General features: G+C 44.3%; 61 protein-coding genes (2 of these 61 only partly in view). 26 read left to right on the forward strand and 35 right to left on the reverse strand.

Translation table 11 applies throughout. From position 1 onward, the window contains the following. On the reverse strand, nucleotides 1-76 hold the 5' portion of the coding sequence (locus tag R7M92_RS00225) for a helix-turn-helix domain-containing protein (protein WP_005375109.1). 272 nt of this gene lie to the left of the window's left edge; only the first 76 of its 348 coding nucleotides appear in the window; its start codon is at nucleotides 74-76; the stop codon falls past the left edge of the window. Nucleotides 77-377: 301 nt separating this feature from the next. Between R7M92_RS00225 and R7M92_RS00230 the strand changes: the two genes are divergently transcribed. Continuing rightward, nucleotides 378-1,481, forward strand: coding sequence for a mechanosensitive ion channel family protein (locus tag R7M92_RS00230; protein WP_005375107.1), 1,104 nt, complete (start codon nucleotides 378-380; stop codon nucleotides 1,479-1,481). 72 nt (nucleotides 1,482-1,553) lie between these two features. Here the strand turns inward: R7M92_RS00230 and R7M92_RS00235 are convergent, their stop codons facing one another. The 11 genes from R7M92_RS00235 to R7M92_RS00285 form a co-directional block, all read right to left on the reverse strand. Beyond that, the gene (locus R7M92_RS00235) at nucleotides 1,554-2,273 is read right to left on the reverse strand and encodes a carbonic anhydrase (protein WP_005375106.1); all 720 of its coding nucleotides are present in this window, start codon (nucleotides 2,271-2,273) and stop codon (nucleotides 1,554-1,556) included. 141 nt (nucleotides 2,274-2,414) lie between these two features. Then, on the reverse strand, nucleotides 2,415-3,383 hold the full coding sequence (locus R7M92_RS00240) for a spore coat U domain-containing protein (RefSeq protein WP_213867878.1): 969 nt from the start codon (nucleotides 3,381-3,383) through the stop codon (nucleotides 2,415-2,417). Further along, a complete protein-coding gene (locus R7M92_RS00245; RefSeq protein WP_395233922.1) occupies nucleotides 3,380-5,806 on the reverse strand; it encodes a fimbria/pilus outer membrane usher protein in 2,427 nt (808 codons plus the stop codon). Before R7M92_RS00245 ends, R7M92_RS00240 begins: the two co-directional genes overlap by 4 nt. Then, nucleotides 5,806-6,561 (reverse strand): molecular chaperone, encoded by a 756-nt coding sequence (locus R7M92_RS00250; RefSeq protein ID WP_005375103.1) that lies wholly within the window; start codon nucleotides 6,559-6,561, stop codon nucleotides 5,806-5,808. The genes R7M92_RS00245 and R7M92_RS00250 overlap by 1 nt, the downstream gene beginning before the upstream one ends. Before the next feature lie 20 nt (nucleotides 6,562-6,581). Continuing rightward, nucleotides 6,582-7,079 carry a spore coat U domain-containing protein gene (locus R7M92_RS00255; RefSeq protein WP_017820521.1) on the reverse strand — a complete coding sequence of 166 codons (498 nt, stop codon included), beginning with the start codon at nucleotides 7,077-7,079 and terminating at the stop codon, nucleotides 6,582-6,584. A gap of 39 nt (nucleotides 7,080-7,118) precedes the next feature. Next, complete coding sequence (locus R7M92_RS00260; protein ID WP_021035866.1) at nucleotides 7,119-7,664, reverse strand: spore coat U domain-containing protein; 546 nt, start codon at nucleotides 7,662-7,664, stop codon at nucleotides 7,119-7,121. Between the two features lie 390 nt (nucleotides 7,665-8,054). After that, nucleotides 8,055-9,086: an L-threonine 3-dehydrogenase gene (tdh, locus tag R7M92_RS00265; protein WP_005383983.1), complete on the reverse strand. Its 1,032-nt coding sequence runs from the start codon at nucleotides 9,084-9,086 to the stop codon at nucleotides 8,055-8,057. A gap of 44 nt (nucleotides 9,087-9,130) precedes the next feature. Further along, entirely contained in the window at nucleotides 9,131-10,324 is a 1,194-nt protein-coding gene (locus R7M92_RS00270) for a glycine C-acetyltransferase (RefSeq protein WP_005375095.1), read from the reverse strand. Between the two features lie 212 nt (nucleotides 10,325-10,536). Beyond that, nucleotides 10,537-12,867 carry a putative bifunctional diguanylate cyclase/phosphodiesterase gene (locus tag R7M92_RS00275; protein ID WP_005375094.1) on the reverse strand — a complete coding sequence of 777 codons (2,331 nt, stop codon included), beginning with the start codon at nucleotides 12,865-12,867 and terminating at the stop codon, nucleotides 10,537-10,539. Then, nucleotides 12,864-13,796, reverse strand: a complete 933-nt coding sequence (locus R7M92_RS00280; RefSeq protein WP_005375093.1) for a transporter substrate-binding domain-containing protein — start codon at nucleotides 13,794-13,796, stop codon at nucleotides 12,864-12,866. Before R7M92_RS00280 ends, R7M92_RS00275 begins: the two co-directional genes overlap by 4 nt. Nucleotides 13,797-13,858: 62 nt before the next feature. Continuing rightward, nucleotides 13,859-15,268 (reverse strand): aminotransferase class V-fold PLP-dependent enzyme, encoded by a 1,410-nt coding sequence (locus R7M92_RS00285; RefSeq protein WP_005375092.1) that lies wholly within the window; start codon nucleotides 15,266-15,268, stop codon nucleotides 13,859-13,861. A gap of 541 nt (nucleotides 15,269-15,809) precedes the next feature. Here R7M92_RS00285 and R7M92_RS00290 point away from each other — a divergent pair. Next, a complete protein-coding gene (locus tag R7M92_RS00290) occupies nucleotides 15,810-16,325 on the forward strand; it encodes a superoxide dismutase family protein (protein ID WP_005375091.1) in 516 nt (171 codons plus the stop codon). 27 nt (nucleotides 16,326-16,352) lie between these two features. Here R7M92_RS00290 and R7M92_RS00295 read toward each other — a convergent pair whose 3' ends face one another. The 4 genes from R7M92_RS00295 to R7M92_RS00310 form a co-directional block, all read right to left on the reverse strand. Continuing rightward, the gene (locus R7M92_RS00295; protein ID WP_167415870.1) at nucleotides 16,353-17,726 is read right to left on the reverse strand and encodes a sensor histidine kinase; all 1,374 of its coding nucleotides are present in this window, start codon (nucleotides 17,724-17,726) and stop codon (nucleotides 16,353-16,355) included. 116 nt (nucleotides 17,727-17,842) lie between these two features. Next, on the reverse strand, nucleotides 17,843-18,574 hold the full coding sequence (locus tag R7M92_RS00300) for a response regulator transcription factor (protein ID WP_318132470.1): 732 nt from the start codon (nucleotides 18,572-18,574) through the stop codon (nucleotides 17,843-17,845). A 146-nt stretch (nucleotides 18,575-18,720) separates the two neighbouring features. Then, nucleotides 18,721-19,416: a spondin domain-containing protein gene (locus R7M92_RS00305; protein ID WP_318132472.1), complete on the reverse strand. Its 696-nt coding sequence runs from the start codon at nucleotides 19,414-19,416 to the stop codon at nucleotides 18,721-18,723. A 9-nt stretch (nucleotides 19,417-19,425) separates the two neighbouring features. After that, nucleotides 19,426-20,109: a spondin domain-containing protein gene (locus tag R7M92_RS00310; RefSeq protein ID WP_005384002.1), complete on the reverse strand. Its 684-nt coding sequence runs from the start codon at nucleotides 20,107-20,109 to the stop codon at nucleotides 19,426-19,428. 551 nt (nucleotides 20,110-20,660) lie between these two features. On the opposite strand from R7M92_RS00310, the gene R7M92_RS00315 reads away from it, so the two are divergent. From R7M92_RS00315 to R7M92_RS00325, 3 genes are all read left to right on the forward strand, one after another. Beyond that, on the forward strand, nucleotides 20,661-21,134 hold the full coding sequence (locus R7M92_RS00315; protein WP_318132473.1) for a hypothetical protein: 474 nt from the start codon (nucleotides 20,661-20,663) through the stop codon (nucleotides 21,132-21,134). Nucleotides 21,135-21,211: 77 nt separating this feature from the next. Then, complete coding sequence (locus R7M92_RS00320) at nucleotides 21,212-22,150, forward strand: LysR family transcriptional regulator (protein WP_258623851.1); 939 nt, start codon at nucleotides 21,212-21,214, stop codon at nucleotides 22,148-22,150. A 2-nt stretch (nucleotides 22,151-22,152) separates the two neighbouring features. Continuing rightward, complete coding sequence (locus tag R7M92_RS00325; protein WP_009704980.1) at nucleotides 22,153-22,536, forward strand: VOC family protein; 384 nt, start codon at nucleotides 22,153-22,155, stop codon at nucleotides 22,534-22,536. A 51-nt stretch (nucleotides 22,537-22,587) separates the two neighbouring features. Here R7M92_RS00325 and R7M92_RS00330 read toward each other — a convergent pair whose 3' ends face one another. From R7M92_RS00330 to R7M92_RS00355, 6 genes are all read right to left on the reverse strand, one after another. Then, the gene (locus R7M92_RS00330; RefSeq protein WP_213886453.1) at nucleotides 22,588-24,027 is read right to left on the reverse strand and encodes a PepSY-associated TM helix domain-containing protein; all 1,440 of its coding nucleotides are present in this window, start codon (nucleotides 24,025-24,027) and stop codon (nucleotides 22,588-22,590) included. A gap of 415 nt (nucleotides 24,028-24,442) precedes the next feature. After that, the gene (locus tag R7M92_RS00335; protein WP_318132475.1) at nucleotides 24,443-24,802 is read right to left on the reverse strand and encodes a hypothetical protein; all 360 of its coding nucleotides are present in this window, start codon (nucleotides 24,800-24,802) and stop codon (nucleotides 24,443-24,445) included. A 219-nt stretch (nucleotides 24,803-25,021) separates the two neighbouring features. Next, nucleotides 25,022-25,411 carry a cytochrome b562 gene (locus R7M92_RS00340; RefSeq protein ID WP_213886452.1) on the reverse strand — a complete coding sequence of 130 codons (390 nt, stop codon included), beginning with the start codon at nucleotides 25,409-25,411 and terminating at the stop codon, nucleotides 25,022-25,024. A gap of 156 nt (nucleotides 25,412-25,567) precedes the next feature. After that, nucleotides 25,568-26,320, reverse strand: coding sequence for a phosphatase (locus tag R7M92_RS00345; protein ID WP_005375066.1), 753 nt, complete (start codon nucleotides 26,318-26,320; stop codon nucleotides 25,568-25,570). A gap of 83 nt (nucleotides 26,321-26,403) precedes the next feature. Then, nucleotides 26,404-26,850 carry an SRPBCC domain-containing protein gene (locus R7M92_RS00350; protein ID WP_318132476.1) on the reverse strand — a complete coding sequence of 149 codons (447 nt, stop codon included), beginning with the start codon at nucleotides 26,848-26,850 and terminating at the stop codon, nucleotides 26,404-26,406. Between the two features lie 99 nt (nucleotides 26,851-26,949). Further along, nucleotides 26,950-27,873 (reverse strand): DMT family transporter, encoded by a 924-nt coding sequence (locus R7M92_RS00355; protein WP_169629141.1) that lies wholly within the window; start codon nucleotides 27,871-27,873, stop codon nucleotides 26,950-26,952. A gap of 128 nt (nucleotides 27,874-28,001) precedes the next feature. Here R7M92_RS00355 and R7M92_RS00360 point away from each other — a divergent pair, with 128 nt between their 5' ends. Continuing rightward, nucleotides 28,002-28,895, forward strand: coding sequence for a LysR substrate-binding domain-containing protein (locus R7M92_RS00360; RefSeq protein WP_033906699.1), 894 nt, complete (start codon nucleotides 28,002-28,004; stop codon nucleotides 28,893-28,895). Nucleotides 28,896-28,968: 73 nt separating this feature from the next. Then, nucleotides 28,969-30,027, forward strand: coding sequence for a S1 family peptidase (locus R7M92_RS00365; protein ID WP_213968248.1), 1,059 nt, complete (start codon nucleotides 28,969-28,971; stop codon nucleotides 30,025-30,027). Nucleotides 30,028-30,043: 16 nt separating this feature from the next. On the opposite strand, the gene fliJ is transcribed toward R7M92_RS00365, so the two are convergent. Genes fliJ through R7M92_RS00405 form a run of 8 tightly spaced genes read right to left on the reverse strand, consistent with a single transcriptional unit; the run spans nucleotide 30,044 to nucleotide 38,067 of the window. Further along, nucleotides 30,044-30,484, reverse strand: coding sequence for a flagellar export protein FliJ (gene fliJ / locus R7M92_RS00370; protein ID WP_005384016.1), 441 nt, complete (start codon nucleotides 30,482-30,484; stop codon nucleotides 30,044-30,046). Nucleotides 30,485-30,508: 24 nt separating this feature from the next. Further along, complete coding sequence (gene fliI / locus R7M92_RS00375; protein WP_005375057.1) at nucleotides 30,509-31,855, reverse strand: flagellar protein export ATPase FliI; 1,347 nt, start codon at nucleotides 31,853-31,855, stop codon at nucleotides 30,509-30,511. Then, a complete protein-coding gene (fliH, locus tag R7M92_RS00380; protein WP_005375050.1) occupies nucleotides 31,848-32,603 on the reverse strand; it encodes a flagellar assembly protein FliH in 756 nt (251 codons plus the stop codon). The genes fliI and fliH overlap by 8 nt, the downstream gene beginning before the upstream one ends. A gap of 4 nt (nucleotides 32,604-32,607) precedes the next feature. Next, nucleotides 32,608-33,621: a flagellar motor switch protein FliG gene (locus R7M92_RS00385; RefSeq protein WP_005375048.1), complete on the reverse strand. Its 1,014-nt coding sequence runs from the start codon at nucleotides 33,619-33,621 to the stop codon at nucleotides 32,608-32,610. Then, entirely contained in the window at nucleotides 33,590-35,341 is a 1,752-nt protein-coding gene (gene fliF, locus R7M92_RS00390; protein WP_005384024.1) for a flagellar basal-body MS-ring/collar protein FliF, read from the reverse strand. The genes R7M92_RS00385 and fliF overlap by 32 nt, the downstream gene beginning before the upstream one ends. 3 nt (nucleotides 35,342-35,344) lie before the next feature. Continuing rightward, nucleotides 35,345-35,701: a flagellar hook-basal body complex protein FliE gene (gene fliE, locus R7M92_RS00395; RefSeq protein WP_005375045.1), complete on the reverse strand. Its 357-nt coding sequence runs from the start codon at nucleotides 35,699-35,701 to the stop codon at nucleotides 35,345-35,347. Between the two features lie 15 nt (nucleotides 35,702-35,716). Then, a complete protein-coding gene (locus R7M92_RS00400) occupies nucleotides 35,717-37,048 on the reverse strand; it encodes a sigma-54 interaction domain-containing protein (RefSeq protein ID WP_031778880.1) in 1,332 nt (443 codons plus the stop codon). Beyond that, entirely contained in the window at nucleotides 37,048-38,067 is a 1,020-nt protein-coding gene (locus R7M92_RS00405) for an OmpA family protein (protein WP_318132477.1), read from the reverse strand. The genes R7M92_RS00400 and R7M92_RS00405 overlap by 1 nt, the downstream gene beginning before the upstream one ends. A gap of 379 nt (nucleotides 38,068-38,446) precedes the next feature. Between R7M92_RS00405 and R7M92_RS00410 the strand changes: the two genes are divergently transcribed. From R7M92_RS00410 to lafA, 9 genes are all read left to right on the forward strand, one after another. Beyond that, nucleotides 38,447-39,265 (forward strand): FliM/FliN family flagellar motor switch protein, encoded by an 819-nt coding sequence (locus R7M92_RS00410; RefSeq protein ID WP_005375039.1) that lies wholly within the window; start codon nucleotides 38,447-38,449, stop codon nucleotides 39,263-39,265. Further along, nucleotides 39,262-39,633 (forward strand): flagellar motor switch protein FliN, encoded by a 372-nt coding sequence (gene fliN, locus R7M92_RS00415; RefSeq protein WP_005375038.1) that lies wholly within the window; start codon nucleotides 39,262-39,264, stop codon nucleotides 39,631-39,633. Before R7M92_RS00410 ends, fliN begins: the two co-directional genes overlap by 4 nt. A gap of 18 nt (nucleotides 39,634-39,651) precedes the next feature. Next, nucleotides 39,652-40,410, forward strand: coding sequence for a flagellar type III secretion system pore protein FliP (gene fliP / locus R7M92_RS00420; protein WP_318132478.1), 759 nt, complete (start codon nucleotides 39,652-39,654; stop codon nucleotides 40,408-40,410). Between the two features lie 12 nt (nucleotides 40,411-40,422). Further along, a complete protein-coding gene (gene fliQ, locus R7M92_RS00425) occupies nucleotides 40,423-40,692 on the forward strand; it encodes a flagellar biosynthesis protein FliQ (RefSeq protein ID WP_005375036.1) in 270 nt (89 codons plus the stop codon). Beyond that, the gene (gene fliR / locus R7M92_RS00430; protein WP_005375027.1) at nucleotides 40,692-41,468 is read left to right on the forward strand and encodes a flagellar biosynthetic protein FliR; all 777 of its coding nucleotides are present in this window, start codon (nucleotides 40,692-40,694) and stop codon (nucleotides 41,466-41,468) included. Before fliQ ends, fliR begins: the two co-directional genes overlap by 1 nt. Then, nucleotides 41,465-42,592, forward strand: a complete 1,128-nt coding sequence (gene flhB, locus R7M92_RS00435; protein ID WP_005375025.1) for a flagellar biosynthesis protein FlhB — start codon at nucleotides 41,465-41,467, stop codon at nucleotides 42,590-42,592. Before fliR ends, flhB begins: the two co-directional genes overlap by 4 nt. A gap of 31 nt (nucleotides 42,593-42,623) precedes the next feature. After that, nucleotides 42,624-44,714: a flagellar biosynthesis protein FlhA gene (flhA, locus tag R7M92_RS00440; RefSeq protein ID WP_005375024.1), complete on the forward strand. Its 2,091-nt coding sequence runs from the start codon at nucleotides 42,624-42,626 to the stop codon at nucleotides 44,712-44,714. A 19-nt stretch (nucleotides 44,715-44,733) separates the two neighbouring features. Beyond that, complete coding sequence (locus R7M92_RS00445) at nucleotides 44,734-45,504, forward strand: EAL domain-containing protein (protein ID WP_005375023.1); 771 nt, start codon at nucleotides 44,734-44,736, stop codon at nucleotides 45,502-45,504. 302 nt (nucleotides 45,505-45,806) lie between these two features. Next, complete coding sequence (lafA, locus tag R7M92_RS00450; RefSeq protein ID WP_213897517.1) at nucleotides 45,807-46,658, forward strand: lateral flagellin LafA; 852 nt, start codon at nucleotides 45,807-45,809, stop codon at nucleotides 46,656-46,658. Between the two features lie 71 nt (nucleotides 46,659-46,729). On the opposite strand, the gene R7M92_RS00455 is transcribed toward lafA, so the two are convergent. Next, entirely contained in the window at nucleotides 46,730-47,017 is a 288-nt protein-coding gene (locus R7M92_RS00455) for a hypothetical protein (RefSeq protein WP_005375016.1), read from the reverse strand. Between the two features lie 416 nt (nucleotides 47,018-47,433). Between R7M92_RS00455 and fliD the strand changes: the two genes are divergently transcribed. The 9 genes from fliD to R7M92_RS00500 all read left to right on the forward strand — a co-directional run bounded on the left by fliD (nucleotide 47,434) and on the right by R7M92_RS00500 (nucleotide 54,065). Continuing rightward, nucleotides 47,434-48,780: a flagellar filament capping protein FliD gene (gene fliD, locus R7M92_RS00460; RefSeq protein ID WP_318132479.1), complete on the forward strand. Its 1,347-nt coding sequence runs from the start codon at nucleotides 47,434-47,436 to the stop codon at nucleotides 48,778-48,780. A gap of 32 nt (nucleotides 48,781-48,812) precedes the next feature. After that, nucleotides 48,813-49,199, forward strand: coding sequence for a flagellar export chaperone FliS (fliS, locus tag R7M92_RS00465; RefSeq protein ID WP_005375014.1), 387 nt, complete (start codon nucleotides 48,813-48,815; stop codon nucleotides 49,197-49,199). Further along, complete coding sequence (locus R7M92_RS00470; RefSeq protein ID WP_005375013.1) at nucleotides 49,183-49,503, forward strand: hypothetical protein; 321 nt, start codon at nucleotides 49,183-49,185, stop codon at nucleotides 49,501-49,503. Before fliS ends, R7M92_RS00470 begins: the two co-directional genes overlap by 17 nt. After that, nucleotides 49,500-50,573, forward strand: coding sequence for a flagellar hook-length control protein FliK (locus R7M92_RS00475; RefSeq protein WP_065275489.1), 1,074 nt, complete (start codon nucleotides 49,500-49,502; stop codon nucleotides 50,571-50,573). The genes R7M92_RS00470 and R7M92_RS00475 overlap by 4 nt, the downstream gene beginning before the upstream one ends. A 22-nt stretch (nucleotides 50,574-50,595) precedes the next feature. Then, nucleotides 50,596-51,096, forward strand: a complete 501-nt coding sequence (gene fliL / locus R7M92_RS00480) for a flagellar basal body-associated protein FliL (RefSeq protein ID WP_005375011.1) — start codon at nucleotides 50,596-50,598, stop codon at nucleotides 51,094-51,096. A gap of 12 nt (nucleotides 51,097-51,108) precedes the next feature. After that, complete coding sequence (locus tag R7M92_RS00485; protein WP_005375008.1) at nucleotides 51,109-51,837, forward strand: FliA/WhiG family RNA polymerase sigma factor; 729 nt, start codon at nucleotides 51,109-51,111, stop codon at nucleotides 51,835-51,837. A gap of 10 nt (nucleotides 51,838-51,847) precedes the next feature. Continuing rightward, complete coding sequence (motA, locus tag R7M92_RS00490; RefSeq protein ID WP_005375006.1) at nucleotides 51,848-52,705, forward strand: flagellar motor stator protein MotA; 858 nt, start codon at nucleotides 51,848-51,850, stop codon at nucleotides 52,703-52,705. Beyond that, complete coding sequence (locus tag R7M92_RS00495; protein ID WP_005375003.1) at nucleotides 52,705-53,700, forward strand: flagellar motor protein MotB; 996 nt, start codon at nucleotides 52,705-52,707, stop codon at nucleotides 53,698-53,700. The genes motA and R7M92_RS00495 overlap by 1 nt, the downstream gene beginning before the upstream one ends. 77 nt (nucleotides 53,701-53,777) lie before the next feature. Next, on the forward strand, nucleotides 53,778-54,065 hold the full coding sequence (locus R7M92_RS00500) for a hypothetical protein (protein WP_005375002.1): 288 nt from the start codon (nucleotides 53,778-53,780) through the stop codon (nucleotides 54,063-54,065). Here R7M92_RS00500 and R7M92_RS00505 read toward each other — a convergent pair. The 4 genes from R7M92_RS00505 to R7M92_RS00520 all read right to left on the reverse strand — a co-directional run bounded on the left by R7M92_RS00505 (nucleotide 54,062) and on the right by R7M92_RS00520 (nucleotide 55,608). Further along, a complete protein-coding gene (locus R7M92_RS00505; RefSeq protein ID WP_017634431.1) occupies nucleotides 54,062-54,280 on the reverse strand; it encodes a DUF6500 family protein in 219 nt (72 codons plus the stop codon). The genes R7M92_RS00500 and R7M92_RS00505 overlap by 4 nt on opposite strands. Nucleotides 54,281-54,290: 10 nt before the next feature. Beyond that, a complete protein-coding gene (locus R7M92_RS00510; RefSeq protein ID WP_005386881.1) occupies nucleotides 54,291-54,668 on the reverse strand; it encodes a PH domain-containing protein in 378 nt (125 codons plus the stop codon). A gap of 112 nt (nucleotides 54,669-54,780) precedes the next feature. Beyond that, complete coding sequence (locus R7M92_RS00515; protein WP_005374999.1) at nucleotides 54,781-54,996, reverse strand: TIGR02450 family Trp-rich protein; 216 nt, start codon at nucleotides 54,994-54,996, stop codon at nucleotides 54,781-54,783. A gap of 138 nt (nucleotides 54,997-55,134) precedes the next feature. Then, nucleotides 55,135-55,608, reverse strand: coding sequence for an HPP family protein (locus R7M92_RS00520; protein ID WP_005374998.1), 474 nt, complete (start codon nucleotides 55,606-55,608; stop codon nucleotides 55,135-55,137). A 98-nt stretch (nucleotides 55,609-55,706) separates the two neighbouring features. Between R7M92_RS00520 and R7M92_RS00525 the strand changes: the two genes are divergently transcribed. Further along, nucleotides 55,707-56,233: the 5' portion of a TetR/AcrR family transcriptional regulator gene (locus R7M92_RS00525; RefSeq protein ID WP_115386815.1), read on the forward strand. Its footprint extends 19 nt past the window's final position; the window shows 527 of its 546 coding nt (coding positions 1-527); the start codon lies at nucleotides 55,707-55,709; its stop codon lies beyond the right edge, outside the window.

A 56,233-nucleotide genomic window follows, 5' to 3' on the forward strand; every position in this document is an offset into this window, starting at 1 on the left:
GAGTGATGTGCATTTTGGCTTTTTGTGACATCCAGATGTCGTAGAGCGCGTTTCGATCCAGCTCTGTAAATTCCATATCTGCCTCCGCTAATTCAAGAGCCAATACACTCTCACACTTACTTAAGATAAATGTTAGCGATAAGTCAGAGAAGTTATAATTGATCGTCCAAATATCAACCCTCAATCATTGTTAGCATACCTCTGAACGTGCATGAGGCGGTCGCTCAACAGAACATTGAGGTGACTCTCTTGTCATCGGAAGGAAAAGTCCATCTCGGACGGTTTAGACATAAGTAAATGATTTAAAGGAAATCACTGGGGTGAAGGAGTAATATCTGCTACCTTTCCTTCCATGGTTCACTAGAAATAAGTTACATATGCCACAGTGGTTTACCGAATTACAAAGCTACATTGAAACGTCTCATCAAAATTGGAGTGGGAGCGTCCTTTTCATTACGCTCGCTAGCTTTATAGCTTGGATAGCTTGGCGGCTGATCCGCTCTCGCCTCGCTGCGCTCGTAGAGAAAACGCCCTTCCACTGGGATGACATGTTGCTTGATGCGCTAAAAGCGCCCGTCAGTACACTCATTTGGTGTTGGCCAGCAACCGTCTCTATCGGCATCATATTAGAGAGCGAGCTCAACGATAAAATAAACTGGTTAAGTACGCTGAAACTGATTTTAATCATCAGCATCTTCGTATGGACCGTTATGCGGCTCATTACCAATGTTGAAGAGCATGTTCTCGAACAAAAGAACCGAGATGAAACAACGGTACAAGCGATAGCTAAGGTCGCGCGCCTGTTCTTTATTACCGTCGGAATTCTAACCGTAATGCAGGCATTTGGTCTGTCACTATCGGGCCTACTTACCTTCGGTGGTGTTGGTGGTTTGATTGTCGGTTTAGCGGCGAAGGATTTGCTGTCTAACTTTTTTGGAGGTCTTATGATCTACTTCGATCGTCCATTTAAAGTTGGCGATTGGATCCGTTCTCCAGACCGACAAATAGAAGGGACGGTAGAACGCATTGGCTGGCGTATGACCATTATCCGAACTTTCGATAAGCGTCCACTGTATGTGCCAAACTCAGTGTTTAGCAGCATTGTCGTAGAAAACCCATCTCGCATGCTGAACCGACGTATCTACGAAAAAATTGGACTTCGTTACGACGATGCTGAAAAAATGCCGCAAATTATCACCGCGGTAAAAGAAATGCTGAAAAATCACAAAGACATTGATGCACGCCAAACACTTATCGTCAACTTCGATACATTCGGTCCATCATCGTTGCACTTCTTTATCTATACCTTTACTAAAACCGTGAATTGGGTGAGATACCATGAGGTTAAGCAGGACATACTGCTTAAGGTAATCAACATCATTAAAGAACACGATGCAGATATCGCGTTCCCTACTCAGACGCTTAAGCTTGATCCTATACAAATGGTAAAAGCGGAAGAGCAAGAAGATCACGGCTTCTAGTTCTCACCAATACCCAAATAATCAAGCCCGCTGTGTTTAAGCGGGCTTTTTATTTTTCTTCGCATGAAGTGGTTATTGTTGCGTTAACACCATACGTGCATTCAGCGGTTGGATTGGGCGATTGTTTTTCCCCATTACTTCCGAAAAAGATTTTATCTGCTCAGGAGAAATAGTTTGTGCTTCTTTCATCACCAACCAACGTACACCTTCAGAGCATGGCGGTGTCGTTAGTGAGCCGTTAAAGCGGTAGTAGTCTTTATCACTTGGGATAAGGGCATCCGCATCAAATGGAACCTTGATGGTAACATCTTGATCTTTAGTTGGAATGTTAGCTAGCATCTTAGCTAGATCTGGGTTCGCGTCACCCAGTTTAAAGAACACCGCGACAACAGCTAGATGACCTACTTTGTCGGCATGCACAAAGTGTGCTTCTAGAGGGTATTCTTTACCGTCCACATGGTTTTCAGATGGCGTATGGAAGTGGAACTGTTTCAACGTAAACTCTTTACCATCAATGGTGAGTGTGTTTTTACCTTCTAAACCAGTCTGTAAAGTGTGACCGTTGTTCAGCAGTGAAATTGCCTTACCTTCGTAGTCGAAATTCAATTTTTCTAGCTTCGCTTCGGTCGCCGATTCAATGTTGATTGGGCTCTGGTTTTGACCTTTTGCGCACTCAGATGCAAACTCACCCCAATGAGCAGGTCCATGGTTTCCCTCGTAGCCCCAGCTTGCTGCATAAGCTGTTCCTGTAAATACCAGTGCCAAACCTAATGTTGTTAGTGACTTCTTCATCATTTTCCTTATTTCTGAAAGTTAAATTCCGTGAGAATAAAGCCATACTAATCTCACAAAATTAAGCAGTGACAGAGTGAAAACTATGATTACAAAAGATTTTTGGAATAGAAGCCTCTAATGATGTAATTGACATGATGCTCAAAATTGAACGTCAACGATTATTGAGTCGGTGTAAGTACCTGCAGGAGGGGTCGTTTGGCTGGTTAGTATCTGCGCGCGATAATTATAATTCTGTGGCGTGATACCATCCGGAATGGAGCCGCCAGTATCGACGTCACTGTGTTCACGACGTTCAGAACTGGTTCCTCCCCAGCGATCCATCGATGATGACTTATAGATTTCATACTCCAAATAGTGACCACTAGAAATCATTCGCCGCTGACCGCCGGACGCATTTAGGCCGTCATTCAAGCCAATGGAGAAGGAACTATTCTTGGTACAAGTTAACGATATAACCTGACTGACTGGCTCAAAACCGGCCACTAATGGGGACGAACCAAAATCAATATCTGGCGCCGTGATCATACAATCAGGGGTCACTTCCAACTCAACCGTAATCACGCTTTGAGCGCTGCCATTGGCGCGGCCAATGCATACCCCTAGAACCCCGATACCCTTACAGTAATCCCAAATCCAGGATACGGTGATTTGGTCTTTATAAGTCCCGGCGGAAAGATTACTGCCCACTCCCGTCCGAGCATAAAGCGGAAACTCAGCTTGAGTGCCAAACAACCCGAGTAAATCGAGTAACCCAATTTCAAAAAAATTGTAAGTTTGGCCGAATACATACTCTTGTGAAAGACCTGGATCGCCAAAAATCTGATAGCTGAACTCCGAACTCGGATCATCCTCATTTAATAGCAAACCATTATTTATACTGTTAAACGTTGCTGATACGTAGTCGCCACTTAACAAAGACACAAGTGTAGAAAAGTCACACGTAATCCCCGCATGAGGCTGAGCTGAGCTTTGCTGCTGAGAGCTTGAAACAGTAAACGAAGAAACATTGCCAAACAAGATTAAAGGTGTTGCCGCCGTGAGCTGACAAGCCATTGTCGAGAACGAGAAAAAGAGAAGTAGGCTAGCAAGCCAGCGGCGCAAAATCATAGTGCGGTCTCTTCTTCGGCTTTGATACAAACCTGCTCAGGCAATGTTTGTATTTTTTGACTCTCACGCTGATACAACCCCTCAATAAACACTTTACATGGCGGCTGTCCTTGAGGATAAAACTGAATGTAGCGGCCTGGGTCAACGCCTTCAAAGTAGGTAAAACCATCCCAACCAATTTGGCTTGTTAAGCCCGTTTCTGAGCGGCCATATGTACCAATCGGAAGGAACAAATGATTTTCGTCTACCACCGTCATGCTCAGTGCAATTTGTAGCTCTATTGGGAACTCTAACAGGTAGCCGTAGCCCGAATGTATCGAAGCAAACTGCTCTGTCGCAGAAAACGCAGCATTGGCAGGTAAATTAAGTGGATCGATTTCATATTTGGCGGTGTAATACGCCGTAGCCCAAGGAACAAGTAAGTAACCTTCATCGTCTGTCACTCCGACAATTTGATTTTCATATTTAACCGGAATACCTTCAAAACCACTGGTGCTCACTACCGCAAAGCTGTCATACACTTCATTCGCCGGGAATATTTCTCCATCCAATGTAGAGACCGAACCTGCCATTTCCGCAAAATAATCATAGTCGCCACTGGTGCCATTTAACCCCGCTCTGAACTGCGCCCATGACGCACGGTAGGTCAAATCGGCCTGTTTACGGTTTTCTGGGTGTTCGTTAATATCATGCGCTAAATTGACGCCCCACCCACCTCGTATTGGCGCGAGGCGGCTGTAACCCACTCGACCTCGCACATCGCCATCGTCCTCTCTTTTCAGCGTTAGCCCCGAACTTCCCCCCAAAGAACTGAAAGGTAGAGAGAATTGCGCCAACGTAACACTCTGACCACCAATACTATGGTTGTAAGAAAGGGACATATTGATATTAAAAGGCAGAGCGTAGCTATAAGTAAGGTTTAGGGTACGTGAATCTGAGTCGGATTGTTGAATATCAAAGTACCCACCAGAAAGTGAGCCCCAATCTCCCAAACGGACTCCCATATTGATTTGTGATAGATGACGCGACGCGAGTGAAGCGTCCTTGCCTTCATCGAGCATTTCGTAATTTGGTAAATGAGATAAGGTATAAAAGTCGGCTTGTTCTACTTGAGTTCGAGCAGCGAAGCTAAACAGCCGAGACTGATAACTATAACCTAGCGCATATGAGGTAGATTGATCCTGAAAATTACTCACACGAAACGAGGCATCCACCGTACCCAAGTTGAAAGCATTGGTGACAAAGCCCAGCCCCGCAACGATCAGGTCATCTTTTGCTTCAGCTTGAGCTTCTAGTGTTAACCAATCAGTCATGCCATGACGCAGAGCGGTAACCACGCCACCGTCTCCATAGTCGTTAGATGCATTACCGAAATTTTCTCTGATCGCACCAATACTCGCACTGTAAGATGTAAATCCGGTCTTGAGTAGATCGGAAGAGAGAAAAAATGGGCTGGTCATGACCGTTTGCTTACCTTGAGCATCCGTTGCAATTACCGTTGCTTCCCCAGCACCAGAGAGCATTGGAATATCGTTAATAATGAAAGGACCGGGCCCAACATTCATTGAGTCAGTTTTAAAGCCATTGATAAACAAATCTAACGTAGTGGGCGCTGTGACCTCACCATAAAATGCAGGTAACGGCGTCGTCACGACATCCGGACGCATAGAGAAATCATGTGACAACTGAATACCCGCCAGTCTTACTGGTTGGCTCCAAGATAAAGGGCGAACAATATAGTCCCCTACCTCCATACGAATTCGCTTCTCTTGATTGACGTACTCGTAACTCGTATCAAAACGAGTGTACTGGCTGCTTTGCTGGGACTGAACATCGCGATGAAAGTTAGATTTAAATATCCCGGTAGTAGAAAAAACGCCAAACTCAGAAAAGGCTCTGACTTCATGATTGATAGAAACCTCCTTTTGTCGGCTTTCGTTCTCGTACACACCAAATACGTTGTAGTTAAGCAGGCCACCACGCCCAAACTGAGCCGGGGAAAATCGCCCCATATCCTGCGCTGATAAATTCTGCATCGGTAACCAATTAGGCGGTACGTCAATTGCGAGTTGCAATGACGATTGCAAGTAACGCACGTTAACACCTGGGATAGACGTAACCTCAAGTCTCTCTTCGGTTCCAGGCAACGACTTGGCGGTAACCCCAACTGAAATGAGGTCCTCCCGGAGCAAAAAGAACTGATCGCCAACTCGCTCAACTTTCGCAACAAGCCCTGTTGCTCTTTGATTGATCACCAACTCCAGATTGAGGCTGATATTCTCAAACTTTTCTAATGAGAAATTTTCAGGACTCGGTAGCTCAGAGAAGTGGTTTGCTGAATTTGCACAAAGACCAATACTGCTCCACGTTACGCTAAGTAATACCAACCAAAAGAAAGCATTCATTGTATTAAATCTATTCATTATTGCTTCAATGGTATTTGGTAACGTTTACCTCCAATATTCGCGCTCAAACTCAAGGGTCTGACATTACTATGGGGAATAGACCAAACCTTATACTGTTCAGGAAGAATATAGCCAGCTAGTCCATCGGAAATAACGACAGGATCTTTATTTGGTAGGTTCAATTGTAAATTCACTAAGCGAACATGGTGTTTTCCTGAATTTTTAATGTGAACAAAACGCTGATTATTTTTCTTAATAAACTGTGCCTGTAAATCATCCCATAATTCACTGTCACGGTTTGGTTTTTGAGTATCAGTCAGCCCTTTCCCGTAAATAAACAAAGGTATCGAGTAACGCATTCGGACTTTTACAGCGAGTTCATTTTCCGTCAATTCTGTTTGAGGGTTTTGAGTTGGCGGTAATTCATCTATGATCACTCGGTATGCATACTCCTTACCCGCAGAGGCCTCATCTTGGTTGATGATGCGGATTAACTGCTTTTCACCTGGTTCAATTTTGACAAACGGAGGGGTTGCAATTAACTGGCTTTGACTTGAATAACTATCTTCTCCTTCGTTTTGTTCCCACTTAAAAATTCTCACCTGTAAATAAGAATCAACACTGCCTTTATTTACCATCCAAAGTGATGTTGCATTACTCTCCTCTGATATTTTGGGGTAAATCGGCCAAATTAATAATGAGTTAGCATTGGCATTTGAGAAAAAAACAAAAAGGAAGGTTATTAATAATAGTTTTTTGAGTATGAATTCCATTTCACCCCTCCAAAGTTCACTTACCACTCTAATGTCAGCGTAAGCGTATCCATATAAATTCCAGCCATTTCATTCCCATTTATTGTCGCCTTTGCCCAGATAGGAAACTGAATATTATCTGGGTCTTGGTCGGTATCGACGGAATATTGCGTGTCAATATCAAGCACCTGCGTATAATTTAGATCCTGAAACAAAAAGTAATCTACCGTTGTCGCTTCTTCACTGTGCTTTAGCTTACGTACACCGTCCGATGCATTCATCCCGCCATTTACGGAAACATTCATCGTAATACCCGGAGTACAACTTAATGTGAGTGATGAACTGTAAGTGATGCTGCCTTGTACTTCCGTCGCGTAAACTGAAGAATGCTCACCAAAATCTAACGTGCCTATTTGCCCGGCTTGGGTTGCGCTTTCTTCTTGTACTGCGCCGTTAATCAAACAACCTGTATCTACGGTGGCAGACACCTGAAAAGTTTGTGTCGCATCAGCCAGCACAGTTAAAGAGCACAAACTCATCGCGACAAGTGAAAAGCCCCTAACAACCAGCGTCACGTTTTACCAGCTTAGCGTCACACTGATGGTATCGGAGTATGTACCGGCAATGCTGCTCGTACCGTAAGCTTTCGCAAAAAGCTCAATAGTTTGCGATGTTGCACTAGTAAATTCAGACAGAGCTACCGTCCCACCTTGTATAATTTGTGTGCTTCGGTCTGAGTCGGTAAACAACGTATAATCAATAAATTGCGCGCCATTTGACATCGCGTAGGTACCAACGGTCGCACTTGCATCATACAATCCGGTGCCCAATGTAAACGTCGGTGTCACACCGTTACTACAAAGCACTTCAATACCCGTCGCACTACCACCATTTACCACACCATCTTGTTCACTGAAGATTGCAGGCACGTCTCCAAAGGCAAGTGAGCCAAAGCCAACGCCAGAAGCTGCATCTACCGCATTATTTCCATTAATCACACAACCTTGTACAAGGTTAATTGAAACATCAATCGTACCGCTCACTGACGCTCCATTCGCTTGCCAACTAAATGAGGTTAAGAGCAGAGGCATCATCAGATAAAATCTTTTCATATAAAGCTCCATTTTTACATTCCACTGTATATCGGTAACCTTTTTATTAGTTATAGCTCAATTATGACAAACCAAATGCATATAAAATGTAAAACAATAAAAAGAAGCAGGATAAGGATAAAGACGAACAGAAAATAAAAATATTAAACTTAAAAATGACGATTTTTAAGCATGTGATGCTTAAAAATAACCACTAAAAACAAATGGTTATTATCTTATTCCAAATACAGAATTGACAATTAGTTAGAAGGTAGGGTGAAGTTGAGTGGAAAAAATCTAAAAAAAGTAGCAGAACGATACGAGAAGTTTAGAAAAGATTGGCGACCATTTCTTCCCGAAACAAAAAATCTTCATGAAACAAAAATGCGCCCCAAAAAGGAGCGCATTTCTTACTTGAATAAGTTATTCCCAATCAAGAATAACTTTGCCTGACATACCGCTGCGCATTACATCGAAGCCTTCTTGGAAGTCATCAATCTTGTAGTGGTGCGTGATGATTGGCGATAGATCCAGACCAGATTGGATCAGTGAAGCCATCTTGTACCAAGTTTCGAACATTTCGCGACCGTAGATACCTTTGATCACCAAGCCTTTGAAGATAACTTGGTTCCAGTCGATACCCATGTCTGACGGTGGAATACCTAGTAGTGCAATGCGACCACCGTGGTTCATTGTGGTTAGCATTGAGTTGAATGCTGCTGGGTTACCAGACATTTCTAGACCAACGTCGAAGCCTTCTGTCATGCCTAGCTCAGCCATTACGTCTTCTAGCTTCTCTTCAGCCACGTTTACTGCGCGTGTTACACCCATCTTACGAGCAAGTTCTAGACGGTATTCGTTCACGTCTGTGATCACTACGTGACGAGCACCAACGTGCTTTGCTACTGCCGCTGCCATGATACCGATTGGGCCAGCACCTGTGATAAGCACGTCTTCGCCTACTAGGTCGAAAGAAAGTGCTGTGTGTACTGCGTTACCAAACGGGTCAAAGATAGACGCTAGATCGTCAGAGATGCCTTCAGGGATCTTGAACGCGTTGAACGCTGGGATCACTAGGTATTCTGCGAATGCACCTTCGCGGTTAACGCCCACACCAATCGTGTTACGACATAGGTGAGTACGGCCGCCACGACAGTTACGACAATGACCACACGTGATGTGACCTTCGCCAGATACGCGGTCACCGATTTCAAAGCCACGAACTTCCTGACCAATCGCAACCACTTCACCCACGTATTCGTGACCGACAACCATAGGCACTGGAATGGTTTTTTGTGACCATTCGTCCCAGTTATAGATGTGTACGTCTGTACCACAGATAGCGGTTTTCTTAATTTTGATCAGAATATCGTTATGGCCGACTTCAGGTTTATCAACCTCAGTCATCCAGATGCCTTCTTCAGGCTTTAGCTTTGATAATGCTTTAATTTTCATAATGTAACCTTAATTAAAGGCCCTATTGTCTAAGGCCTAGAATCTTAAATAAGACCCATGTCCTTACCAACTTGGATGAACGCGTCGATTGCACGGTCTAGTTGCTCGCGAGAGTGCGCCGCAGACATTTGAGTACGGATACGTGCTTGACCTTTTGGTACTACAGGGAATGAGAAGCCGATTACGTAGATGCCTTTCTCCAGCGCACGCTCTGCAAATTCTGCTGCTACTTTTGCGTCGCCAAGCATGATTGGGATGATTGCGTGGTCAGCACCACCCATTGTGAAACCCGCGTCTTCCATACGAGTACGGAAGTGTGCTGCGTTTTCCCATAGACGATCACGTAGGTCACCGCTCTCTTCTAGTAGATCTAGAACGCGGATAGAAGCGCTTACGATTGCTGGTGCAACAGAGTTAGAGAATAGGTATGGACGAGAACGCTGACGTAGCCAGTCAATCACTTCCGCTTTACCAGATGTGTAACCGCCTGAAGCGCCGCCCATTGCTTTGCCTAGCGTACCAGTGATGATGTCGATACGGTCAACCACGTTGTGGTGCTCGTGCGTACCTGCACCTGTTTTGCCCATGAAGCCAACAGCGTGAGAGTCATCAACCATAGTCAATGCGCCGTACTTCTCTGCTAGGTCACAGATAGCCGGAAGGTTTGCTACTACGCCGTCCATTGAGAACACACCGTCCGTTACGATAAGAATGTGGCGAGCACCTGCTTCTTTCGCAGCGATCAGTTGTTGCTCTAGCTCTTCCATGTTGTTGTTTGAGTAGCGGAAACGCATTGCTTTACATAGACGAACACCGTCGATGATTGACGCGTGGTTTAAAGCGTCAGAGATGATTGCGTCTTCTTTGCCTAGAATAGTTTCAAATAGGCCCGCGTTTGCGTCGAAACATGATGTGTAAAGAATCGTATCTTCTTTACCTAGGAACTTAGAAAGCTTCTGCTCAAGCTCTTTGTGGATGTCTTGCGTACCACAGATAAAACGTACTGAAGCCATACCAAAGCCGTGCTCGTCCATGCCTGCTTTACCCGCTTCGATAAGTGCCGGGTGGTTAGCAAGACCAAGGTAGTTGTTCGCACAGAAGTTTAGTACTTCTTCACCAGTAGAGATTTTAACAGCCGCTTGCTGTTGAGACGTGATGACACGCTCTGATTTGTAAAGGCCTTCCGCCTTTACTTCTTCGATTTGCTGCTGAATCTGTTGGTAGAATGCAGAAGACATTTGAAATTCCTTCCTAGTTATTTTGGCGAGTATTTACTCGTTTAGAATTAGGCTTAGCCTTTATGTGACGGGCGTCACGGGCTATCACTCATCAATTAATTGTAGTGTAATTCAAGGAAGGAGGAAGGATTATACCTTAAGGTGGAAAAGCATTAATGAATCCTAGGCACAAATTCAATTAATGCTTTTCTATGAGGTTGTTATAAAAGGAATTATAGCCAGGTAGGCTTAGCCAAAAGTGCTTCAAAGTCCTTAGCAGGTAATGGTCGGCTATAGTGGAAACCTTGTCCGAACTCACAGTTTAGGTTTTTCAGGTAATCCACATGACGCTGTTCTTCGATGCCTTCTGCGACGATCTTAAGATCCAGCGCTTTTGCCATTGCTATGATTACGTTCACAAGCTCGCGGTCTGAGTCGTTCTCGAACATATTTTGCATAAAGCTACGATCAATCTTTAAGCGGTCGAACGGAAACTTCTGCAAGTAACTCAGCGCAGAATAACCAGTACCAAAATCATCAATAGTAAGTTTGGTGCCTAACGCTCGTAAGTTATTAAGCATGTCTAATAGCTCAGAATCGTGATTGAAGAGGAGACTTTCTGTCACTTCAATATCGAACTTATCTGACGGAAGACCAGACTCCTCAAGGCTGTGTTTAATAAACGTAAGTAAGCGCTCGCAGTACCTAAATTGAACACTAGAAAAGTTTACAGAAACAAACAACGGAGTCAGACTCTGCCATTGTGCCGCTTGTCGACACGCTTGTTGAATAGCAAACTCACCAATTTGATGAATTAAACCATTTTTCTCTGCAATAGAGATAAACTCTTCAGGGTTTACGAATCCGTACTTGTCATCATTCCAACGCATTAGCGCTTCTGCCCCTACGATTTTACCACTACTCAGCTCAATAATTGGCTGATAATACAGCTCTAACAACTGATTGGAGATCGCACTTCTCAGACGATTTTCCAGATCTAAGTAGCGTTGCAAGTCTTGGTTCATATTATGGTTATAAAAACAAAAGCCATCACGCCCATCTTGTTTCGCCCGATACATTGCCATATCTGCACATGCAAGAAGCTGCTCAGCGTTGTCTCCGTCATCCGGGAACACAGACATTCCAACGCTGCTACTCAAGAAGAATTCATGGTTGTTCCAAACAAACGGATCGTTAAACGCCGAAAGCACACTTGAAGCAACTCGCTTTGCAGTATCATTATCAGGCAAGTCTGGGATGACGAGTAAAAACTCATCCCCACCAATTCTCGCCAATAAGTCTGTTTTTCTTGCGACTTGATACAGTCGCTGAGCACTGAGTTTAAGGATTTCATCCCCAACAAAGTGTCCCATTGAATCGTTAATCTGCTTAAAGTGGTCTAAGTCGATGAACATCACCAAAACTTTAGACCCACTACGCGATGCCCTAATTAACTCCAAAGCCAATCGCTCGGAACCATAACTACGATTAGGTAAATTGGTTAATGTGTCATATTTAGCTTGGAAGGCGAGTTCTTTTTCAGACGCTTTTCGACGTTCAATTTCGTTCGTTAATTTTTTATTCTGTTGAGAAAGAATATCTTTACGCTTTTTTTCTTCCTCAAGCTTAATTTTCAATTCAATCCTATTATTGTTCGTGATGAATGCATAACATAAAGCAATGACGATCATAACGGCCAGAATACTCAAACCAATAATAAAGAGCCGTGATGTAAATATATCTCGTTCACTCAAAGGCTCGAACCACGCCATCAATTTGAAGTGGTGTTTATCCACAGGCACTTCAAAGTAAATTTTTCCGTCTACAGCCTCAGAAACGAAATAGTTCTCATCCTTATTGTGAGAAGGTGTTTTATTTATGGTATCCCATACAACCATTTCCACGTCTTTTATTTTTAGCACCATTCGGCTATAACTATCTTCGTGTTCTTGGTTAGTAAGTTGGTCAATAACAATATTCTTATTAAGATCGGCAATTAAAAAGGCAACAGGCTTTCCGGAGAACTTAACTTGCTTAATGACTTGAATGCGAACGTCATCATTGTATCGCGTCGCACAAACCTCTTCGGGATGCCCGTGTTGAGTCATTAAGGTTTGTATGTCCATTTTGTGCTCGGCAAGGTTTTCAGATCCAGTGGTGACAATGGTGACTCCATCACTGCCGACCAGCGTGAGCTTTTTATAGATTTGGCTGCTATTAATTAGCTTACTGTCTATCTTCTCATCGAAGCGACGCTTTAAATTAATTAAACTGGCACCTAACCCATACTCCATTGACATGCCAGAAGCTAAATTACCAAAGAATGTTTGTATTGTTTTATCTGTAGCTAGATTATCAACATCTTCACTCGCTATGGTAAATAAATTATCGAGTGTGCTTGCATAACTTTTTACTTTTAAATCTAGTTCTCTGTATTGAGATTCTTTTAATTTATTTTGACCTACGCTAGTCACAGTAATAAGCATAGCTAAGTAAATTGAAACTAATATTGCGCTTATTGTAATAAATCTTTTACTGGAAAATTTTTTAACGGCCTTATTCATCGGACTTTCTTTTTATCTTCTATAAAGTAATCGTTATAAAAGTAGTAAATAGATGGATAGTATTTTTTTACTAGTTTTTCGTATGATCCGTCTTTTTTTATCGAGTCTAAATAACGATCAAATGCTTTGCGTAATTCAGGGGAATTTTTACGGAATGCAACAGCCATTTTTTGATTTTCAGATATAGGGCCAATGACTTTTATTTCACCCGGCCATTTTTCGAGGGCAATTAGCGTATCCGCAACATCTAATAATGTGCTTTCCGCATCATTTTTCATTATCGCTGGAACCATCTCATTAAGGAGACGCGCCCCATCAGGTAATATAACTTTTGCACCTGTGTCATATAAGTCATAAAGGTTAGGATCCAAGCAAGAATGTTCTAAAGCTAACACTTCGCGACCATCGATCAGCTGCTTGACGTTTTTAACATCTTCATCGACCGACCCACTTGGTTTAATCGGGCTCAGACTAGAGTCGGATCTGGAAACCAACCATACACCTGAAGGAAAATAATCTTGTGAAAAATCGACAACCTCAGAGCGCCAATCAAGAATAGTAACGCCATTTGCGATCAAATCGCCTTCAATTGGAACACTTTCTCCGACAACAGCCTGCTTGTTGTGATATTGCACATTTTGCCCTGTCAACTTACCAACCACGTCGCTCCACTGTGCTGGAACATACTGGTACTGAACACCTAACGACTTGGCAAAACCTTTTATTATCTCTACATCCAAGCCAGTCAAAGTTTCCACTTCACCTTGTTCAATATAGGAGACAAAGTTAGCGTACGGGACACCAATATGACGCAGTACACCGCGTTCACGGATTTGTTGTAAATCGTCTGACCAAGCGGCAGACGACGCAACAGAGGTAACCATGAGCGCCACCGTCGCTAAAGTTCTTTTGAATGTTATGACTGACATAATAATATCCTTACCTTTCACAAAGCGCCCAATAATGGGCGCTTGAGTGATAAACAACGATGTTAGAACGACGAGTAATACAAATTCGTCATCGCCACTACGAGCCCTTCCACATCTTGTTCGTCATGGAACAAATGCGTAGAGATACGCAGCGCGTAAGTATCAAAGTCATCATCCTTATGCAGCTTAAAGCTAGTCGTACGGATGATGTAACCATACTCTTCACGTAAACGATCTCGGAATTCCGTCAGTATCTCTTCATTAGTTACATCGGAGAACGGGTTAACCGTCGTTAAGCCACTGGTTAAGCCTTCCACGTTTGGTGAATACATTTTGGCTTGTGGTAAGTACTCTTGAAGCAAGGTTTTACATAAACTACCAAGGCTTACAACTCGCTCTTCGATACGGTCTCGACCAATCTCATCCCACATTTTGCAACTATCAACTAGTGCTTGTTTCGCAGGATAGTTATCGTTACCAATGTATTGCATTTGCAGCTGTTTACCCAGGTAATCAGCATGAGAAAGTGAGGAGTTGATCAACCATAACGGGTTCTCTCGGTCACTCCAATACTCATTCAAACGGTTACCGTTATCACGAACATACAGAATACCCGTCGCGCCCGGACCACACTGCCACTTATGACCAGATCCTGCATAGAAATCACAATCCATATCGTGGAAATCAAGGTCAAACATACCGACCGTATGCGCGCCATCAACAAGAGTAGGTACACCATACTCTTTTGCTAAAGCACAAATGGCTTTTGCTGGTAGCGCGGTTCCTGTTTTGTATGTGATATGAGAGAAAACAATTAGGCGAACGTTTTGATTCGCATCAAGCGCGTCTCGGAACGCTTGAATGTAATCTTGCTCAGAAACGTTTTCGGTACCAGTAAATACTGGTAGTTGAATTTCTACCACATCCACACCAAAACGATGTTTCGCTACGTTCATAGGTGATGTTGCAGCAATATGTTCATGGTGTGTCGTTAGAATCACATCACCTGGTTCAAAGTGTAAGCCATTAATGATCGAGCATAAGCCATCAGTAGTGTTGCGGCTGAGAATGATCTCTTCTGGGTTAGCACCAAAACCTGGTGCGACGTCTTTAACCATCTCAGAAACATACGGCCAAGAGCCAAATTTGCCTTTCATATCCCAAGGGTATTTAGCCACCAGCTTGTTGTTATGCTCGTAATCTTCAAGAACATGTTTTGGCATTGAACCTGTTGTACCAATGTTCATGTAAGTGGTTCGTTTATCCAAAACGAACTGTCTTCGCACTTTACGCCAGAAGCGCTTATCGTGTTTTCTACCTAGCCCGCGGCTGCTCCAATCAATTTTCTGTTCTCGTGCTTGAGCTACGCCTGAGAAAGCGGAAGCACTCACACCAGCAACAACAGCTCCTGTTGCGCCTTTCAGAAAATTACGGCGGCTGCTATTAGTCTGAATAGATTCCTTGTCTTTCATCTTTTTCAATCCTTGTCGGAAATTAGCCATATTATTAATTTTAAGTGCGTAACTATCTGTTACTAAAACATTATTACCCATTACAATCAGAGTTTAATTTTTTCCTCTGCCATTAAGTGACTTTAGTTCCAATTTTTTATCTTATTTGATGATATAAGCAACAGTTTGACCACAAATCTATAAACAACAATGTTCACATTAATATATTCGTTAATTTGATTATTCTTTATTGCGGACAATTCCACCAAATTCTTTATAAAACAATTATGAGCTTTGTTATAAAGTCATTAAAAATTTAACTTTGCGTTAATTTAAAAATATTCAGGCTATTTTAAGATTGGCGTCTATTCTTTTTATATCTTAACGATCTCAACATGTTAAGACTAAATAAAAGAAAGCTGATTTCGGATCGAGATATCAGTTTAAGACCATAAAGTGATACACATCACTCTATGACATAAACTCACCGCTCAACAGACATAAGTAAAACAGGTTTTCACTAATATGTGCTTGAGCGTACACCCTAAAAGAAGGAGGTCCCATGTTAAAAGGATTGCTATGCATTTCAGTTGCATCCGCTCTTGTCGCCGCCCCTAACGCGCTAGCAAAAACGGTAGAAATGACTGCTCTCAACACCAATGAGAGCGCTGGTACCATTGAGATTTCACAAAGTGATTATGGCGTTGTTTTTACGCCTCAATTATCAGGTTTGTCAGCAGGTGTGCACGGTTTCCATGTTCACACTAATCCATCTTGCGATAGCATAGAAAAGGATGACAAAACCGTATTAGGCGGCGCAGCAGGTGGCCATTATGATCCTAACAACACAGGGAAGCATGGCTATCCTTGGACCGATGACAATCATTTAGGCGACTTGCCTCCACTCTATGTGGACATGGACGGCAATGCCAATCAGCCCGTTGTCGCGCCTCGCCTAAAATTATCGGATTTAAAAGGTCGAGCGTTAATGATCCATGCAGGTGGTGACAATCACTCCGATCACCCAAGTAAGCTAGGTGGTGGCGGCGCTCGCGTCGTATGTGGTGTTATTGAATAAACATTAACTTATGTCTCACACTTCTCTTTAGATTGCGAGAAGTGTGAACTTCTGTTGATATTGAGAGGATGTTGCATTGGTCTCAAGGTAGCTGTGGTGAAGCATTAAGATCGATTGGACAATCTTCGTCCCAATCCCCAAAGAACCGCCCTCCGCTTCTTCCTCGATATGATTAACGAAGGTAAAGTGGATACGCGACTTATCCTCACTCAAATGCGCTTGGCAATGCACTTCCGAACCAATTGGGCTGTGGCGTAAAGCATTTTCAAGTAAGTTAAGCACCAACCGCTCCAATAGCCCCTTATCACCCACGGTTTGGATTTCGCTATCGATATCCACTTTCAACACCACTTCTTTACGAGAAAACTGGCTCTGCATCGTTTCGGCACATTCTGCCATCAACGTGCCAAGATCCACGGGGCGGTACTCGTAGTTTGGCATTGGAGCTTCTTTACGCGCTGCGTCTAATAGAGAGTGCAATTGAGTTGAGAGCTTCTCACAATTTCGAAAAGCAACGTCAATCAAAGGATCGGATTCAGGATGTTGCAAACGCCACGTTTCCAAATAGCCAAGCACGCTCGATAACGGCGTTTTTAAATCATGACTAAGCTGCAACAAGCTTTGACGACGATGAGACGATTGATACTCCAACTGTAAAAACTGCTGCTGAATGTGCTTCGCCATCATCTGATAAGAGTGCGCAATCGGCACAAGCTCTGGCACTTGGTGAGTAAAATCAGGTTGCAGGCGGAAATCATGTTCAGCTTGCTGTTGAAGTTGCTTGGTCACGCGCTCAATCGGGTTCAATAGGCTACGTTTGACCAGCACATAAGCTCCAAGAGCAAAGCCTAAAATGGACACTAAGACCAATCCTGCCAGCGCGATGTAAGGAGTATCGACTTGAGCATTGGCAATGGCGTCATGTCGGGTACTGCCAATCACCACGTAGAGATAACCGATCGTAGAGCCTAATTCTTCTATCGCAGCGACAGAAAAGACTTTGTGCTCACCACGATTACGTGGGTCTTCACCCAAAATAGGAAAAGGTTGGTCATTTAAGAATTGCTTAATGGGATTGAGATCCACCTTCCCCATGATCTCCGCCCCTTCCGGTGCTGCATGGGTGGTGATGTTACCTTGGCTATCGAGGAAGTAGATTTCAAAGTCAGGGCCGATCAGCATGAGCGTGTGAAAAATCGACTTGAGCGCTTTAGGGTTGTAATCCGTCCCGATCATCAGCGGGTTATCATCACGCATGTGGCTGGCTAGCTCTTTATGCAGGCTTTGCTTGGTGCGTAACTCAATGGTTTCTTTTTGCCAATTGTAAGTCAGTGCAATCACCACCGCCGCGAGGCAGAACCACAAGCTAGTAAATACTACCAAGCGAGATTTGAAGCTCATCCTATCGCCTCCTTAAACGGCGGTGTTTTTGCGACACCCGTGATGATTGAAAAATGACGGTGAAAACAACTGCCGACTTACTGTCTTGGCTTGATGTTTTGACTTACTTTCTTGCATTAGTGTCTTGGCTGAAACTTATACCCAACACCCCACACGGTTTGAATGAAGTGATGATCAGAGTCAGACAACGACAGCTTGCTGCGTAAACGGTTAATGGTGCTACACACCGTATGGTGATAACCAGAATGACTGGTGTTCCAAACGTGATCGAGCAGTTCATCTTTACTGTAGACTCTGCCCGGACGAGTCGCGAGAAACTGCAGCAAAGTAAACTCTGTCGCGGTAAGAGTGACGTCTTTGTCGTTTAGGGATACTTGGTGCAACTCCGGAATAATTCTCAGCGGACCAAAATCCATCGCATCGTCTAGGACTTCATCTGCTACTTTGACTTCTGCGGTTTGGCTGACTCTGCGTAACACGTTTCGCACTCGTGCTTGGAATTCTAATACGCTAAATGGCTTAGTAATGTAGTCATCAACGCCCGCTTCTAAACCGTCAACCTTGTCCATTTCACCGTCTCTGGCTGTCAGCATGAGCACTGGACTCCAATCTTGTCGCTGACGCAAATAATGGCAGATGTCTAGGCCATCACCATCTGGTAAACCTCGGTCAAGGATCAATAAATCAAAGGGTTGTTGCTGATATTGCGCTTTAGCATCGGCGACATTTGTGGCTCGCGATACTTGGTGTCCTTGAAACTTGAGATGCATCTGAACCAGTTCTGCCAAATCATCGTCATCTTCCACCAACAAGATGTTCGCGACTAAATTGATTGCCTGTTGTTCCATGGTCCTTTCCTTGCCTTCGAGTATCCTCACTTTGCACATGACCGGAACAAATTAGAAATTCTTTCAAAAAAGGTTCCGATGACGCCATGAGGGATAAAGCGCTCGGCTACAAGCGCTTTGGAAAGGAGACGTCATCGGAGCCTGTGTTACTCGACTCGAGTGATGGTGACTTTCGCACCAGGGTTCAAGAAGCGGTGGTTCGCAGAGAGCGCAGAATTAGCCAATCCATCATCTTGGCTAATAACACCAGCATGGAAAGCAACGACATCATTGTTATCATTACGAGCAGCATTAAAGCCTTCACCACCTCCTGCTGGGCCCGGAATGGTTGCAGCAAGTTCATCGTTCAGTTCTGTGCCAGAATCCCAAACGTTCATGCTCATTTCATAGCTTTCACCCACTGCGAGCGATTTGAGCGATAGCCCCGTTTCGCCAACAAAGGCATCGTTGGTATTCACGAACATAGACGCCACAGACAAGTAACCGTAACGACTAGGGTCAACCGTGATGGTGACTTCGTCCGATGCACCCGGCAACACCAATCCATTGCCCGAAATACCTTGGTAAACACTGTCATTGCTGTTCATCAACTCAATCAGCTCAGCGTTACTCCCGCCTTCGGCAAGGTGCTCAAGTTCAACGGATGCCGCTTGGCCAATTTCAAACAGTTGGTAGTCACCATTGTGAGTGAGTACCGCAAGCGGAGACATAGGTTGATTCGCAGTCAAGTTCGCCACGTTGACGGTGTAGCGGTACGATTTCACTACGTCATTATCATCATCGCTTGGACAACCGGCGAGCAAGCCGACTGAAGCTGCTACTAGTAAGATTCTGTATTTCATACATCCCCCTTACTTCACAACGATTGTGATGGTTGCAACTGGGTTTAACCAACGATGGCTGCTGCTGTCTAGGTCACTGATGCCGCCAGTTGGGTCGCTATCACCAAGGTTACCCGGATGCACGTGAACTTTGTCGTTAGTTACCGTTGCTTCAACGCCTGTGCCGCCAGTACCAAAGGTAATGAAAGGTGGGTTTGGCATGCTAGACGCAAGCTCATCGTTCGCTTCTGTACCAGCATCGTAACTTCTTAGCGTTGCTCGGTATGTACCTGCTTCCGTTGGAATCTTCCAACTATCTAGACCGACAAAACCGTCATTGGTTGGCAGCAACATCGCGCTCAGAGAAAGATATCCGTGGTCGCCACTGTCCAAGGTGAAGGTGGTTGCAACACCCGGATTCAAAATACCACCAGCAGGGTTCTCAACCACCGCACCACCAGCGTTACCAATCACACTAGCAAGACCAGAGATATCACCACCTTCTGCCATTGCTTCTAGTTCTGGCGTTGCTGCTTGACCCGTTCTGAACATTTGAAGATCAGAGCCATGTGCGGCAACAATAAGAGGCGTAAAGTAGATGCCTTTGGTTGCGTTTGTCACGGTGATTTCCAATTCCGCTGCATTCACTGATGCAGAGCCTAGTGCCATAGCGACTGAAGTCATGACGAGTCCGAGTTGGGTACGTTTTTTCATTGTGATTCCATCCTTTAATGAGGGTTGAACTACCCAAGCCCATGTGTACGGCTTTACTTCTTTGTTCGTGACTTGAGTAGGTTAAGCATTACGTTTCGAACGTTTTGCGTTCTTGCCTCTAAGAATGACGAGCAAATCTATCAGCAACTTCATCGAATTCTCATAAAATTCTCACAAGTTCTGTTCGAATTCTGCCAGCAGCACTTTTTTATTTATACTCAAGTAACCTCGAGATGCTTGGTTCAGCGAGGATGACTTGGTTTGAAGGCGAGGCAACAATTTGAAAATCTAGTGGTTCTAAATCGAAAATTGTTAACGAAGCATGCGAACCAAGGCAACTCGCCCTTCGGGAGCGTGCCACTGAAGCAATTTCTTCGTCAAACAACTTGGAAAGAGCTCGCTATTCCGCTTCGTTGTTTTCCTTGAACTTGAATCAGTGACAACGCTCTGAACCATGTATCTTGAAGTCACTTGAGTATATTCAGGTATTTACACGTCGCGCTCTCCCCTCCTACAATGCGGTATTCCCTGTTTAAATCACGATTCTCACCATGATTCATAACGTTCTGTCTGCCTACTATGGCGAAATCTACGGCATCGCTTTTTTCAACCACTACTTGAGCCATTACACCCAAAGTGAACAACAAACGCTGTGGAAAACCTTGATTGAAGTGGAAGAGCTCACCGCAGAAAAGCTCAAACCTGTACTGCTGACAAATGGTATCGATATCGAAAGTCGACACCAAGAGATGTTGGATAAAGGCTTGGAAGATGCAACCAAATGGATTGGTTTACCATGGCAAGAGTTGGTGGCGACTCTTCTGAAATGGGTGGAGCCTTATGAGGTTAAGTATCGAGAGTGGCATGAAGAAGTGAACGCTTCACAACAATATTCAATCGCTGAGCGAGAAGCTATCGAGTTAATTGCAGACCATGAAACGGCCATTTATCACTGTTGGCAGCAATACCATACTGGTGAATCTGGCTTGCCTGCACTCAATGCATTTTTGGCAAAATATCGTTAAAGCGAGACGGTGACACTTGAACCTCGTGAAACCGTACCAGACAATATCGTTATTCCGCTGCGCAGAACTGAACAATTATGGTTAATCCAAAACTCATTGCCCTACTTCCTGATCTTGCTTCGTTTATCTTGGTGGTAAACGAAGGCAGTTTTACCGCTGCTGCTAAACAACTCGGCGTAACGCCATCGGCTTTAAGTAAGTTGATCACACGATTAGAGCAAGCCCTCTCGGTGAAACTGTTTGAGCGCACGACTCGTAAGTTGATCATCACTCAAGCAGGGCAAAAGGTTTACGACCAAAGCATCGCAATGGTGAATGCCGCGCAGCAAGCCGTTGAGCTATCTGCGGAAGATCATGCCGAGCCAACAGGCGCGCTCACAGTGGCAGCCCCTGAAGCATTTCTTAATTCGGTGCTTCAACCGTTTGTGTTGCCATTCCTAGAACGTTATCCAAATATTCAGCTTAAGCTGCGTGCAGCAGATGGTGAGATTGATCTGTTCCGCCAAGGCATTGATGTCGCATTCAAGCTCACCGACAAACCCGATGAGAATCTGGTACTCAAAGAGATCAGCAAGACCAACCTTGTTTTGTGCGCCTCTCCAGATTACCTCACCAAACATGGTATACCTGAGCATCCCACTGAACTTGAGCAGCACGACTGTATTTACCTTGCCGAGAACGATAAAGACAACATCTGGTCGTTCTTTAAAGAGGAAGCCTTTCATTCGATTGCAGTAAGTGGACGCTACGCCGTCAACCATTCTCAAATGCGCTTGAACGGGGTTAAGTCTGGTTTGGGAATTGGGATCTTCCATGACTTCGTGATCAAAGACGCGTTAGAGCAAGGAGAAGTGGTGGAGGTTCTGCCGGATTGGATGATCAAGAGTAACTACCACGGCGCTATCGCGATGCAGTATGCACAAACCAAATACATGCCTGCTCGTCTGCGCGTGTTTATCGACTTCGTTAAGGAGCATCTAGTCTCCGACGATACTAACCATGCTCGAAGAGGCTAACCATGTTTAATGCCATTCATCACGTCGCGATCATTTGCAGCGATTACCCAAGGTCAAAACGCTTTTACACTGAAGTGTTGGGATTAAAAGTCATTGCTGAAAACTATCGTGAAGCCAGAGACTCATACAAGCTTGACCTCGCTTTACCTGACGGCAGCCAAGTGGAACTGTTTAGCTTTCCGGGCGCACCAGAGAGACCGAGCTTTCCTGAAGCACAAGGGCTACGACATCTCGCATTTTTGGTTGATGATGTTGAACAGGTGAAAGCCTACCTAGAATCGAATGACGTTGAAGTTGAGCCAATTCGTATTGACGAATTCACAGGTAAAGCCTTTACCTTCTTCCAAGACCCAGATGGCTTGCCGCTGGAGATTTACCAGAAATAAAAAGAGCCAGCACGTCGCTGGCTCTTTTACTATTCCATTCTTTGTCTGTTACTAATTCAACGCCGTTTTCAGCTTCTCGACGCGGTTAAACAACAGCCAATCCAGTGCGAGAACCGTAACAATCGCCAAACCGCCCATCGGGAACGCGAGACACAATATCACTAACGTTACTAAACCAAGCTTCCAAATACTGTCTTGCTGAAACTTAGGTGGCGCGCCCAATGCGGCACTGCGACTTGGTCTACGAATCCACCACATCACAACTCCAGTGATTGAGATCAAAATGAACGCTAAACAGAACACTACGTTGAGCACTTTGTTAAGCACACTAACATCACCTTGGTGCAATGACACACCTGCCGCCATGAACTTGGCAAATAGGCTGTAATCTTGCCACGTTACATCCACCAACAAGCGACCGGAATATTGGTCAAAGTGACTGGTGCGATCTTGTCTTGGGTCGGCAATATCGCCGCCCATAGTGTTAGCTGCAACGGTATAAACGCCCGTCTCAGAGCGCGGCAAAAACAGCTTATAACCAGTGAAGCCCATCATTTCAGCCTTGAGGATGATATCATCAATGGAGAGCGCATCATGACTGCCTGCGTATGCCATCTCTTCCTTCATATTGGCATGATCATGAGCGGGCTTATCTTTCGATTCTGGCACAGCAGCGAGCTCTAAGTTCCATGGCATCTCTTCTGAAGCACCGTGGTTAAGATCTTTATGTGTCAGTGTAGATTCCGGTTTCTCACCCCATGTGTAATAGGTTGGGAAGGTATTCCAAGCTTGCACCATTTTCGCACCCCAGATCCCTGCCCAAGATAAACCTGAAATCAAAAAGAACAACAGAACAATCGACAGCACACCACCTAAATTCGCATGCAGGTCACGCATCAAAATCCGAGGGCCATTGTTAAAGCGAATTTTCAAAAAGCCGGCGCGGCTGGCGTTGTCTCTCGGTAACCAAAGGTACAAACCAGACACCAACAGCAAAATCCCCAGACTTGCGGCGATTTCAATTAAACGGTCGCCTAGGTCGCCGATGAGCAATGTGCCGTGAATGCTGTTCATCAGTTCATAGATGCTATCACCACGATTAATGGTGCCTTGTACGTCTCCTGTGTAAGGATTTACTGCAACAATCAGTGAGCTGCCTTCTTGGTTTTGAATCGAGAATCGGCTGGCCATATCGGCCGTTTTAGCAGGTACAAATTGAGTTACATTAAAATCGGGATACGCCTGCTTTACGGTTTCCAGTTGTGCAGATACAGGAACCATTTGCTCTTGTGGTAAAACTTGTAATGTCGCTTCGTATCGAGCCAGTTCGATTTCGTCATCAAACAACATTACCAACCCTGTGAGGGAAAGCATGAGCATAAATGGAATGACGAACAAACCTGCGTAGAAGTGCCATCGCCACGTCATAAAGTAGATGGATTTTGCGCGTGAGGCTTCCTTGAGTTGAGGCTTTGCCGAGTTTCTCAACATGTGTATTTTCCTTTTTTCATTGTTGAACCCCCAAATTCAGCCAAACGCATCCTGCACATACACATTCGTATGCGGCGTTATTTGACTTAGATTTGGGAGTACCACTGCTCGAAGTGGCAGTGTTGTTGGCTATATACCCAAGTGACTTCAAGATGCTGGATTCAGAGCGTTGTCATTGATTCGAGTGCAAAGAAAACAACGCTGTGTAATAGACAACTCTTTCCAAGTTGTTTGAAGCAGCAATCGGAGCAATGACACGCCCCCGAAGGGCGAGTTGTCTTGGCTTGTATACTTTGTTGTCGATATCTTGATTTAGACCCACTAGACCTTTAAATCGCCGCCGCGTCTACAAACCAAGTCATTCTCGCTGAACCAAGCATCTCGAGGTTACTTGGGTATCGTGTAATGGTTTTTGTTATGAGAAAAGGGAAACTGGCGGCGCTCGAGGAACTGGCGTTTCAAATCGCACACTTAGAGCCAAATAAGCGTAGCTGTCAGAAATCACCAAGCTCAGTCTTGAGAGAATTGGTGTCGTTGGAAGTGTATCGTGATGAAAAGTCGAGAAGTGGCTAAACGGACAAGGCTTGCCTTTGTGGCTGACCGAATTGTCGCCCTCTTCTATTTGAATCAACTCAAAACCGTTAAGCGTACATAGCGTCGCCCACACGCCCATGCTGTTACCATGAGCATTGATAACAGGCATCAGCGTCACTAGCACCCAACTGAGAGCACTAGCAAATAACATCGAGCGGTAAAAAGGAATTAATCTACGCATAACGGTGACTTAACAAATTTCACACAGCGTAACCAATTCTGAGTGGTAGCTCAAAAAACAGGATCAATAAGTGGCTGCTACCTCACAGGTTTTCTTGAATGCATCGATTGACAGGCGCAAAAAAGCCCGCCGAAATGGCAGGCTGATAATGTGTTCATTCATTACTTAGAGATAACGCGTAACCCACTGCCACGAGCAAATGCTCCGCTCAGTAGATAATTAGCCGAACAACTTGCTCCAAATGCTTGGATTGCGCTTGTTGTGGTACTCTTCACGAAGACTATCGATTTCACGCAGTTGAGCTTTTGCTTCTTGTAGCTTGCCCGCATCAAGATCCGCTTCAATCTTATCTAGCGTTACCGTCAGCTTGTTAAAGCCTTCTAAGTAAGTATCAAACTTCTCTGGTGGGTAATTACCACGCTTAGATTGTTCAACAATCGCTTGCAAGCTATCAATCGCAGATTTCATGGTTTCAACATCAGACGCTTCCGCCGCCTGTTTGAATTCCATCTTCATCTGTTTCATGTTTTGTTTTAAATCAACCGCTTCTGCCATTGCGTATGTTGAGCAAAACGCAATCGCACACCCTAGGACTAAAGGACGTAACATTTTTCACTTCTCCATTTATAGTGCCGAATTCTGTGTCGGCTTTATTCACCCAAATAACCTACGCCATAAAAGGCGAAAAACTAGCTTAGTTGAGTATTTCCGGGTCGCAGTGTAAAGCAATCTGGCGTCGGGTGCATACCTTAAATGTAATCTAGTTTATGCGTTGAGAATGCTGTCATATTCTGCAATTGGTTTACGGCCTCTCAAAGCTAAGAAAGACAAAAACTGCTGAGCGGTGTGAGTAATCACTTTCTTGCTATCAATACCCACTTTGTCCATTAACTCTCCAACCAAATCCAGATTACCAACATCGTGACAGAAATGCGCGTCACTGCCCGTGGTGAAGAAAACACCGAGATCTTTCCCGATTTGTGCAATCTCGTGGCAACGGTCTACGCTGCCTACTCGGCTGTTGCCTTTCAGCGTGGTGTTATTAATTTCAATCGCGACATTGTGCTCTTTCGCGCACGCTAAAACGGTCTGAAAATCAAAGTCGAAATTTGGATTACCAAGATGACCGAGCGCATCAATACGACCACTCTGAATGACATTAACAAGTGCTTCCGTGTGAGTTTGCTTGTTTGCAGGACGAAAAACGGGTTCATGAAAACTCGCGATCACCCAATCTAAGTTGCGGTCTACACTCAGCGGAATATCAATGTCGCCTTCGGTATTCATAATGTTAGATTCAACGCCGCGAATAATCGCAACGCCTTCAAGAAAGCGAGGCAGAATTTTCTGGTTAGAGAAGAACCAGTAATGAGGCGCACCCGGCATTGATTCAGCGTGATCGGTCGTGCAGAACATATCCAGCCCGTTCTCTTTTGCCAACTTTGCATTTTCAATCAAGGTACTGTACGCGTGACCACTGGCGTACGTATGTGTATGGGTATCAACTTTAAATTCCATCATCCACTCTCTTAGGTGCGCTATCTTGCGTGCTATTGTATACCTTCCGGCAACGCATCGTCAGCCCAAGATAAGCAAGAACCCTAAGCTTGCTCTTCACTAATGGCTTTTATCAAGGGTAAGGCTTTTTCCCATCCGTGATTAAACATGGAAACAAAGTCACTGTGAGTATGAATGGTAACATTGAGTAGTAAACGATCGTTGTTGGTATCGATCTGGTAGATCTCTCGCGATCCGATCCACCTAGATGCTAGGTCAGCATCGAGTTGTTGACGATTATCCGGATTAAAAATGGCAACATGATGAAATTCAAGTTTTTGAAGCGGTAGCACCGTATCTATGATCGCCCTTGTCCCGCCCATATCTGGATCAAAAAAAGTGATGCCACCTCCTTCTTCCCAAGCTCCTTCAAATTGAGACTGCGGTGAAAAGGCTTGTGCCCAACGTTTATACAACTCAACATCGGTTAGCACTTCCCACACTCGTTGCGGTGTCGCCGAAATTTCGACGTAATAATTTAGCGTAAGCATGATTTCTCTCCCTGAACCTTTCTTGACGCTAGCCCATACTCAAGAAAAATCAAACCACACGACCAATTTATCTACCTGCCCCCTTCATTTTCCGACAGACTAAGAAGTTCTCGCTTGTAAACCACCACTGCGATGCGCCGTAAAACGAACCCAACATGTGTTCAGTATGATTGCGAGCACTATTAAACTCATCCCAACAATTTGACTTTGACTCATTCGGTCTTCAAAAAACAGGCTCTGCCAAACCGCAGTGAACAATAAGTTAGTAAAAATGAGTGGCGCAAGTTGAGAGCCACTGCTTGCCAGTTTATATGCTTTGGAGCGAAAAACTTGGGTGTTAATGATCATCAGAGACATCATACCGATCCACAGCGTATTTGAAGAAATCTCAGGCGCCATAACACTCATATTAAGTAACACGTCGAAGTCGTTAAACAAAGTTAGCGGCAACAGAAATACGGCAGCAAAACCAAACGCCCAAAAGTTGATTTCTAGCGGCGACATATTTGTTTTACTCACTTTATATAACGTAAGCTGAGAACCAGAATTGAAGAGTCCACCAGCCAAGCCGAGCAATAAATCCGCTCGCCATGTAATCTCACTTCCACCGCCCGCCAACATAACCACACCAGTGAACGCCATTGCTAAAGCCGCCAATGTTGAAACACGAATGCGCCCCCTCATGAACAGCTTTTCAACCAAGGGAATAAATAATGGGCCAGTAGCAAACAAAACGCCCCCCTCAACGAGCGTTAACGTTTGTAATGACGCGATAAAGCAAAGTTGTGACAAACCGATACAAAGAGCACGCAATAAAATAGGCTTTAGCGTGCCCGCTTTAGGAAAGGTAAGGTTTTTCACACGAAGTAAGATAAGCAAGATAAGCGCAGGCACTAAAAAACGTAAGAAGCTAAATAGTGTGACGGAAAGTTCGCCTGACAACTGCTTTGCTAACAGTCCAGTAACAGATAAGCTTAACGTAGACATCAACATGAAAAGGATAGATTTATTTACAGCATTCATTCAATACTCCTTAATATATGGAGCATTTTAAAAGACATCACTTATCGTAAATAGCGAGTAATATTAACCATTGATGTAAGAAAAACTTACAGTTTAACTTATCTATCACCAGCTACGGTTTTTAAATTATGCGGAAACTAGTCCCCTTAAAGTCCATCTACGCATTTGTTGCAGTAGCTGAGTCTGGCAGCATGACAGAAGCAGCACAGATATTAAGTGTGAGCCACTCAGCCGTAAGTCAGGCAATTAAATCGCTGGAGAGTCAAGTCAACAAGCCTCTATTTGATCGCATAGGCAGACAAGTTCAACTCAACGCGGACGGTAAAAAGTATTACAGGAAGGTGGCACCCGCTTTAGAGCAAATTGTCGATGCAACGGAAGCACTCATCCAAGATCAGAACTTGCAGCGTGTTACGCTCAATATGGTGAATTCATTGGCTCTTCACTGGTGGATTCCTCGAATGTCAGATTTACAAGGGTTTGCTCCTCAATTAGACGTTCGTTTATCAAACCTGTCTGGCAGATTCAATTTAGAACAAGAAGGTATCGACGCGGCCTTGGTGCATGGAAATCCCGAAGAATGGCAGGATTACTACTGCGAAAAGCTCAGTGAAGATGAACTGGTTTTGGTGTGCAGTCCTGAATTGATAGCGAAGACAAAGGACTCAAACATCACTCAACTCTTAAAGCAGTATCCCATCATTGAAGTTACTAACGAACGAAGAAAAAATGACTGGAACGTGTGGCTGGACGCGACGGGTATCCAGCGACCTAAAAATAAAAAACCAATCACTTTTAACATGTCGATACAAGCCGTCCAGGCCACAACTCGTCGTTTGGGGTTATTGGTCACTCATCGCTTGTTTGTGAAGGATGACATCAAATATGGTCAGCTAATCGAGCTGGGTGAACCCGTCATTAATCCTCATCAACAGCTTTACTTTGTATGCCCGCCACACAAGCTAAAGCTTGAATCGTTTCATCTGTTGCGATCTTGGCTACAACAATCATTCAACTATTAGAAACTTTTGTTAAGCACATTCACTGAAAAACTAGTATAAAGTTAGAGGAGCACTTTTCATCCAAGGATGGTTTATGAAGCAGTATCAAATATGGCTAAGCGCACTCTGTTTTGCAGTATCTTTGAGTGCGACCGCAGAAGCAGAAAATGATAACCGCCTTTCAGAACAAGGGATCTCCACGGCAATTATTGGAGGGCAGCAGGCGACCCAAAACCAACTTCCTTTTTTTGCACGTCTTATTCTACATAAAACTGGCGCTAATCAGTTTGCCAATATTTGTGGGGGAACCATTGTAAACGACCGTTTCATTTTAACTGCGGCTCACTGCGTAGAACCAAGCGTTTTCACTGACGGGTGGACAATCAACGATCTACGAGTGCTAGTCAAAAACCCTACGATGAATGACGTGTTTGTTGAAGAATTCAAAGATGTTCGCTCTATCACGATTCATCCTGATTATGTGCCTAGCGATTTATGGATTAATGACATCGCTGTCCTTGAATTGACTCGCCCTATTACCGATAACGTTCAATCCATCACTTTACCGCAAGACTTTGGAGACTACAGCAGCAAGACGGTTTATCAGATATTCGGTTTAGGTCAGACCTCGACTAGTGATGAAAACGGGCCAAACTATTTACGCTGGGCAGAAGTAAAACCCCTTACCGACACCCAATGCGCTTCGCTGGTAACAGGGTTTAATGCTCAGGAAAGTTTATGTGCGAATGGATTTCCTGAGCGAAGCTACACTGGTATCTGCCGCGGTGACTCAGGCGGTCCTCTCACTTATCAAGACAATAATGGCATGTATCAGCAAATCGGTATTGTTAGCTATGGTTCTTCTGTTTGCGAATCTGCTGCGATTCCGAGTGTGTTTACTGAGGTTCTAAATTATACAACGTGGATTGAAGCCCAAACCAGTTCGGGAGTGAAAACTCGTTATAACCCCCTCTTAGCAAGTACAGAAGATTATCATAGTGAAGGCGATTCCGGCTTTGAACCAGAAGATACTAACACGTCGGGCTTTGACGATAACGGCAGCAGCGGCGGCGGTGCTCTCGGATCAGGGTTGATCATGCTTGGAGGCTGGTTTGGTTGGCTAAGACACCGCAGAAATGATTCGCGCTCCTAGTTGCGTCAACAAGACATCATAATATCTTGCGCTTAACGCGAGAGTTAATGATGTCTTCAATCATCTTTTGCTCTTTTTTCGCTTTTTCATAGTTCTGCTTAGTACGCCAACGCTCAAGCACTTTTTCTAACCCTTGAACGCGTGCGTGCTTGTGTTCTAGTGTTTTCTGTACAGATGCACATTCCGCTTGCATAACGGCTTGCTCTTGCTCGTGGTGACGAAGCATTCTTTGTAGCATTTGGTCAACACGATTAAAGTTCATCAAAGCCGCGCTCGTCAGCGTCGGGCCGGTTCGGGTTGATTGTCCAGCGTGGCCTTTCAACGCCGACAACTGTTCCAATTGCATTGAAAGATGGGAGTGACGCTGACGCATGGCATCAAGTTGTTGACCCACACGATCACGCTGTTTTTCTTCCATTTGCTGTAACTTGCCTACGGCTTTTAACTTGGATTTCATTTCAGCCTTGTCACTCCCATTTGATTAAGCACTTTGAAAAAGCTGCGCAAGCTCGGTCAAACTGGTTGGGTAATCTACAGACTCATTGGCAGCTTGTTGTAGATATGCACGCAAGTTTGGATACATAGCAACAGATTGATCTAACTCAGGATCTTGTCCTGGTTGATAACCCCCTAATGGCAGTAACTCTTTAACTTGAAGGTAGTTGGAGTACATTTGACGGAAGTTATTCGCAATCGTGCTGTGTGCATCCTGCGTACAAGTATTCATACAACGGCTAATAGACGCGTTGATATCTATCGCGGGATAATGCCCTTGCTCAGCCAGTTGACGCGATAAAACGACATGCCCATCTAAGATGGCGCGCGCGGAATCCACGACAGGATCTTGTTGGTCGTCTCCTTCTGCCAATACGGTGTAAATTGCCGTTAAGCTACCATGTTGATTTTCACTGTTACCCGCTCGCTCTAGGAGTTGAGGTAACACGCTGAAGACAGAAGGCGGATAACCACGAGAAGCTGGAGGCTCACCGAGCGAAAGAGCGATTTCGCGCTGTGCCATGGCGTATCGGGTTAGAGAGTCCATCAGAAGTAGAACGTCTTTGCCTTGGTCTCGGAAATACTCTGAAACGCGATGACAAAGTAGTGTCGCTCTTAACCTCATTAGCGGGGATTCATCAGCAGGAGCCGCGATAATGATCGCTTTCTTGCGCGCTTCTGGGGTTAAGTTTCTCTCGATGAACTCACGTACTTCTCTGCCTCGCTCACCAATAAGCCCGACCACAATTACATCGGCCTCCGTGTTTTTGGTGATCATCCCCATTAACACACTTTTACCGACGCCACTGCCAGCCATCAAACCAATACGTTGGCCTTTGCCTACCGTCAATAGTCCATTAATCGCTCGCACGCCTACGTTGAGTGGTGTATCAACTGGGCGTCGCTTCAGTGGGTTAATCGGTTTTGGTTCAAGTGAAACTCGATCTCCCCCCTTAAGCGGTGCCCCGTCATCTAACGGCTCACCTAAACCATTCAGTACGCGTCCTAACCACTGAGAGCTTAGCTGCACGGTACTGTCACCATCAAGAGGGATGACTTTTGCACCTGCAAACAGACCGCCTAAACGGCGGATAGGCATGAGGTAAGCAATAGTGTGTTCAAAACCCACAACTTGCGCTTCGATCATATCACCTTCCGCGGTTTCTACGAGACAACGCTGCTCAAGCTTAAACCGACACCCTACGGCTTGTAACATTAAGCCGTTTACTTTTATCAATCGCCCTGTTACGCGAGCAACAGGGATTGAATCGAGCGAAGCCAAGGCTTCGCTCAAACGCTCACTTAATAGTTCATGGCTTAGGGTATTACTCATGCTCAGACTCTACCTGTGGAATACTGACTTCATCCAAAAGGTGTTGCTTTACATTGTCCATACAGGCTTCCAAACGAGAGTCGCAGCTCGCATCCGCTTCTGCGTCATCAGTCACTAACTGACAGCCACCAATAGGAAGCTCCGTATTAGGGACCAGTTTCCAAGATTGCGGCAAATCAGCATTGATGTGAGTAATGCGCTCTAAATCTTGCGGATTTAAATGCACAGTTACTGTTTCCGCTTTACCAGGCATGGCAGACAATGTCTCGTCCACCAAAGCTAGGATCTGCTGAGGCATTAAAGTGAGCTCGGCACGAATCACTTGCTGAGCTACCTTTTGTACCAGTTCACAAATCATATGGCGTTGTTGCTGTTCTTTTTCATCTTGCCAACGAGAAAGGGCGTGAAAAAGTTCATTGACAGGCTTCGCCGCCTCCAAAAAGCCTTGCTTTCCAGACTGCTCACCGGAAACAAAGCCTTTTTGGAAACCTTCTTTTTGGCCTTCCAACAGACCTTGTTGCTTGCCCTGTTCGATACCTTGGCGTAAGCCTTCCTCATGTCCTTGTTGCAAACCTTGTTGAAAACCTTCTTCAAGTTGCTGTTGGATATCTATTTGAGGTTCTTGCCAGCCTTGGTTATCTAGCCCGAATTCGTCTTCGATAGTCTTAGGTTGCGCTAAAGGAGGAAAACGGTGTAAACGATACCCGCTCGGAGGCAATCGCATAGTACTTGATTTTGTCTCTAGCATGACCTTACTCCACCGTTGGCTCTTCATAGAGAAGCAGCTGAACTTCACCAGATTCATCCAGCTCACGTACCATTTGCATGATGTCTTGACGTGCTTTTTGAACTCGACTTAACGCAACAGCGCCGCGTGCGTCCATGTCATCTTCTAGCGCTTTCACCATACGTTGCGGCATTGAACGCTTAATAGCTTGTTGTAAGGTAATATCGGAACCTTTTAGCGCGACTGCCCACAACTCTAGCGGAATCTGCTGCACCAACATGTCCATGGTTTCTTCGCGTTGTCGGCCAAGAACCATAAAGTCGAACATGTTTTCTTCAATTGCATTAACAACATCTTCATCATGCAACTTCAGCATTTCCATCAATGAACCACGGTCACCTTCAAAGCGGTTAATGATATCTGCTGCTTGCTTAACACCTGATAACGGCGTGCTTTGACTCGCGGATACTTTTTCGATGCAACGCTCAACGAGTTCATGCAAATCAACGGCAACTTGATGATCGATATCTTGCAATTGAGCAATACGGAACAAGATTTCGTCATGGTAATCTTGTGGCAAGTGCTTCAATACCGCTGAAGAGCTGTCCGCTGGCAAATACGCTAGAAAAATTGCTTGCATTTGTGGGTGCTCGTTCACAATGAAACGAGCGAGAGTTTCTGCTTCCACCCACTGTAAGCGCTGCATATTGTTGCGAATTTCATCGCCATATAAGGTATTTAATAACCCTTTTGCCAAATCGTTACCCAATGCTTTACGCAATGTATTAGATAGGTATTCCTTAGAGGCTCCTCGAATACCGCTGTGCTCACGGAAATCTTCAAAGAAAGTTTGAATAACACCACGAGCAGAATCGCTCTTAATGCCATTTAACTTCGCCATTGCACGAGTCACACGCTGGGTTTCATCACGGCTAAAGTGTTGCAAAACCTTCGCTGCGGCATCCTCGCCCATGCCTAATAGCACGAGCGCGGTTTGTTCAACATAACTAAGCGTCTGCTTTGATAGAACTGTGTTCATTGATGTTTACCCATTGTTTCAGTATTTCGGCTACGCGCTCTGGCTCTTCATTAGCAATAAGCTGTAGGTGTTTCAATTGAATTTCTAATGGCGAACCTGCTGGTGGTAGCATGTCGCTGTTTACATCTAAACCTGAAGAGGCTGAGATGCCTTTTTCAGATAGGCGGCGATCAAGTACTTCTTCATGCTCGCGCTCTTCACGCGTTTGCAAGTTTTCGTAGTCAGGCTCTTCCTGAGGCTCAGCAAAATTTAGCTCAGGCACAGGTTTATCAACGCCAGTTAGGTGCATGATTAATGGACGTAGTACGAAGAAGATCATCGCCAAGCCTAACAAGCCACCAATAACGTAGCGTATTGGCTGCTGTACTGTAGGGTCTTGCCACCACGGCAGTGCAGGAGGAGCATCAATTTCAATTGGGGTGAAGTTGAAACTCATTAAACTTAAGCTGTCACCTCGTGTGGCAGAGATACCAACAGCATCCATGATCATGTTTGAGATTTGCTCTTTATCGGCTTCACTCCACGCCACACCATCTGGCGAAGCTTTGGAGTTCAACAGAACCGATACACTAAGCTTTTCTATTTGGCCTTGTTGGTATTGAGTACGACGAACACTGCTCCCTACAGCATATTGACGATTCACTTCAGATCGCGCATTCGTGTTTTGGCTATCGTTCGTTTCCACTTCACCAGATCCTGTCACTGGCGGTTGGTTACTTAGAGAACCAGGAACACCCAACGCAATTTGATCAACCGAGTTGTTATGAATGGTGTGCTCATTACGCACAACCGGTGCGTTATCCAAAATTTCTTGTGTTTCTTCAACTTGGCTAAAGTCCAGATCGGCAGCGACTTGTACTCGGAAGTTACTCGGCCCCACAATCGGCGTAAGCATATCTGCTGCGCGTTGGATGATCTGTTTTTCAACACTCTTCTGGTATTCAAGATATTTCGCATTTACTTTACCAGCTTCCGCAGAAGCGACATCCGCACTAAGAAGACGGCCATACTGGTCAATGACAGAAACAAATTCTGGCTTCATTGCCGTGACACTGCCGACCACTAGGTTAATGATCGCTTCAACTTGTTCAGGCTTTAAGTCTTCACCAGGTTTGAGCTCAAGCATGACAGATGCTGAAGGATTCTCACTGTTTTGGCGGACGAATAGAGTTTGACGAGGTATTGCTAAATGAACACGCGCGTTCGCTACTGAGTTCAAAGACATGATAGTACGTACTAACTCACCTTCTAAACCATGACGATAACGCGCCGTTTCCATAAATTGGCTCGTACCAAGAGAGCTATCTTCCTTGAGCGAATCCAAACCTGTCGGCAGCTTAGCTTTAACACCTTTTGATGCAAGCAACATGCGTACCTTCGCAACCTCACCTTCTGGTACAAGAACTTGTCCATTTTGCTCTTGCATGCGGTAGCTTACGCCTTCGCTTTCTAATACCGACACAATTTCGCCGATATCAAAACGCTCTTGCTGGCTATATAGCGGACGAAAGCTCTGCGAGGAACTCCATAGTGCAACCACAATAATCGCTGCAACAATCGCAGCTAACACCGCAGATAGCACTAAGTTTCTCTGACTGCTAGACCAGATTTGCTTCAGCTTCGTTGTCACATCGTCCATGCCGTTGGCAGTAGAAAATGTCTGTGCTGTGCCGGTAGCCATAGCTGTGTTTCCGGCGACTTGGGGGGTTAGTTCTGACATGAATTACACCGGCATCTTCATAATATCTTCAAATGAGGTCACGACTTTGTTGCGCACTTGCATCAAAGCATTAAAGGACAAGCTGGCTTTTTGGCTCGCGACCATTGCACCAACTAGGTCATCACTTTTTCCTGTTTCTACGGCCGTCATTTTTTGACTAGCCACTGATTGATGTTGATTCACTGTATCCAACACATTTGTCATCGCTTGTGAGAACGATAAAGGTGCGTTTAGTGATTGTTGATCTAAAGGATTTGCACTCACGATAAACTCTGGCGGCTGCACTTGTGCCTGCATCGCCTGCATTTTTGACAACATAAGTTGCTCTGCCGAGACCGCATGAGTAGGTTGACTTGCCATCTATTTTTTCTCCTATTAGGCAGCCGAGCCTAGTGCCGACTGTAAATCAATACCATGTTCTCGCATTGCTGCGAGCTTGTAGCGTAGCGCTCGAGTAGAGACTCCAAGCGCGTTTGCGGTTTTCGTTCGGTTTCCACCAAACTGACGTAACTTTTCCAAAATAAACTGATATTCAGCTTGCTTCTTCGCTTCTACATGACCAAAACTTGAAGTTGGCTCTGCTGTAGGAACTGACGCGACAAGCTCAATAGGCAGCATCAGGTCATGGGCTGTAATGTAATCACCATGACGCATGACCAAAGCGCGTTGAATGACATTTTCCAACTCACGAATATTGCCCGGCCAGTGATACTGACTCAGCGCACTAATCGCATCTTGGGATAGGTGACAGCGGCTGCTATCTTGATACTTTTCAATAAAGAATTGGCTAATCGGTAGAATGTCCTCTTTTCTTTCACGCAAAGGCGGCCAGTGCAGAGGCAGCACATCTAATCGATAATAAAGATCTTCACGGAACGTGCCTTTTTGAACTTCCTCACGTAAGTCTTTGTTGGTTGCCGCAATAACACGAATATCGAGCTGAACGGCTTTATGGCTACCAACACGTTCTACTTCACGCTCTTGAAGGACGCGTAACAATTTAGCTTGAACCGCAGGTGACATTTCACCAATCTCGTCAAGCAGAATCGTCCCGCCATTTGCTTCTTCAAACTTACCGCTTTGAGAATTTGTCGCTCCGGTGAACGCGCCTTTTACATGACCGAATAGCACAGCCTCTAACATTGACTCTGGAATGGCGGCACAGTTAACCGCCACAAATGGACCATTGATACGCGGAGAGTGCTCATGCACATATCGCGCCAGCACTTCTTTACCCGTTCCCGATTCACCTGTAATAAGCACACTCGCGTTAGTACATGCTGCACGATGCGCCAATTGCAGAACTTGTTTGCTTCTCCAAGACTCCGCAACAATGTTGGCCATTGGCTTACCTAACGCTTCAACACGTTTAAGCAGATTAACCAACTGATTAGATTCAAATGGGCGTAATAGATAATCAGTAGCGCCCGCTTTCATCGTCTCAGCAGCCAAGATGCCTTGTTCTTGGTCGACAATCGCAATAACAACACCCGAATTTCGCTGCTTTTGGTGACACGCGACAAACTCACGAACACACATATCCGGCAGCGTAGAGCTCACTAAAGTGATTTCTGCTCGCTCTTCAAGCAAAGCGCCTCGACCAGTACGAGTGTGTTTCGCGGTGTAACCTGCATTTTGCAACACATCCAATACTGGTTGAGCAAGAGCTTCATTTGGCTCAACCAACAAAATTTTCGTTTTCGTCATCATTGAACCTTAACTTTCGTTTGTTGATTTTGTGATTGTAGATCTGGGTAGTGTTTCGTAGCCGTATACTCGTTGTCCCTCACTAAACGCAGGGTGACACGTCGGTTTTTTGCTTGGCCATTAACCGAGTTATTGCTGGCAATTGGGTAACGCGAACCATGAGCTCGTGTTTCGATCATCGACTCGTCGACCCCAAGCTCAATCAAAGCGTTGGTGACTTGCTCTGCTCGAGTACGTGACACAGAAAGGTTCGTTAAACTTGAACCAACGTTATCGGTGTGACCGTCGATGAGGATTTTGGTCACTCGATCATCCACAGATACATAGCTATACAGCGCTTCTAGTGTTGCTTTCTGTCTACGACTTAACGTCTTCTGACCAAACTCAAATGAGAGCGCCATATCCCTTGCCTCTGAAAAAGACAATTTAGGCAATCGCGCGCGACACGCATTAAATGATTTCAATGCGTTTTGAATTTGAAGAGTAGGAATCACAATCTCTGAAACAGAGGAAGCATTACTTCCTTTAAGTGACAGCGTCACCCAACTACCCGAAGCAATTGAATCCATGAATTCTTCAGCGCCTTTATTAAAGATGAAACGCTGAGACGGCTTAGTAAATTCAAGGGAGCCAAATTCTTTTCTATAAAGCTCATTACTCCAAGGAGCATTTTGAGTTGTTAAAGCAATCGTTTTCCATTTATTGTTTTCATATTCTATATCGGAAATAAAATAGAATTTATTATTAGGTTCCGCTAGGAAATAAAACTTCCCATAGTCATTATTTGATTGCAACAAGTTGCATTTGAATTTATTTCCCTCATATGTCCATTTAGAGAGGTCCATAGGGATTGTTAAGACTTCTTCTGAATATGACACTTTTGAAAAAATAAAACTGATAACAATAATTGTGTTACAAATTATCAAACGGACATGATTCATGTATATCTTACATTCCCATGACTTAAACCGTTTAATTAAATATGCCACCAAGCCGAGAGAACTGGCATAGCTAATCATTTTAATTACCTATTCTGAATATTAAAATTGGTTACAAAACGCTCAAGAGAGCACGCTTAGCCTCCAACGGAAGCTTTAAGCATAAAAAACAGTATCTTATAATTTATTTATTTGAAGTGGTTGTTACGCCATAAAGGCAATTTAAAAAATCTATAACAACTAAAACGCTCAACATTGTTATTTTATTTATTAAGCGATTTATAACGAAAACTAACTCTTTTTAAATTTCATTAAAAGATTATGACTATATGAACAAAGCAACATGTGAACTAAAGTCACAATCTTAGAGTTTGGAGCTAAAAGATCATTAAAATTTCTGTGTAGACTACACACCATTAAGTTAAAACACTTTCGATTGTTAACGCACGGTAAAATATAAATGGAAAATAGAGTTAGCGAGCCTATTTCTGATAGTCAACTACTTGATGTAGAATTATTAGGCAAACCTATTCATATCATTCGTGAGAAGCTCGATAATTTAATTTCAGAATCTTGCTCAAACCTTACGACTGAATTACAAAATTGGCTCAGCACAGGAAAAGTGGAAGCTAGCTTAACCTCAGTAGACTTGCACCGCTTTACATCGGTTGAGATGGACAAAGAGCAAACGTCGACCTATCAACATCAGGAAGGCGGCATGGTATTCATCCATGGTAACCCTCACACGCTAATAAAGTTGGCTGATAGATTTTATGGTGCAAGTGCAGAGCGTTCAGCCGCTACTCTGACGGCCAGTGACTTACGTTTACAAGAGCGCATCAGTCGAATCATCATCGGTTGGCTTGCTCCTGGTGAAATGTGGGACACGGGTGAGTATGAGACCCCTAGAGGAATTGGCATTAACGTTCAATTAAACATTGCGTTTGACGATCATCAAGGCTCAATTCATCTCAAGCTAGATGGTCATCTTATTCAAACGCTAATCGAGCAGCTTGAACTGCAGCCTGATACCGATTTGTTTCAACCTTTCTGTCGTTCTTTAGAGACGACCCCCGTTCGACTGAACGTTGTTCTAAGTAAAAAGAAGATGCCTTTAAGTGATGTGGTTGGCTTACAACCCAACGATATTTTACCTATTGAGCTTCTTAACACGGTTCCAGTAAGCATTGGCAACCAATCTCTATTTACAGGTCGTATTGCCGAGCAAGACGGCCAACTTGTTTTGATCTTTAACCCTGATAAGGAACCGCAGCGATGAGCGAAGCGCTAGAAACTAATGCATTCGACGCAGAAGAACTGAACTTTGATGATTTTCAATTAGAAGACTTTGAAGCCGAAGATACGCTCCAACAAGAACCAGCCACTGCGGAACGTGACCTTAGCTTTTTCAAAAGCATTCCTGTCACAGTCACGCTGGAAGTTGCGAGTAAGGAGATCCCACTTGGGGACTTAATGAAAGCGGGTGAAGGCACGGTTATCGAGTTGGAAAAGCTCAATGGCGAGCCTTTAGACGTGAAAGTAAACGGTTCTCTTATGGGCCACGCTGAAGTTGTCGTTGTCAATGATAAGTATGGACTTCGTCTGATCGATGTACATGACTCTGCATTGAGTGGCGTTGGTCAATAATCTTAGGTAGGCATCACAATGAAAAATCTGAGCGCTTGGCACCGTTGGTTACCTCTTTTGGTATTGGTGTCACTTTTGTTTGCTTTCCCAACAATGGCGGCTGACAACGGCTTAACTATCTTGTCCGTTTCTGATGGCGACACACAACAAGAATACAGCGTTAAACTGCAAATTCTGTTGTTGATGACGGCGCTCAGTTTTCTTCCAGCATTTATTTTGATGGCGACGAGCTTTACTCGAATTGTCGTTGTCCTTGCGATTTTGCGCCAAGCTCTTGGTCTTCAACAAAGCCCACCTAATAGAGTGTTGGTCGGGATCGCTCTCGCATTGACGTTACTGATTATGCGCCCTGTCTGGAGCGATATTTATGAAAATGCGTTGCAGCCATACGACAACGGCGAAATCACGCTAATACAGGCTTTTTCTGTTGCAGAGAAACCAGTGAGAGAGTTCATGTTGGCACAGACGCACCAAAGCTCTCTTGAACAAATGTTACGTATTGCCAATGAGCCTCTCGACCAAAACGTTGAGGATATTTCATTTGCCGTTGTCTTGCCTGCATTTGTCATTAGTGAACTAAAAACCGCCTTCCAAATTGGTTTTATGCTTTTCATCCCGTTTTTGGTCATCGACTTGGTTGTCGCCAGTGTCCTGATGGCAATGGGTATGATGATGCTATCACCTTTAATTGTCTCACTTCCCTTTAAGTTGGTGGTATTTGTACTCGTGGATGGTTGGGCAATGACAGTTGGCACCTTATCTGCCAGCTTCGGTTAACTAGGAGCAGTTATGACCCCAGAACTAACCGTAACGTTATTTTCCGATGCAGTATGGCTGATCATTTTGATGGTTGCCGTATTGGTTGTTCCAGGCTTAATTGTCGGTTTGTGTATCGCCGTATTTCAGGCTGCCACACAAATCAACGAGCAAACACTCAGCTTTTTGCCACGTTTGCTCGTTACCTTGTTAATGGTGATTTTTGCAGGTCACTGGATGCTCCGTAAGATCATGGAACTGTTTGATTTCTTGTTCCACAACATACCAGGGATGATTGGCTAATGGCCATCACATTTGCAGAGCTCTCGGCGATACTCGGTCAACTCTGGTGGCCGTTTTTTCGTGTGGGAGCCGTATTTATTTCAATGCCTTTCTTTGGTGATGCAATTATTCCTGTTTGGGTTCGTACTTTACTGGCCCTCTCGATCGTTGTCATTACTGGACCGTTAATGCCACCCATGCCACAAGTCGAATTATTCTCTATGACTTCCCTGTTCCTTGCTTTTGAGCAAGCTATTTGGGGGGTAATGTTTGGGTTAATTTTGCACATGCTCTTTAACGTTTTCACCATGCTTGGCCAGGTGATTTCTCTGCAAATGGGCTTAGGTATGGCGATGATGAATGATCCTATTAACGGGCTTTCTGTCGCCATTTTGGGACGCATATTTCTGATTTTCTCAACCTTGTTGTTTCTTGCGCTAGAAGGACACTTACTCGTCATAGATATCGTGATTCAAAGCTTTGTTGTTTGGCCAGTCGGATCTGGTATCACATCGCTTTCTCTGCAAGGTGTTGTCAATATTTTCGGTTGGATGTTTGCCTCTTCATTAGCTTTGGCTTTGCCCGCTATTGTTTCCATGCTTCTAGCCAACATCAGTTTTGGTGTAATGAACCGAGCCGCACCATCACTTAATGTCTATGCGTTAGGTTTTCCTATGACGATGCTGCTGGGTCTATTCAGCGTACTAATCTCAGTTTCTGGTGTTCCTGGTCGCTACACGGCGCTCGTTCACGACACTATTAGACACTTGAGTAACTTTATGTTGGGGGGAGCATGAGCGATCAATCTTCTCAAGACAAAACTGAAAAAGCCTCACCGCAGAAGGTAAAGAAAGCCCGTCAGGAAGGACAAATTCCTCGCGCGAAAGAGTTTACTACTGCGGTGATATTTCTGGCGGTGGCGCTCTACTTTTACTCTCAGCTTAATAGTATTTGGGAAAGCATGTCGGGTATCTTTCGCTACAACATGATGCTGACGCGAGCCGACCTAGAAAATCCTAAACAACTTGTCGAGCAATTGGGACAAAGTTTAGCGGTCATCATCGACATGCTATTACCATTGTTTACCGTCATTATTATCGTGACCTGTGGTAGTAGCCTTGTGTTAGGCGGTTGGATGTTCCGTCCAGCGAACGTGATGCCAAAGCTGAGCAAAATTAATCCTTTGAGCGGGATAAAGCGCATTTTTTCGACCCGCTCAGTGGTTGAGCTCTTAAAGTCGACGTTCAAAGTAGCCGTGATCTTCGGCATCTTATATGGCTATTTAGACAACCACTTACAGCCATTACTTGGCATGCAAAACCTCCCACTCAGCCAAGGTTTTTCTCTAGTAATGTCCATTCTGTTTGAAGGCTTACTCTTAATGGGCTTCGCCTTGTTGTTATTTGGGGTTATCGACATTCCTTATCAGCGTTGGGAACACCTAAAAGAACTCCGCATGACGAAACAAGAATTGAAAGAGGAATTTAAAAATAATGAAGGTCGTCCGGAAGTAAAACAACGTATTCGTCAAATACAGCAACAGTTTGCGCGCCGTAAGATCGATAAAATGGTGCCGACGGCTGACGTGATCATCACAAACCCAACGCACTACGCAGTCGCACTGAAATACGAGCCTTCGCTTTCTGACGCGCCCTTTGTCGTCGCAAAAGGCGTAGACGAAACTGCTATGCACATTCAACGTATCGCCCGAGAAAACAAAGTGGAAATCATTAACTCCCCGCCACTTACCCGTTCGATTTATCACACGACGGCGATTGAACAAGCAATCCCAAGCCAACTGTACATCGCAGTGGCACATATTCTTACTTACGTTTTGCAATTGAAAGCCTTTCGTAAAGGTGAGGGAAAAGAGCCAATTCCTTTACCTCATTTTTCGATTCCAAAACATTTGCAGCACTGATTAACCCGCGTTTATCCAAGGACACGAAAGTATGCTTAACCGGTTAAAACAACTTCAAACATCAACCAAAGGCTACGTTGGCATTCCAATCGTCTTGCTAATGATATTAGCAATGGTGATTCTTCCTTTGCCTCCTCTGCTACTGGATGCGCTGTTTACCTTTAATATCGTCTTAGCAATCCTAGTATTGCTAGTCAGCACAACCGCAAAGCGACCATTAGATTTCTCTGTTTTTCCAACTATTTTGCTGGTCGCAACATTATTACGTCTCACATTGAACGTGGCTTCTACGCGAATTGTACTCCTAGAAGGACATAATGGTGGTGACGCAGCGGGTAAGGTCATTCAAGCATTCGGTGAAGTCGTCATTGGCGGTAACTACGTCGTTGGTATGGTGGTGTTCGTCATCTTGATGATCATCAACTTCGTCGTAATCACCAAAGGTGGTGAACGTATTTCTGAGGTTTCAGCCCGCTTTACGTTGGATGCTTTACCAGGCAAACAAATGGCAATTGATGCCGACTTAAACGCTGGCCTTATCGATCAGGAAACGGCTCGCTTACGCCGTAAAGAAGTCGCCAACGAAGCCGATTTTCATGGTTCGATGGATGGTGCATCAAAGTTTGTGCGTGGCGATGCCATCGCAGGTTTGTTGATTCTGTTTATCAATATCATTGGTGGTATTAGTATTGGTGTCTTCGAGCATGGACTCGCTGCGTCTGACGCCTTTAAAACTTATGCCCTACTCACAATCGGTGATGGTCTAGTTGCTCAAATTCCTTCACTACTATTGGCAACGGCTGCCGCGATTATCGTTACGCGAATTAATGATAGCGATAATGGCATGTCGGAAACCATGCAAAAGCAATTACTGGCAACTCCTGCAACGCTATTTACTGTCGCAGGTATTATGGCGGTAATCGGTATGGTACCGGGTATGCCACACCTAGCCTTTTTTGCTTTTGCTGGCGCATTAGCGTTCGCAGGGTGGCGTCAAACCAAGAAGCCAGTGCAAGACTCCCAGATTGAAGAGGTCGAAGCACTTTCACAAGCGATGCAAGACGATGATACACCGCTGACATGGGATGATATTCCTCACGTCCAAACATTATCACTTGCGCTTGGTTACCGACTCGTCCATCTAGTCAACAAAGAACAAGGGGCTCCTTTATCACAACGTATCCGCGGTGTGCGTCGAAACCTTTCTGAACAAGTTGGCTTTTTATTACCTGAAGTTCGTATTCGTGACAACCTGAGCCTCAAGCCAAACCAATACACAATTTCTCTAAATGGCGAAGTCATTGAGCAAGGTTTTATTGAACCAGAGCGTTTAATGGCGATAGCGGTTGGCGAAACTTACGGTGAGGTAGATGGCATTTTGGGTAGCGATCCTGCTTATCAGTTGCCAGCTGTGTGGATTGAGCATCAAGATAAAGCAAAAGCACTTAATATGGGTTACCAAGTTGTCGATGATGGCACTGTTATTGCCACTCATATTAGTAAAATCATGAAGACAAACCTTGCAGAATTGTTTACGCACGACGATGTGGAAGCAATAACCCAGCGTTTGACACAACAAGCCCCGAAACTAGCAGAAGCATTAGCAGCAGCACTTAATCCAGCGCAGCAGCTGAAAGTATATCGTCAGCTTTTATTGGACCAAGTGCCACTAAAAGATATTCGCACGATTGCCAACACAATGTTGGAATCCGCGGAAAATACAAAGGACCCGATCCTACTTGCATCTGATGTACGCTGTGCACTAAAGCGTACGCTTGTTAACTTAATTGCAGGACAAAAGAACGAATTAAATGTCTACGCACTGTCTGATGAGTTAGAACAAATGCTACTAACTTCACTGCAACAAGCACAATCTTCTGGTACGGTAACACTAGATAGCTTCCCAATTGAGCCAAACATTCTTGGTCAGTTCCAACAAAACTTGCCATTGATCAGACAACAGCTTAAACAACAGGGGCTACCTCCGATCCTTCTCGTTATGCCACAGCTGCGCCCTCTTCTAGCGCGTTACGCTCGCACATTTACACAAGGGCTGGCAGTATTGTCTTACAACGAAATCCCAGAAAACAAACAAATCAATGTGGTAGGAAACCTTGGTTAATCTTATTTCAACACATGCGATGTACGAACATTTGGTTGGTCTCGCAGTACAACACATCGTCACGGATGACGATCAATTAGTCTTTGATGCTTTAAAACACAATGATGTCCAACACGCATGCCAAGCAATTAGGGAAGCTCAATCAGGGGAAGTAGAATTCCAACACCTGACGTTGAGATTTGGTATGCGTGGAGAACAAAGTGTCTATCAATTCAAACTCTCTGAACAAATGCAGTACTGCCTGGATTTGTTCAGTCTTTACCTTGCACTAAGACAAACACAGTTTCAGTTAGAAGCCTTTCACCACGACTTGATTAGTAATGTTGTCGTACCAATTCGCGTGGATGCATTACTTTGGGAGCCTGGGGTTTATTTTCTCGAACAGACTATTCAGTTCCACTCTTCTGCTTTTCAACATGTGATTCCTTCTCTTCAAGCTGATGAAACGTTATGTGATCGTGATAAAGTCGCCACACTCACCAAAAAGTTAAAAGAGAATGCATATTCACTTTGGTTTGAAGTCGCGACATCGCAAGTGAACTTCGAGCGCGTCGCAGACTTTAGTCCTGATATGATCAAATTATCAGTCACACTAGAGGATAAAGAAGAAAGACACGCTTTCCTACCTATTGCTAAGTTCTTAAGAAAGCATAAATATACTTGGGTTGCCGGACGTGTAGCGAGTCAAACGGAACTTAACCGTTATCGTTTATTGGGTGCCAGTTATTATTTTGGTTATTTCAGCGATATCCCAACCTCTCTCTCCTTTCAGTCTTTTGATGAGGAATAGTTGAAACTCAACCATTTATATTTAAAAACAGCACGATTTATTCGTGCTGTTTTTTTATTTATAACGGATAACCACAAGATCATTGGGCAATAGTTTCTTTAACTTAACTAAAAAATTTAGGCTTATATGATGATTTTCCCGGTTTTCATGGAATACAAATCACTAAAAATCATCAATATTTATCTTTTTTAGAAATTTTTTAATTTTCAAATTAATCATTAAAGCCGACCGACCGCCTCTAGTTAGTGACAAGGGAATATCCCGAGGCCTGAAAGATATAGTGACTAACTAAGGAGACTAAGATGGCTTTATCAATGCACACTAACTACGCTTCGCTTGTAACTCAAAACACAATGAACACAACAAGCGGACTTCTAAACACAGCAATGGAACGTCTAAGCACAGGCTACCGTGTGAACTCAGCTGCTGATGACGCTGCTGGTCTTCAAATTGCTAACCGTCTAGAAGCGCAAACACGCGGCATGTCAGTAGCAATGCGTAACGCACAAGACGGCATCTCTATGATGCAAACTGCTGAAGGTGCGATGGATGAAATGACAAACATCGTTTACCGTATGAACGACCTTGCTACACAATCGTTGAACGGTTCAAACAGTGCGACAGACCGTGCGTCTCTTGACAAAGAATTCGTACAGCTTAGCAAAGAACTAAACAACATCGTAGACAACACTAAGTTCGGTGGTCAAAACCTTCTTAAAGGCGGCGGCTTCGGTGCAGGTGACGTAACATTCCAAATCGGTGCATCTTCTGCTGAGACATTAACTGTAAGCGCTGGTGCAGGTATCACTGCGATCACAGATATTCTTGGCGATGCAGCAATTACTGATGGTATCGGTGACGCGACTAAAGCAAAAGCAGCACTAGACAAAATCAGCGGCGCTGACGGTCTAGTAGAAAAAATTGGTAGCTCTCGTGCAGACTTCGGTGCGAACATCAACCGTCTTGAGCACACTATGGCTAACCTTGGTAACATGGTAGAAAACGTTACAGCATCTAAAGGTCGTATCATGGATACAGACTTTGCGGTAGAGTCTTCAAACATGACTAAGAACCAAATGTTGATGCAAGCAGGTACAACTGTTCTGTCTCAAACTAACCAGCTTCCAAGCATGGCAATGTCACTACTACGCTAATTACTTAGTTAATAGTGCGCTTAATTTAAATCGTCTTAATTATAAAGCCTTCCAATGGAAGGCTTTATTTTTTATCTACGAATATAAATAGAGCTCGTATTATCTTTGTGAGATTCAGGTACCCTGAATCCGAATTTCAACATAATATTAAATAAAACCTTATTAAACAATTCTAATTCTATCGTCTCTAATTTGCTTCCTATTTTACTATCTCTAAGTTCAGGAAAATTGAACTTAGCTTCCTTTAAGATACTAGCTATCTCATCAGAATTGATGCTCTGTTTACTTAATAGTTTTTTGTTAATGAACTCTTCATATGCACGAGCACATTTCATCAATCGTAACGCAAATTCATTCATAACTGACATTCTTTGAAACGTAAAAAATTTAATTTTTAGTGAGAAAACTTACACGTCGCACTATCAAAAATAATATCAGAACGCAATTAATGCACTCTGTAAGAATTATCTGAATCAAGCTGAAGTAAAGGCTGAATATAACGTCTAATTAAAACATCTCTCCTAATTAGAACCATCAATACAATTAAATATTTTCTTTGTTTAGGTCGCCTTTTCTTATAAGGAAATTACTTTTTCCATGGAGGAAGGCGGAACAAACAAGGTGGAAACACCACTTCCTCCCAAGAAAACAAAATAGCTTTAAACCTTTGTTTTAATTGAATTTAATATACGGCACGCATCTTGCCACTGATAATTAAACTAAGGCGTAGCATTCAAAGTATTCAAGCCAATAAGAGATGAGAGGAGCACACCTCATGAGTTCTTTAGACCCAGTAAAAATGGCAACCCAATTCGCACAATTGGACACAAACCCATTCAAAAACCGTTACCAAGCGCAAGCTAATGTGTACCAGTCACAACTATCAGCTTTTAATAAAGTTGAAAGCGCACTACGTGATTTTCGTACTGCAATGAAAGAGATGAATAACAGCACAAACAGCATCATCAAAAACAGTGCGACACTCTCTCAAGAAGGTAACTTTACTGCAAACGCGGATGCTAAAGCGCTAACGGGTAACTATCAGATTTTTGTAGAAAAAGTGGCAACGGCGCATCAAGTATCTACAGGAATGCCTGCAGACCTTGAGGCGACGACAGAAGTACCAACAACTGGATCTTTAGAATTCACCATCAACGGTGAAACAATGACTCTAGACTTGTCCTCCGTTGATATTAATGGTGACGGCACTGCAACGATCAGTGATTTAGCAAGTGCGATTAACAATCATACGGATAACCCTGGCGTTAACGCCACTCTAGTTCGCTCGAATGGTCAAACACACTTTATGCTATCGAGCACTGAGACTGGTGTCGAAAATAAGATCAACGTATCTGCAACGGGTACTGGCCAAGCGTGGTTTGAAGACGCCTTCACCAACCTCAAGCAAATTAACGCTCCGCAAGATGCGGTTATGTGGCTAGGTGCAAAAGACTCAGGCCTGAGACTAACCAACGCAAGTAACACTTTTGAAGGTGTCATCGACGGTGTTGACATTACCGTATCTAAACCGCAAGCCGCGGGAGATTCGCCAATCGGTTTAAAAATTGGAGCTGATAGCGAAGGCACTAAAGAACAACTAGATAAGTTTGTGGAAACCTACAATGCCCTTGTTTCGACTATCGATCAGTACACCCAAATTGGCGGTGAAGATCAGAAACGCGGCGTGCTCGCTAGCGACTCGACATTGCGTTCTATTGAGAGTCAGTTAACGGGGTTAATCCGAGGTGAACACAATGGTATGCGCCTAAGCGAGATCGGCGTGAGCCTAGACCGCAACGGTAAAATGAAAGTTGATCAAGAAAAGTTCAAAGAAGCTCAACAAACAAACAGCGCAGGCTTAGAGGTGTTGTTTAATGGGGATGACGCTTTGCTAGATTCTCTTGACGCAATGGTAGAGCCTTTCTTGAAGTTCTCATCAGGTACCTTCAGCACGCGTAAAGACGCAATACAGTCAAGCTTAGACCGAATCAAAGATAAACAAACCAATTTAGAGCGTAAGTACGAAATGTCGTACAACCGCTACCTCAAACAATTCACTCAAATGAATTCAATTATGACCCAAATGAACCAAACCATGTCCATGTTTAAAGCTCAAAAATAAGACATTTGGTTCCAAATTTAGGAGAAATATTCATGCTTATGGATTCTGGTTACGATTCGTACCAACAAGTCGATCTCGACGCTCAAGCGGCAGCAGCAAATCCACACCAATTGGTCATCATGTTAATCGATGGCCTACTCGATGAAGTTGAACGTATTCGCGGCCACCTAGCCGCAAATCGTTTGGCCGAGAAAGGGAATGGAATCAACAAATGCATGAACATCTTGATTGGACTAACAAGTGCTTTAGATGATGAAAACGGCGGTGAAATTGCGGAAAACCTACGCCAGCTGTATGACTTCTGCCAAGTCGAACTTTATTACGCTAGCGTGCAAAACGATGCAAATCGCTTGGTTAACGTTGAGCGTGTAATGGGTAACATTCGTGAAGGTTGGATGAATTTTGGACAACAAGCATAAAGTATCGCCAGAGCGATTCCGTCATTTATCTCAGCTCATCCAGTTCGCCGCAAAAACGGCCGATTGGCATGCGCTCAAGCGGTACGACTTGCAGTTGCGAGAGCTTTTGATCAGTCACAAGCCTTTTTTGAAAGATCCTAAGCTTGCACCTGAAATCCAGCGAGCGAAAACAGTGCACGCTAATGCCTTCGCAGTATTAGAGAAGTCGACCAACGAGTTGAAAAAAGAGATGAACATGGTCAATGACCATCAAGAACGCGCTATGGCCTATCAATTAGCAATGACCATGGAGCTAACTCAATGATCATACCTTCTTCAACTCAGCACTCGGGTAATTCGCCAGCTAACAATGAGGGTCACATCAAGCAAGCGAACTCGGTACACGGCTTTTCTCATGGTTTTAAATCAGGGAACAAGCAGAATGGTGAGCAAGACTTTAACTCTGCGTCAGCGGTACCGAGTTTTCACCTTACGGCCTCTACTTTGAACAGCGCAAACAAAGTACAAAGTCATGGTTTTGATACTGATGACCGCTCAGCTTCAGATCCGGATGCCAACTTGACCAGTACACCAGGGTTAACAGAATCGACTGATCTTGCAGCGCAAGCTCAAGCTTTAACCCAGGGTATGATTACCATGGCAGAGAAGCAGGCTGAGAAACTAGGAAAAGCGTCATCTTTAATGACTGCGAGCGAAGTTAAGTCTGTTACTCAAGATTCGTCTAACGCTATGTTAAACACATCATCAAAACAAGATGTGAAGCAAAGTCTGCCGACTTCATCGAGTTCGCGTTTGCCTATCTCCGGTGCTGAGTTTCAAACTCTTTTGAATCAACCTGTTCAAGGCCAACCAACCGCATCTCTACTTCAAGCACAAGCTCCTACAACACAACCTGCACATTCACCGGTTGCGACGAGTCATGTTCAAGCTCAAGGCTCTGAGTGGGCAGCGGTGCGTGTTGATACCACTGCCGGAAAGTGGGGGGAGCAAATGATGCAAGTTTTACATGATCGCGTGACGCTCCAAGCTCAACAAAATGTACAAGAAGCAAAAATCCGCCTAGACCCACCAGACTTGGGGAAACTGGATTTACTTGTACGTGTTGAAGGTGACCGATTGAGTGTCCACATCAACGCCAATGCCGCAGCAACACGAGAAGCTTTAATGCAAGTTTCGGAACGATTGCGTACTGAGTTACAAGAGCAAAACTTCGTTCATGTCGATGTCAATGTTGGCTCTGATCAAAACCAAGGTCGAAATGACCCACATGCAAACGAAGAAGACGCCAATATTTTCGCCGCACGAGAATCTGGTGCATTCCAAACCACGACAACAACTAACTATTCAGAACACTGGCTAAGCACTCAAGCTTAGTGAATCTTCGAGGAAAAAGGTTATGACCAAACAACAAATGATCGCCCTGTTTATCGCCATGATCATCACCAGTGCCCTCGTTTCGGCCGTCACAATTATGGGCGGAATCTGGTACTTAAACAAACACGCTCAAGAGTCACCTGACTCTGGTTCACTGATCGAAGACTCTCCACTGTCTTTTTTGGTCACAGAACAACCGACAAGCAAAGGTCCTAGCTTCCATCCTTTGGACAAAGTCGTTTTGACCGTTAAAGGCAAGAAACAGACTCACTTTGTGATGCTAGAACTGGCAATTGAGACACGCCGCCCAGAGCGTATCAAAGAGATCGATGAATACATGCCTATGGTACAAAACTCTCTATTAAAACTGTTTAGCGACAAAACGTTTGATCAGTTACAGCAAGCGGGTGCCATCGATATTCTGCAAGACGAAGTGAAGCAAACGCTTCTACTCGCTTTTGCTAAAACAGACATCGTCCGAGAAATCGACGATGTTTTGTTGACTAAATATGTTGTGCAATAACGGAGCACAACCATGTTAGACATGAATGTACAAGACACTTACACCACAGAAGAGGAAGTGACAACACCGTCACGACCAATTGATGAAAACGCATTGCTACAACGTCATCAGGTCATGGTAAAACGCGTAGTTAACCAGCTGCGCGTTCATGCCACTTCTCACTGTAGTATTGAAGATATGCAGCAGATAGGCCTTATCGCTCTAGTCGAGGCTGGACGCCGATATGGCGATGTTGACGATCCTCACTTTCCTGCTTTCGCCGTTTGTCGAGTTCGGGGAGCTATTTTAGACGAATTACGCCGACTAGATTGGCGTTCACGTAAGACTCGTCAACAAGCCCACGAGCTCAACGACGTGACTCGAGATCTCACTCGAACGTTAGGTCGAATGCCAACGGATGCCGAAATCATCCAGGCTTTAGGGACGAATGAGCAAGATTATTACAACCGCCAAAATGCCGCTCTCGCAGGCGAGATGCAAAGCCTTGACCAACTGATGGAGAGCAGCGGTGATAGCTACATTGGCGGGCAATACGATGGCATGGAACATGAACATATTCGTCGTAGTTTAGACAGTGCTTTGGGTAAATTACCTAAGCGCGATCAACTGCTCCTGACTCTGTTCTATCAACATGAACTCAACTTACACGAAATAGCTCTGGTATTGGATCTGACACCACCTCGTATATGTCAGCTTCACAAACAAGCGCTGAAACAACTCAACCAATTAATGTCCTCTTAGGAGTCACAAGATGCAAAAGTTTTTTGGAGTGCTCACTATCCTGGTGTGCGTCTTCGGTGGATATATGTGGGCCGGTGGTAGCTTAGGTGCTATCTGGCAGCCAGCCGAATTCCTTATCATTATTGGCGCCGCTGCTGGTTCTTTGATCATCGGTAATCCGCCTCATGTACTGAAAGAAATGCGTCGCCAAGTGCCAGCGACCATTAAAGGTCCAACAGAAGAGCATGAGTACTACATGGAATTAATGGCACTACTCAACAACTTGCTAGAGACAGCGAGAAACCGCGGATACAAGTTTCTGGATTCTCATATTGAGGCTCCGGAGCAAAGCTCTATGTTCCTCGCTTACCCGACGATCGCAGAAGATCATCGCCTAATTTCTTTCATTACTGACAATTTACGTTTAATGGCAATGGGACAGATGTCGCCTCATGAATTAGAGGGACTGCTAGAGCAAGAAATCGAAGCAATACAGAACGAAATGCTTTTACCTTCACGCTCACTACAGCGTACAGCAGAAGCACTACCTGGCTTCGGTATTCTTGCAGCAGTTGGTGGCATCATTATCACCATGCAAGCTATTGATGGCTCAATCGCTATGATTGGGTATCACGTTGCGGCAGCTCTCGTTGGTACATTCATTGGTATTTTCGGTTGTTACTGTGGCTTAGATCCACTAAGTAACGCCATGGCTCAGCGAGTAAAACGTAATATGACTGCTTTTGAGTGCGTTCGTGCAACCTTGGTTGCCTACGTAGCGAAAAAGCCGACATTGCTCGCCATTGACGCTGGTCGTAAACATATTCAGCTAGACATCAAACCAACATTCAACCAAATGGAGAAGTGGTTAGCTGAACAGGAGGGATAATGCAAAAACAAGAGCATGTAGTGTTCAAACGTGCCAAAGTATACAGCCATGATGAGTCATCTCATGGCGGCGCGTGGAAAGTCGCGTTTGCTGACTTCATGATCGCCCTAATGGCGCTGTTTCTTGTACTTTGGGTTATGCAGGTGGTAGACAAAGAAGAGCGTAAAGCGATTGTTGCCCACTTGCATAGTTCAAGCGTATTCGACAAGAGTTACGGCAACCCATTTGATACGTCACAAAGTATTTCTCCTATCGACTTGGCACAGGACTCTTCTGTGCCAAGTAAACACAACTCCAACCATGTAGTAAGCTCTTACTTTAAAGGTGATGGGGATGGACCAGAAATTGATTCTTTGATTCCTGGTAACTTCGATACTCAAGAGCAACTTGCCGCACTAGCGAAAGTAATTGAGCAAATGACTGCCCAAATTAATGCGCAGGGAAATGTAAACGTCACGGTGACACCACAAGGTTTGCGTATCGTCCTTCAAGATGATTACAAACAGCATATGTTCAGCCGTGGTGGTGCAGAACTTACTCCTTTTTTTGAAGATTTACTGCTCGCACTAGCACCTGTATTTCATCGTGTTAACAACCCTCTGATCATCAGCGGACACACAGATGCAATTCCATTTAAAAAGCGTTTTGGTCGTCAATCTAACTGGGCGTTATCAGCCTCTCGAGCAGACGTAGCAAGAAATACGTTAGTTGAAGGCGGTATGCCGGATGATAGAGTAATGCAGGTAACGGGTATGTCAGATAGAGCGCTGCTTAATCCTGATGAGCCAGATTCTAGCGAAAACCGTCGTATTGAGCTGTTTGTTTTAACGACTCCTGCCGCTAAAGTGCTTGAGACCCTTTTTGGCAACCACCAAGAAAGTGAACTGCAAAAAGCGAAAGATAAGGCTGAATTTAACCAACCAGTCATTCGTCAAGAAGTCATCAATTACTCCGGCGATACCGCCACCAGCGAAGTAAAAATTCAAGAATTATAATCTTAAAAGGTCACCACTCTGATGGTGACCTCTCTAACCAAAGCCTCTGTTACTGTGACTTTTTAGTTGAGTTCTATATGCACATAACATCATCCGAAAAAAGAAAAAGCGACTTACTGAAGAAAGCCTTTTTATGGCTCATTGTCTTCGATTACCTTTTATTGGCGTTTTTCTTAACTCAGCTATCAAGTATGACACTAAACAGCGGAACCATGATCAGCTTGTTACTTGTTGTTTATAACGTCTTACTTGTTTCGCTATGTTTTCAACGAACCAACAAGCAGGACTCTTACATTATCTACCCTGTTTTGTCCGCAACGTTATTAGCATTTGTCTGCTTTCTTTACTTCTTTTTTTTAATTTAGCTCCCCGACTCGACCATTGATTTTATTTTTACTGCTTTTTCGAAGTGGTCGAGCTGATGAGTCTGAATCCACCACGTAGCCGCTTCCATCAACAGCTCTGGGTCGTCATTTTTATTAGCGAAAAACGCATAAAATGAGAGACCAACCAATTCACCTTTACTCGCGATCTTTTTGTCACAGACCTCTATAATTTTGTCTCTCAGCGAAGCTCTCATTTCTAATCCCTTAACCTAGTACATACTCACTAACCATACGGTTGAAAGAAATCAAATCAAACGAGCCTTTAATTTCAAAACGCACTCTTCCCACCTCACTCATGAAGAACTCGATTTCACAATCCAAATCAAAAGTACCAGAGGTCTCGATAGAAAATGCATTGATCTTACTGTAAGGCAAAGAAGTGTAATCCACTTTTGAGCCGGTAATCCCTTGCACATTTGCCGCTATCACTCGCTTGTTCGTAAACACCACTTGGTCACGAACTGTTTTAAAAGCAGCGAAAATAGTCTCACCATCAATCAAGAACTTAAGGAAGTCTTCTCTGGCATTAGAAACGTCAATCGGCTTAAGCTTAAATACAGAGGAATTGTCGAAATCAATCATAATTAATCCTTTGAGTGGGCGTTAGAACGAATTATCAACGTATCAGATAGCACCACTTTTGCCTACTCGCAACGCACGTTTCTGCTTGATTCGCCCAACAACGAAGCGTCACTCACTTCCATCCTTGCATCCATTGCTCAGAGTCTTTTAGGTCTTGCCAGTTCATCTCTCGGTCGCGTTTACTCATGACTGCCTCGATGACACATCTCACAACGTTACCATCTTCATCTAGTTCCATTTCCGTCACGACAAAATGCTTCTCTTTGTTTTTAGGTGAAATTGCCGTCCATTTACTGTGCAATAGTTTCTTAGGGTGGATTCTGTTCATCGCATTGTACCAATTTAACTACCATGTTGATGTATACGACTGAATACCAAGAGAGAATCAGATTTTGTTTTTGCAAACCGACAAAAGATAAAACCGCAAAAGAGATCACTCCCTTTCGCGGCTCTAACTACAATCCGACTAGGTCTTCTGACCATTCAGTCGAGGGTTTAGGTACTGACTTTGTAGCAACTGTAACCCTTTACCGACCAGAACAATCACTACCGCGCCAATCAGGACAGGCGTGAAGAGAAAACTCCATCCCTGCCCAGACGCCATGATCAAAATTGGATTTGCCCCCGCAGGTGGATGAGTGGTCTTCGTAATCAGCATCGCAGACACACCTAGCCCCGTCGCAATCGCGAGCGTGACCGGCGTGACGTCAACATACTGGCTAAACGCAATACCGATAGATGCCGTGATGAAGTGACCAATGATCACGTTTTTTGGTTGAGCGAGAGGGCTGCTAGGCACCCCAAACACCAGTACTGCGGTAGCACCAAATGGTGCCATCAGGAGTACAACCTCCGTCAGTGATACCTCAGCGTAGGACAATACGCCAATAGCCAACGTAGCGCCAAGCCCGGCAACCAACGATAAAATTAAATTATTCATAAACACCTCAAAGTAGACCGAATTGTCTACAAAATAAAATAGACAAATCTGTCTACCTTTGTCAATATGTGTTTATGGAACTTTTTGAGGACGTAGTTATGAACAAAAAGAAACAGTTATTGATCGACACAGCTTTGTCACTGTTTTATAAACAAGGCATCAACTCTATTGGCATCAATGAAGTCCTCAATGTTTCCGGCGTGGCTAAACGCACGCTATATAACCATTTTGAGAGCAAAGAAGCGCTTATCATCGCCGCATTAGAACAACGCCACCAAGTATTTATGGAATGGTTGGAGGAAAAGCTTTCTTCAGCACAAACGTGCGCGGAGGTGATCGATCAGTTATTTACAGCACTCAACGGCTGGTTTCATGGCTCTGAAGAAAAGTTGGGCGAGTTTCGCGGTTGCTTTTTCATCAATACGTCCGCGGAATTCAGTGACGACAGTGGCGAGATCGCAACGTATTGCCGCTACCATAAGCAGCAAGTCAGAGAGCTAATTCAACACTATCTCAAATCAGACAACGCTGCATTACTCGATGCCATTTGCATCATGAAAGAGGGCGCGATCACTACCGCTTACATGACGAAAGAGTACGACAACATCACGAAGAAATGCGTGAC

The organism is Vibrio sp. Vb2880 (assembly GCF_033337975.1).
GTDB lineage: Bacteria > Pseudomonadota > Gammaproteobacteria > Enterobacterales > Vibrionaceae > Vibrio > Vibrio alginolyticus.

What these genes read in the sequence shown, in the direction of transcription:
- R7M92_RS00385 (WP_005375048.1), bottom strand. Translation starts at nt 33,621, where the DNA reads ATGAACACAGTTCTATCAAAGCAGACGCTTAGTTATGTTGAACAAACC.
- fliR (WP_005375027.1), top strand. Translation starts at nt 40,692, where the DNA reads ATGGCCATCACATTTGCAGAGCTCTCGGCGATACTCGGTCAACTCTGG.
- R7M92_RS00275 (WP_005375094.1), bottom strand. Translation starts at nt 12,867, where the DNA reads ATGAATAAGGCCGTTAAAAAATTTTCCAGTAAAAGATTTATTACAATA.
- fliN (WP_005375038.1), top strand. Translation starts at nt 39,262, where the DNA reads ATGAGCGAAGCGCTAGAAACTAATGCATTCGACGCAGAAGAACTGAAC.
- flhB (WP_005375025.1), top strand. Translation starts at nt 41,465, where the DNA reads ATGAGCGATCAATCTTCTCAAGACAAAACTGAAAAAGCCTCACCGCAG.
- R7M92_RS00330 (WP_213886453.1), bottom strand. Translation starts at nt 24,027, where the DNA reads ATGTTGAGAAACTCGGCAAAGCCTCAACTCAAGGAAGCCTCACGCGCA.
- R7M92_RS00290 (WP_005375091.1), top strand. Translation starts at nt 15,810, where the DNA reads ATGTTAAAAGGATTGCTATGCATTTCAGTTGCATCCGCTCTTGTCGCC.
- R7M92_RS00295 (WP_167415870.1), bottom strand. Translation starts at nt 17,726, where the DNA reads ATGAGCTTCAAATCTCGCTTGGTAGTATTTACTAGCTTGTGGTTCTGC.
- R7M92_RS00300 (WP_318132470.1), bottom strand. Translation starts at nt 18,574, where the DNA reads ATGGAACAACAGGCAATCAATTTAGTCGCGAACATCTTGTTGGTGGAA.
- R7M92_RS00455 (WP_005375016.1), bottom strand. Translation starts at nt 47,017, where the DNA reads ATGAATGAATTTGCGTTACGATTGATGAAATGTGCTCGTGCATATGAA.
- R7M92_RS00505 (WP_017634431.1), bottom strand. Translation starts at nt 54,280, where the DNA reads ATGAGAGCTTCGCTGAGAGACAAAATTATAGAGGTCTGTGACAAAAAG.
- R7M92_RS00340 (WP_213886452.1), bottom strand. Translation starts at nt 25,411, where the DNA reads ATGTTACGTCCTTTAGTCCTAGGGTGTGCGATTGCGTTTTGCTCAACA.
- R7M92_RS00410 (WP_005375039.1), top strand. Translation starts at nt 38,447, where the DNA reads ATGGAAAATAGAGTTAGCGAGCCTATTTCTGATAGTCAACTACTTGAT.
- R7M92_RS00305 (WP_318132472.1), bottom strand. Translation starts at nt 19,416, where the DNA reads ATGAAATACAGAATCTTACTAGTAGCAGCTTCAGTCGGCTTGCTCGCC.
- fliL (WP_005375011.1), top strand. Translation starts at nt 50,596, where the DNA reads ATGACCAAACAACAAATGATCGCCCTGTTTATCGCCATGATCATCACC.
- R7M92_RS00495 (WP_005375003.1), top strand. Translation starts at nt 52,705, where the DNA reads ATGCAAAAACAAGAGCATGTAGTGTTCAAACGTGCCAAAGTATACAGC.
- fliF (WP_005384024.1), bottom strand. Translation starts at nt 35,341, where the DNA reads ATGTCAGAACTAACCCCCCAAGTCGCCGGAAACACAGCTATGGCTACC.
- R7M92_RS00310 (WP_005384002.1), bottom strand. Translation starts at nt 20,109, where the DNA reads ATGAAAAAACGTACCCAACTCGGACTCGTCATGACTTCAGTCGCTATG.
- R7M92_RS00260 (WP_021035866.1), bottom strand. Translation starts at nt 7,664, where the DNA reads ATGGAGCTTTATATGAAAAGATTTTATCTGATGATGCCTCTGCTCTTA.
- flhA (WP_005375024.1), top strand. Translation starts at nt 42,624, where the DNA reads ATGCTTAACCGGTTAAAACAACTTCAAACATCAACCAAAGGCTACGTT.
- R7M92_RS00400 (WP_031778880.1), bottom strand. Translation starts at nt 37,048, where the DNA reads ATGACGAAAACGAAAATTTTGTTGGTTGAGCCAAATGAAGCTCTTGCT.
- R7M92_RS00365 (WP_213968248.1), top strand. Translation starts at nt 28,969, where the DNA reads ATGAAGCAGTATCAAATATGGCTAAGCGCACTCTGTTTTGCAGTATCT.
- R7M92_RS00445 (WP_005375023.1), top strand. Translation starts at nt 44,734, where the DNA reads ATGTACGAACATTTGGTTGGTCTCGCAGTACAACACATCGTCACGGAT.
- R7M92_RS00345 (WP_005375066.1), bottom strand. Translation starts at nt 26,320, where the DNA reads ATGGAATTTAAAGTTGATACCCATACACATACGTACGCCAGTGGTCAC.
- R7M92_RS00230 (WP_005375107.1), top strand. Translation starts at nt 378, where the DNA reads ATGCCACAGTGGTTTACCGAATTACAAAGCTACATTGAAACGTCTCAT.
- fliE (WP_005375045.1), bottom strand. Translation starts at nt 35,701, where the DNA reads ATGGCAAGTCAACCTACTCATGCGGTCTCGGCAGAGCAACTTATGTTG.
- R7M92_RS00285 (WP_005375092.1), bottom strand. Translation starts at nt 15,268, where the DNA reads ATGAAAGACAAGGAATCTATTCAGACTAATAGCAGCCGCCGTAATTTT.
- R7M92_RS00350 (WP_318132476.1), bottom strand. Translation starts at nt 26,850, where the DNA reads ATGCTTACGCTAAATTATTACGTCGAAATTTCGGCGACACCGCAACGA.
- R7M92_RS00270 (WP_005375095.1), bottom strand. Translation starts at nt 10,324, where the DNA reads ATGTCTTCTGCATTCTACCAACAGATTCAGCAGCAAATCGAAGAAGTA.
- fliD (WP_318132479.1), top strand. Translation starts at nt 47,434, where the DNA reads ATGAGTTCTTTAGACCCAGTAAAAATGGCAACCCAATTCGCACAATTG.
- R7M92_RS00335 (WP_318132475.1), bottom strand. Translation starts at nt 24,802, where the DNA reads ATGCGTAGATTAATTCCTTTTTACCGCTCGATGTTATTTGCTAGTGCT.
- R7M92_RS00320 (WP_258623851.1), top strand. Translation starts at nt 21,212, where the DNA reads ATGGTTAATCCAAAACTCATTGCCCTACTTCCTGATCTTGCTTCGTTT.
- fliJ (WP_005384016.1), bottom strand. Translation starts at nt 30,484, where the DNA reads ATGAAATCCAAGTTAAAAGCCGTAGGCAAGTTACAGCAAATGGAAGAA.
- R7M92_RS00515 (WP_005374999.1), bottom strand. Translation starts at nt 54,996, where the DNA reads ATGAACAGAATCCACCCTAAGAAACTATTGCACAGTAAATGGACGGCA.
- R7M92_RS00485 (WP_005375008.1), top strand. Translation starts at nt 51,109, where the DNA reads ATGTTAGACATGAATGTACAAGACACTTACACCACAGAAGAGGAAGTG.
- R7M92_RS00510 (WP_005386881.1), bottom strand. Translation starts at nt 54,668, where the DNA reads ATGATTGATTTCGACAATTCCTCTGTATTTAAGCTTAAGCCGATTGAC.
- R7M92_RS00500 (WP_005375002.1), top strand. Translation starts at nt 53,778, where the DNA reads ATGCACATAACATCATCCGAAAAAAGAAAAAGCGACTTACTGAAGAAA.
- R7M92_RS00360 (WP_033906699.1), top strand. Translation starts at nt 28,002, where the DNA reads ATGCGGAAACTAGTCCCCTTAAAGTCCATCTACGCATTTGTTGCAGTA.
- R7M92_RS00240 (WP_213867878.1), bottom strand. Translation starts at nt 3,383, where the DNA reads ATGATTTTGCGCCGCTGGCTTGCTAGCCTACTTCTCTTTTTCTCGTTC.
- fliS (WP_005375014.1), top strand. Translation starts at nt 48,813, where the DNA reads ATGCTTATGGATTCTGGTTACGATTCGTACCAACAAGTCGATCTCGAC.
- lafA (WP_213897517.1), top strand. Translation starts at nt 45,807, where the DNA reads ATGGCTTTATCAATGCACACTAACTACGCTTCGCTTGTAACTCAAAAC.
- fliQ (WP_005375036.1), top strand. Translation starts at nt 40,423, where the DNA reads ATGACCCCAGAACTAACCGTAACGTTATTTTCCGATGCAGTATGGCTG.
- R7M92_RS00280 (WP_005375093.1), bottom strand. Translation starts at nt 13,796, where the DNA reads ATGTCAGTCATAACATTCAAAAGAACTTTAGCGACGGTGGCGCTCATG.
- fliH (WP_005375050.1), bottom strand. Translation starts at nt 32,603, where the DNA reads ATGCTAGAGACAAAATCAAGTACTATGCGATTGCCTCCGAGCGGGTAT.
- R7M92_RS00355 (WP_169629141.1), bottom strand. Translation starts at nt 27,873, where the DNA reads ATGAATGCTGTAAATAAATCTATCCTTTTCATGTTGATGTCTACGTTA.
- fliI (WP_005375057.1), bottom strand. Translation starts at nt 31,855, where the DNA reads ATGAGTAATACCCTAAGCCATGAACTATTAAGTGAGCGTTTGAGCGAA.
- tdh (WP_005383983.1), bottom strand. Translation starts at nt 9,086, where the DNA reads ATGAAAATTAAAGCATTATCAAAGCTAAAGCCTGAAGAAGGCATCTGG.
- R7M92_RS00245 (WP_395233922.1), bottom strand. Translation starts at nt 5,806, where the DNA reads ATGAATAGATTTAATACAATGAATGCTTTCTTTTGGTTGGTATTACTT.
- R7M92_RS00520 (WP_005374998.1), bottom strand. Translation starts at nt 55,608, where the DNA reads ATGAATAATTTAATTTTATCGTTGGTTGCCGGGCTTGGCGCTACGTTG.
- motA (WP_005375006.1), top strand. Translation starts at nt 51,848, where the DNA reads ATGCAAAAGTTTTTTGGAGTGCTCACTATCCTGGTGTGCGTCTTCGGT.
- fliP (WP_318132478.1), top strand. Translation starts at nt 39,652, where the DNA reads ATGAAAAATCTGAGCGCTTGGCACCGTTGGTTACCTCTTTTGGTATTG.
- R7M92_RS00315 (WP_318132473.1), top strand. Translation starts at nt 20,661, where the DNA reads ATGATTCATAACGTTCTGTCTGCCTACTATGGCGAAATCTACGGCATC.
- R7M92_RS00475 (WP_065275489.1), top strand. Translation starts at nt 49,500, where the DNA reads ATGATCATACCTTCTTCAACTCAGCACTCGGGTAATTCGCCAGCTAAC.
- R7M92_RS00405 (WP_318132477.1), bottom strand. Translation starts at nt 38,067, where the DNA reads ATGATTAGCTATGCCAGTTCTCTCGGCTTGGTGGCATATTTAATTAAA.
- R7M92_RS00235 (WP_005375106.1), bottom strand. Translation starts at nt 2,273, where the DNA reads ATGAAGAAGTCACTAACAACATTAGGTTTGGCACTGGTATTTACAGGA.
- R7M92_RS00250 (WP_005375103.1), bottom strand. Translation starts at nt 6,561, where the DNA reads ATGGAATTCATACTCAAAAAACTATTATTAATAACCTTCCTTTTTGTT.
- R7M92_RS00255 (WP_017820521.1), bottom strand. Translation starts at nt 7,079, where the DNA reads ATGAGTTTGTGCTCTTTAACTGTGCTGGCTGATGCGACACAAACTTTT.
- R7M92_RS00325 (WP_009704980.1), top strand. Translation starts at nt 22,153, where the DNA reads ATGTTTAATGCCATTCATCACGTCGCGATCATTTGCAGCGATTACCCA.